Source organism: Azomonas agilis (genome assembly GCF_007830255.1).
Lineage (GTDB): Bacteria > Pseudomonadota > Gammaproteobacteria > Pseudomonadales > Pseudomonadaceae > Azomonas > Azomonas agilis.
In genome coordinates, this window is the sequence record NZ_VLKG01000009.1 from 107278 (window position 1) to 164948 (window position 57671).

A 57671-nucleotide genomic window follows, 5' to 3' on the forward strand; every position below is an offset into this window, starting at 1 on the left:
ACGCAGTGTTCCCCGCAGCCGCGGGGATGAACCGAATGGCGCGGCATCCACAAACACACCGGCCTTGCGTTCCCCGCAGCCGCGGGGATGAACCGGTGGAGCGCTGTGGGAATTTACCTTGCCAGCAGCGTTCCCCGCAGCCGCGGGGATGAACCGCGCTGGAGCGACTGTCCAGCTTTGCACGAACCGCGTTCCCCGCAGCCGCGGGGATGAACCGTGATTCGATAATCATCGCCAGCTTTGATAACTGCGTTCCCCGCAGCCGCGGGGATGAACCGCGCTGGAGCGACTGTCCAGCTTTGCACGAACCGCGTTCCCCGCAGCCGCGGGGATGAACCGTGATTCGATAATCATCGCCAGCTTTGATAACTGCGTTCCCCGCAGCCGCGGGGATGAACCGCGCCACATACACATCGGCACCAAGCCTATGCGGCGTTCCCCGCAGCCGCGGGGATGAACCGTCAATCACCCGCTGAACGCATGCGGGAATGGGGCGTTCCCCGCAGCCGCGGGGATGAACCGCAGGTGAGGGTATCGCCATCGGATACACCGACGCGTTCCCCGCAGCCGCGGGGATGAACCGTTTATAAGTATGCTTCAAAAACATTAAACCCTGCGTTCCCCGCAGCCGCGGGGATGAACCTACCAGAACCACGAGATACGTCAACAACTATGAGCGTTCCCCGCAGCCGCGGGGATGAACCGGCTCGAATTTGAGCCTTGGTTATATTTCTCTAGCGTTCCCCGCACCTGCGGGGATGAACCGAAGCTCCCGCCCCGCCCCGTTGCCTCTTTCAGCGCTCCAAATACTCCCAATCTCTAAGTGCCCCGACTTTCCGGGCCATATCCTCAATATCTACATGAGCCGTTAATACTTCTCCCGTAGGCGTAGCGATATGGTAGAAACGGCCTAGTTGAGGGTAGCGGGAACTGTCCTCTGGGCAGCGCTTAATCTGCATATCGCGTGGGGTTAGCTTACGATTAAGCCGAGCCAATAGTGCCAACTCATTAATGTATGCAGGTTCCATATCTACTCCTTGGGTAACAACCGGCTACGGATATATGCAATGAATGTAGAATCCGGTAAACCGATGTTCATCCCATTGCATTGGGATAGAGGCAGAGCGCTGTATGAGTCAGCGCTCTGCTTCTGATACGGGTTGTTACATCAAGATGTATGCCACGGGGGGGTTAAGCCAAACCCAGAGCTTTAGCCACTCCAGCACCGTAGGCAGGATCTGCTTGGGTGCAGTGCTCAATATGTCGTCGCTTAATGGCTTCTGGGATATCGCCCATAGAGCGAGCGGTATTGTCGAACAGCACTTGCCGTTGTTCGGGTGTCATTAAGCGGAATAGGGCCCCGGGTTGGCTGTAGTAGTCATCGTCATCTTCCCGATAATTCCAATGATCGGCCGCGCCTTCTAAGCCCAAGGGGGGCTCCTTAAACTCTGGTTGCTCGCGCCATTCTCCGTAGCTGTTGGGTTCATAGCCTAGAGTGCCACCGTAGTTAGTATCGACGCGCATGGCTCCATCACGGTGGTAGCTGTGAACGGGGCAACGGGGTGCATTGACGGGTATTAGGCCGTGATTTACCCCCAAGCGATAACGCTGGGCATCCCCGTAGGAAAACAGCCGTCCTTGCAGCATTTTATCGGGAGAAAAGCCGATACCGGGGACAATATTGGCAGGGTTAAAGGCGGCTTGTTCTACCTCAGCGAAGTAGTTAGCAGGATTTCGATTCAGTTCTAACACACCGACTTCGATGAGTGGGTAGTCTTTGTGTGGCCAGATTTTGGTCAAGTCAAAGGGATGGTAAGGGACCTTGGCCGCATCGGCTTCAGGCATGATTTGTACACACAGCGTCCATTTAGGGTAATTGCCGGTTTCAATGGCTTCATACAGGTCGCGCTGATGGGTTTCACGGCATTTACCTATGGCCGCCTCTGCTTCGGCATCGCTCAGGTTTTTAATGCCTTGCTGGGTTTTAAAGTGAAACTTCACCCAATAGCGCTGGTTGTGTGCATTAATGAAGCTAAAGGTATGGGAGCCAAAACCATGCATATGCCGGTAGGTAGCGGGAATACCTCGATCACTCATCACAATGGTGATTTGGTGTAAAGCTTCCGGCAGGGAAGTCCAAAAATCCCAGTTATTGCGGGCGCTGCGTAGGTTCGTGGCTGGATCGCGCTTCACCGCGTGGTTCAGGTCGGGAAATTTGAGCGGATCGCGCAGGAAGAATACCGGAGTGTTGTTGCCGACTAAGTCCCAATTACCTTCCTCGGTGTAGAACTTGATGGCAAAGCCACGAATATCCCGCTCCGCATCGGCGGCTCCACGCTCGCCTGCTACGGTAGAGAAGCGTACAAAGAGCTCAGTCTTTTTACCAATCTCGGAGAAAATCTTGGCGCGTGTGTATGGGGTGATGTCGTGGGTGACGGTAAAGCAGCCATAAGCGCCCGATCCCTTAGCGTGCATGCGGCGTTCGGGAATGACTTCGCGGTCAAAGTGGGCGAGTTTTTCTAAAAACCAAACGTCCTGTAGCAGTTGTGGGCCGCGTGGCCCAGCGGTCATGACGTTTTGGTTATCCACCACCGGACAGCCCGCTGTGGTGGTGAGTTTTTTTTTATCGTTATAGTCAGTCATGGCGTATTTCCTCTTCGCAGCCGGTGTATATGCTTAGTTGAGTATTGACCCGGATAAGTCCCTTTGCCTCATTGTTTACCTGTATTCGGTCAATAGGCTGCTGGTATTAGATGCCTGTGATTTGACTATTCTGTGATCGGTTCAAAATAACCGGCGGCTCGGTTTTTTTGCACCTGATTGGCCTCGAAAATTCGCCCGCTCATGGCGATGTAGACTCCTGCGGGTAATGTTTGCAGCGCTCCTACCGCCAAACCGAGGTTGAAGGCCGCATCGCTATCCCGCATCCGTGCAGGCTGCATCGCGCCGGTTAACACAATTACCTTGCCCTTGATGTGTTGTAAAACTGCCGCCGTAGTGGTCATGGTATCGGTGCCGTGGGTGATCAGGATGTGGCGTGCGGCACTTTTTGAAACGCGCTCTTGAATCAAAGCGCGGTCAGCATCCGTAAGCTCTAAGCTGTCTTTTTTAGTCAGGGATTCCAACTGATATTCAAATTGGACGCGGGCTTCTTGTAACAGCGCTGGAACCATCGGCTCCCCGATCTGAAAGTCAGATAGGGCATCGTAGTACACTTTGTCGAAGGTGCCGCCGGTAGTGAAAATTTGGATCAGCATAGAGTGACTCCTGAACAAGAAATAAATAAGGCCAAGCCGTGGTTTGTCTATCTGATACGCGCCAATACGGGGGCTTTATATTGTGGCATTAGCACCGACCCTATTCGACGTTTAGAACAGCATCGAAGTGGACGAGGTGCTCGGTTTTTCCGTACCTGTACCGCTCAGGCGTTGGTTTATGTGGAGGCCTGCTCAGATCAAGGGCAAGCTTTACGGCGAGAGCGTGCGATTAAGCAGTTATCTAAAACGGCTAAAGAAGCCCTCGTGCATCAATATTCACCGGCCAAGCATGGCGTGAAATAGGCTTAAAGCTCAGTGTATTGAGGATTCATTATGCAGGTGCAGGGTTATTTTGATCTCCAATTTGAACCAGTTCGCGAGGTGTTTGCTGAGCTGTTTGACGGAGGAAAGCAGCGTGGGGCTGCGCTGTGTGTGCAGATTGGCGGCGAGACGGTATTAGATCTTTGGGCGGGGCAAGCGGGGCGTACTGAAGATCAGCAGTGGCACACGGATACCTTGGTTAATCTGTTTTCCTGCACCAAAACCTTTACCGCCGTCGTTGCCTTGCAATTGGTGGCTGAGGGGCACTTAGATTTGGATAAACCCCTCGGCCATTGGTGGCCAGAAGCCGCTAATCGGGGCAAAGAGTCTGTCACCCTACGCCAGCTTCTGTGCCATCGAGCGGGACTATCCGCGATTCGTGCGCCTTTACCGTCGGCGGCTTTGTTCGATTGGTCAAGCATGACGCACGCCTTGGAGCAGGAGCAGCCTTGGTGGGTTCCCAATACCCAACAAGGCTATGCGCCCATGACCTACGGCTGGTGGGTTGGGGAGTTGATTCGTCGTGTAGAAGGGCGCGGTGTGGGGGATGTGCTAAAAACGCGCTTGGTCGAGCCTCTGGGGTTAGACTTCCACTTAGGCTTGCCTGAGTCCGAATTATCCCGCGTAGCCCATTTAACCCGTGGTCGCAATGACTTTGGCGATGCAGCGGCCCAAGCTTTGATGAAGGCGGTGCAGTCTGATCCGCATTCACTCACGGCCCTGTCGTTTAATAATCCACCTGGCTTGATGAACAGTGCGAACAGTCCAGAGTGGCAGCGGGCGGTGCTTCCGGCGGCTAATGGTCATGGTAACGCCCGTAGTTTGGCCCGTTTTTACATGGGGTTACTGCAAGGTCGGTTGTTGGATTCGGCACTCCTATCTGAGATGACTCGTGAGCATAGCCAAGGCGAAGATCGTACTTTATTGGCTCGTACCCGCTTTGGTTTGGGCTGTTGGCTGGATCAGCCTATAGAAAACGCCACCTTTGGTATGGGGCCGCATTGTTTTGGTCATCCGGGGGCGGGGGGCTGTCTAGGTTTTGCCGATCCTGAACGAGAGTTGAGCTTTGGTTTTGTGACCAATACCCTTGGCCCCTATGTATTAATGGATCCAAGGGCACAACGACTGGCGCGAATTGTAAAAGGTTGTCTAGGCTAAATTGCATTGGGTGAGCAATAAGCTATTTAGGCAAATCTTAGCGTGATTTGTAAGCGCACTCATAAATTGTCTTTTAGCCATACTCGCCAAGTGGAATTTGATGCCTCAGAATGCGACTGATTTTTGTGCAGGCGAGTATGCCGAGCAGCCTGCTGAACCAACCCCATTGAGACCTTGCGAATGAAGTTGCTTAAAAGCGCCCCCTTGCCCTTGATGTTGTGTTTTTTCCTATCGGCTTGTAGCTCCATTGAAAAGCCAGACACTCTGGATACGGGTAAGCCCGTAGCAGCTCAGCCCAGTCAGCAAGGCGCTAAAGTTGCCCCCATAGCCCATGTACAGGTTCCCAAGGTTGATCCTGAGTGGATGGCTCATTACGAAGCACGTCTGCGGGAGGAGTTAAAAGGCAGCCGCTTTGAGGTACAACGCCACAATGATCTGTTGGTAGTCACGGCCCCGGCCGATTACAGCTTCAACCCTGATCGCCCTACTATGTTAGTACCGGCTGCTTTGGGGCCTATCACTAAAATCGCCAAATTAGTCGAGGCGGATAAGAAGACTGGCATTATGGTATTTGGGCACGCCGATAATACCGGCTCTGAGGAGGTAAACCATAGCTTAACTCAGGAGCGTGCCCGCTCGTTTGGGGCTATTTTCCGTTTGAGTGGGCTGCGGCCAGATCGCCTACAGGTCAAGGGATTAGGGTCTAGTATGCCACGGGCGGCTAATGCCTCTAAAGAGAGTCGCTCTCAAAACCGCCGTGTAGAAATGGTGCTGACCCCAAAAGCTAATCTAAACTTTTTAATGGCTCAGTATGAGGCGGCTTATCCCAGTATGTTAGCGGCGGCTAACACACAGGTTCCGGCTGTGGCACCTAAAGCGGTTGCTAAAACGGCTAAAACCGCGGCCGTTAAAACTGCTAAAGCCCCGACCAAAAAGGCTAAGGCAACAGCGCAAAAGACCTCGGGCAAGTCGGCAGCAAAAGCGACTCAAGTGGCTTCAGTCGATACCAAAAAATAAGCTAAGTCTATGGATGATCTTGGGCCTACTGAGGTCATCCAAAAATAAATCCATTAATTATATATATTTATGTATATAGATCAATTATTTATTATTTACCTATGGTAAATATATAAATTACTGATTGAGTCTTTATCTGACGTATTTATACATTTTTAAAATAGAGCTTCTTCATTTCAATTTTATTAATGTATTAAATACCAGAGCATCTTTACCCATGAAATCAAAAGCCTGTGCTTTGCTTGTATTAGCGGAGCTAGTAACTCCTTTGTCTTTTAATACGGCGAGAGCCGATTTTATTGAAGACAGTACGGCCACGCTTGGATTACGCAATTTTTATTTAAACCAAGATGGTCGTGATGGAGCGGTAAATAGAAAAGACTGGGGACAGGCCTTTTTGTTGGATTTTAAATCAGGCTATACCGAAGGTGTGGTGGGCTTTGGATTGGATGTATTAGGGACTTATGGTGTGCGTTTAGACGGCGGCGGACGGGATGGTAAGAGCGGCATAGACCGCACTCCAGCTTCGGGGGGCTCCTTTCCTTTGGAGAGCAATGGTAAAGCAGTGCGTGATTTTGGCCGAGTCGGTGTAACTGGAAAGATGCGCTACTCCAAGACAGAACTGCATGTGGGAACGCTAAGACCTAAACTTCCCGTCGTTATTTATAATGACGGTCGTTTATTACCTCAGACCTTTGAGGGTTATCAAATTAGTTCAAAAGATTTTGATAGGTTTGTGGTTACGGCAGGTAAGTTAGAGCACTCCACAGAGCGAACCTCATCCCATAGCGATAGTTTATCTATTCCCGGATCTAATAATAGAAAAACAGGGCAATTCAGTAATGCTTTTTATTATGGTGGCTTTGACTATAACCTGAATAAAGACCTTAAGTTGCAGTATTACTATGGCCGGTTAGAAAACTTCTACGAACAACACTTTTTAGGGCTGTTACATCAATGGCAATTACCCGTAGGGCGTTTAACAACGGATTTACGTTACTTCGACAGTGACTCCACAGGTAAAAACTCAACGGCAGCAGGTCGGGCTGAGGGTTATCGGAGTAACGGCTACTGGGGTAGTGGCTCCTCCGACCGTTATGAGGTGGACAATAAGCTGTGGAGTGCGCTCTTTACCTACAGTTTGAAGGGACATGCCCTAAGCGCAGGCTACCAAAAAATCACGGGCCATAGTGATTTTCCCAGCTTACAACCTAGCACAGGTCGTACGCTGTACTTAATTACCAACACCAATATACAGGGTGCTAAATTTGCCAGTGCGGGCGAGCGTACTTGGGTGGTCGGATATGCCTATGATTTCGCTGCTTTAGGTATTCCAGGGCTTAAAGCCAGTACCAAATATTATCGAGGTGATAATATTGATGCCGCAGGCAGCGATGCTAGAGAGTGGGCACGGGATATTAACCTCGGTTATGAGGTTCAAGAGGGAACACTAAAAGGGCTGGGTATTAACTGGCGTAATGGTACTTGGCGGGGGAATGACAGCGGCACGGTAGATCGTGATGAAAACAGACTAACCCTAAGTTACAACATTAAGCTGTTCTGATTTTTGGGAAAACAAGCTGGATATCCAAGGTATCCAGCTTTGGTGGGCGTTAAAACAGCATTACTGCGCCACTGGTTGCGATAGTAACTCCTAAAGCACGCGTAAGCTGAGGGATCTGACGAATACCGGCAGCCAGTAAACCACCGCCCAGATGCAATACTAAGCTAGAGCCCAAAAAGCCCACTGCAAAGGCCCATAGGCTGCCTGTGGCTTCCGCGCCGTGGGCATAGCCATGAAACAGAGCAAAGCCCGCCGCTAGGCTCAAGCAGGCCAGCGTGGGTAATTTTAGGGCACTGGTGGCAATCAGCACGCCGAGGAGTAAAACCGAAAGGCCGATTCCTGTTTCCACCATCGGCAGGTTCAGGCCTGCAACTCCCATTAAAAAGCCAAGCAGCAAAGCTCCTAAAAAGCTGGCAGGAATGGCCAGTTTGAGTGTGCGCGTTTGTAAGGCAGCCCAAATACCGATGGCCAGCATGGCTAATAAGTGATCAATTCCTGTAAAAGGGTGCAACAGGCCAGATAATAGGCCCAGATGCGAATGATCTCCCTCGTGGGCCAAGGCTAAACTGGGTAACAAACTGATGCTCAATAAAGGCAGCAAATGGCGTGTATTCATAATCCCTCGCCAGACTGTAAAACGAGATTTAGGGTTAATAAGCCCCTAAGGGCGGCTGAATCGAAGTGACGGCATGATGCCTGAGCCCATAGGCTGCTGTCATGATTTCTGTCATTTAGACTGGGCTAATGCTTTTAAACCAACCTTGCCAGTAAGGATAACGACTCCTTATAGTCAGGCCTCGCATTCAGTGTCTGTCGATTTTGTATTCCGGCAGAGCAAGCCGCACATGGATAGAAGCATGATTGAACTGATGAATTTGACTAAGGTGTTTGCCACACGGCGGGTGGTCAACGACCTGTCATTCAGTGTGCAACCCGGTGAAGTGCTGGGTTTTTTAGGCCCCAATGGTGCGGGTAAATCCACCACCATGAAGATGCTGACCGGCTTTTTAGAGCCTGATTCGGGGACTGCTCGCATCATGGGGTATGACATCCGCACCCAAACCCGAAAAGTTCAGCAACTGATGGGGTATTTAGCTGAGGGGGCACCCTGTTATGGCGACATGAGCGTGCGGGGTTTTCTAACCTTCATTGCGGAAATCCGAGGCTTTCGTAAAGCCGCTTGTCAGCAACGCCTGAACGAAGTGGTTGAGCGTTTGGAGCTAGAGCCTGTTTTAGATCAGAGCATTGATACCCTGTCTAAAGGCTTTCGGCGGCGGGTGGGTTTGGCTCAAGCCATCATCCATGATCCCAAGGTGCTGATTCTGGATGAGCCTACCGACGGTTTAGACCCGAACCAAAAATACCAAGTGCGCCAGCTTATTCGAGGTTTATCCAAGGATAAGATCGTCATCATCTCGACCCATATTCTGGAAGAGGTCACGGCGGTTTGTACCCGTGCAGTGATTATCAGTGAAGGGAAATTGGTGGCCGATGGCACGCCTTTAGAACTGGAAAGCCGTTCGCGCTACCACCAAGCGGTTACTCTGGTTACAGGTACTCCGTTGGACGAGGCGGCCTTATTAGCACTGCCCGGCGTATCGGGGCTTGAGCAAAATCCCTTAGAACATAGCCTGACGCTATTGGCAGAGCCGGGAGCTGTAATTTATCCCCAAATCAGTGCGTTGGTTAGCGAGCGTGGTTGGAAGATCCGTGAAATGGATGTAGAGCGTGGGCGTTTAGATGATGTATTTCGTAGCCTGACGCGTGGAGATAGCCTGTGAGACAACTGCCCGTTATCGTAAGCCGCGAGTTGGGTAGCTACTTTGCTACGCCACTGGCCTATATCTTTATCCTGATTTTTTTAGTGCTGTCTGGGCTGTTTACCTTCTATTTAGGTGGATTTTACGAGCGTGGGCAGGCTGATTTAAGCGCTTTTTTTGATTTTCACCCTTGGCTGTACCTGTTTTTGATTCCAGCCTTAGCCATGCGCCTATGGGCTGAGGAGCGTAAATCCGGTTCCATCGAATTGCTTATGACCTTACCCATTACTCGTTTTGAAGTGGTAACCGGAAAATTTCTAGCGGCTTGGCTGTTTGCCGGCATGTCCTTATTGCTGACCTTCCCGATGGTGCTCACGGTTAACTATCTAGGCGAACCGGACAACGGCATTATTGTGGCGGCTTATTTGGGAAGCTGGTTGTTGGCGGGCGCTTTTTTAGCCATCGGTTCCTGTATGTCGGCCTTAGCAAAAAACCAAGTGATTGCCTTTATTTTGACGGTAACTGCCTGCTTTTTATTCATCGTTAGTGGCCTGCCAATGGTGTTGGATGCTTTTAATTGGGCCCCTCAATGGCTGATTGATGCGGTGGCTTCGCTGAGTTTTCCGGTACGTTTTTCGTCCTTGGGTAAAGGCATTATTGATGTGCGCGATGTGCTGTACTTTCTGAGCTTAATCGTCGCTTGGTTGGCCGCAACAGCGGTTGTTATTGATCTCAAAAAAGCGGTTTGAGGAAGTCTGCATGCTGAAAAGAACGCTCTATTCCGGCATTGGCCTTCTGTTAATTGCCTTAGCTTTTTTGGTGTTCAACCTGCTGTCCGGGCTGTTGTTTAGCCAAGCTCGTTTGGATTTAACTCAGCAAAAGCTTTATACCCTGTCTGAAGGCACCATCCGTATTCTGAATAACCTGCAACGTCCCATCGAATTGCAGTTCTTTTTTTCCGACGAGTTGGCGCGTGACTTACCGGCATTGCGTAACTATGCCCGTCGGGTTGAAGAAATGCTGAAAACCTATGTAGATCGCTCCGCCGGTAAAATCACCTTAAAGCGCATTGATCCTAAGCCTTTTTCTGAGGAGGAAGACCGCGCCGCTGAGCTAGGCTTACAGGGCGTTCCCATGCAGCAAATGGGCGATAATCTGTATTTTGGCTTAGTAGGGGGGCACCCCTCGGAAGGGGATACCACGGAAGCTATTCCTTTCTTCCAGCAGGATCGAGAAGCCTTCTTAGAATACGAAATCAGCCGTTTAATCCAAAGCCTCGCTCAGACAGAGCGGCCTTTGGTGGGGATTTTGTCTGGTTTACCGATGGAAGGCGGTTTCGACTTTCGCACCCAGCAGCCAACGGGCCCTTGGGTGGTTTTAGAAGAAGTCCGTCAGATGTTCCGCCTGCAAGCCTTGCCACCTGCTACCAATCAGATTCCCGACGAAGTGTCGGTATTGATGTTGGTGCATCCTAAGGATCTGTCAGAGTCCACGCGCTATGCCATCGACCAGTTTGTGTTGCGCGGTGGCAAGCTGTTGGTATTTGTCGATCCGTACAGTGAGGTAGATTCCTCCATGGATTTGGCCGCGCTACAGGAGGATTCCCCGCCTATCCATCATTCTAATTTGGAGACACTGTTTCAAGCTTGGGGATTGCGCTTGATTCCAGACCGAGTGGTTGCTGATCCAGCCTATGCTATTTCAGTGAACTTGGATGGACAAAAGCGCCCTGTACGTCACCCCGTGTTGCTGTCTTTGCCAGCCCGCGCTTTGGATAAGCAAGATATCGTCAGTTCAGAGCTGGATATGTTGAATGTGGCCACCATCGGTGCTTTAGAACCTTTGCCTGATGCAGCAACGCGTTTCACGCCACTGGTGCGCAGTTCAGAAGAGGCCCTGTTGGTGGATACGCAACGTCTGCTCAATCTGAATAATCCACGGGATCTGTTGCGCGGTTTAAAAGCATCCGGTACCGCCTATACCTTAGCCGCTCGTGTGCAAGGGCCTGCGAAGTCGGCCTTCCCTGAGGGCATTGAGGGCCGGGTAGAGGGGCTTAAATCAGCGGACTCCATTAATGTGATCGTGGTGGCGGATACGGATTTGTTAGCCGATCGCCTGTGGGTACAGGTACAAGAGTTTTTTGGGCAGCCGATTCCAACCCCTTGGGCGGATAATGCTTCTCTGGTAATCAATGCCTTAGATAATCTAGCAGGCAGTGATGCCTTGATCAGTGTGCGCTCCCGTGGGCGTTACTCGCGCCCCTTCACCCGTGTTGAGGCCATTCAGCGGGACGCTGAGGAGCAGTTTAGGGAGAAAGAAGAGCGCTTACAGCAGCGTTTAATGGCCACCGAGCAACGTTTGGTCGAGTTGCAGGGTGCCAATGCTCAAGCCCTTGAAATGTCTCCTGAGCAGCAGCACACGCTTCAGCAGTTCTTGCAAGAGAAGCTTGCCATTCGCAAGGAGCTACGCGAGGTGCGCTACGATCTTAACGCGGATATTGAAGCCTTAGGGCGCAGTCTTAAGTTCATCAATATTGCCTTAATGCCGTTGCTGTTGACCTTAGGTGCTTTATTTTGGCTGTGGCGGCATCGGCGAGTCAGGCCCACATTTTTGGATTAAGGGCGTTAAAGGTTAGGTACGCCAGATAATGTTTTGTACCCCTTGGGGGCCGATACTCAGCCAGCGGTCGGCCTCTTCTTCCTGTTCATCCTCCTGCCAGCTACAGGGCATACAGCGGATTTCGATCTGAAGGGCTTGAAAGGCTTCTTGGGCACAGTTCAAATCATCAACCCAAGGTGTAGCATCGCTCTCAAGCACTAGGGAATGCCATTTGCCTACAGCTTGCTCCACCCACACAATGGGAATTTGGCCCGCATGGCAACGGCGGGTTTTACCCTGAACAGTCCAAGCAGAAAGTGGCCCAAGGCGCTGGCTTAACCACTGGGTAACAGCAGATAGCTCGGCTTGTTTGAGATAAATTTCGATATCAGGCTGGCGCATAAGGTCATTCTTTGGAGAAAAAGCCCATACTGACGTGCGTCTGCTTAGAGCGCAATCTGCTCAGTATATAAAGCCCAGACTTGACTCTAAGCCATGGCGGTCGGCATGCTTGCGCCGATACAGGTAGGCGAACATCGGTGGGGTGTTTGTCTAAATCATTTGGCAGGCCAGTTCATAGGATGAGTCTGGCAGTCTGGTTGGCTCTGCAAAAGGGCTGGGAGTAAAAAGGAATCTGCCATGGCTGCTTACGAAATATTAATTGCCGACGACCATCCTTTGTTCAGGGGCGCGCTGCACCAAGCCTTAATGCTAGGGTTGGGCTCTGATGTACATTTGGTGGAGGCTGCGACTATTGCTGAATTGGAAAGCCGAGTCAGCGAAGGCGTGGATTGGGACTTGATTCTACTGGACTTAAATATGCCCGGTGCTTACGGGTTTTCTGGGTTGGTACTGTTGCGAGGCCAATATCCGCACATGCCGGTGGTAATGGTTTCCGCCCAAGAGGAGCCTGCGGTGATTGCACGGGCTCGTGAGTTTGGGGCCAGTGGTTTTATCCCCAAATCCAGCTCCCTAACTACAATCCAAGAAGCGGTTCGAGCGGTGTTAGATGGTGACCTCTGGTGGCCTGTCCAAGCGACCGAAAATACCAAACTCAGCGAAGAAACTAAGGCGGTCACTGCGGGGTTGGCTAGCCTAACGCCTCAGCAGTTCCGTGTGTTAACGATGGTGTGTGATGGCTTGCTCAACAAGCAAATTGCCTACGAGCTGCATGTGTCAGAAGCCACCATCAAAGCCCATGTAACCGCTATCTTCCGTAAGCTGGGTGTGCGTACACGCACTCAAGCGGCTTTGTTGTTGCAGCAAATGGAATCTATCCCTTTAGGATAAGACGCATCATAACGACTCCTATGCACCTGATGTATTGTGTGAAGAGGAGTTTTTATTTAAGAATTGTTTTTATTAAGCTGCCGCGCTTTAAGCCAAATATTAGGGAGCCATGCATGAGGTGGATAGGGATTTTATTGGGTTGGATGTTGGCTTATAGCGTTGTGGCGGCAACGCCCTCTGATACCTCCTTAAAGGAGTTATTAGAAGTTACGGATGCCAGAAAAGGTTTGGATACCTCCTTAGAGCAAACGGAACACATGATGCGCTCGGTGATGGCAAAATCCTTAGAGGGAAAGCCTGTAACCCCGGCACAGCAAGAAGCCATAAACCGCATGCAATCTAAGGTATTGGCCGTGCTCAAAGAGGAAATGAACTGGACGAAATTTGAGCCCGTGTTGGTGGATATTTACCGCCAATCCTTAACTCAGGAAGAAGTCGATGGGGCTTTGAACTTTTACCGTTCTGATGTGGGGCGTTCTATGACGCAAAAGATGCCTCTGATCATGCAAAACAGCATGCAGGCGGTGCAGAATTTGATGTTAAGCATGATGCCTCGGTTGGCAAAAATTCAGGAAGAATTGCAGGCAGAGCTCAAGGCCACTCAGGCCCAATAACCCAGTCTTCTAGTCCACCCAGAAGGTTGGGTGGAATGATTTATTTATATGTAAAATGGGCATAAATAGAAGATTGTCTGATGATTTAGAAATAAGCGGATTCCTTGTACACTGTAAATTCGTTTATTCGCTTAACCAGCAATGAGGTAGCTACTCCATGAGTAATCTGAACGTCGAGCGTGTGCTCAGTGTCCACCACTGGAATGACACGCTGTTCAGCTTCAAGACCACCCGTAATCAGGGCCTGCGTTTTGAAAATGGCCAGTTTGTGATGATCGGGTTGGAAGTGGATGGCCGCCCATTAATGCGTGCCTACAGCATCGCCAGCCCTAACTATGAAGAGCACCTAGAGTTCTTCAGCATCAAAGTGCCTAATGGCCCTTTGACCTCGCGCTTACAGCACTTAAAAGAAGGTGATGAGTTACTGGTGAGTCGTAAGCCCACTGGGACTTTGATTCTAAGTGACCTGTTGCCCGGTCGGCACCTGTATCTACTCAGTACGGGTACTGGATTAGCGCCCTTTATCAGCCTGATTCAAGATCCTGAAGTGTATGAGCGCTTTGATAAGGTGATTTTGGTACATGGCGTGCGCTATGTCAGCGAGCTAGCCTATGCGGATTTCATCACTCAACAGTTGCCGGAAAATGAGTTTTTTGGCGATATGGTCAAAGAAAAGCTGATTTACTATCCACTGGTAACTCGCGAAGACTTCCGCAACCAAGGCCGTCAGACGGATTTGATGCGCTCTGGTAAGCTGTTTGATGACATCGGCTTGCCGCCCATTAATCCCTTGGACGATCGCGCTATGATTTGCGGTAGCCCCAGCATGTTGGCTGAAACCAGTCAGGTCTTAAATGAGTTTGGGCTGAATGTTTCGCCCCGTCTGGGTGAGCCCGGTGACTATTTGATTGAGCGTGCTTTTGTTGAGAAATAAGCAAAAGCTGTGCTCTGAATTAAAACGGCATCCTTGGGATGCCGTTTTTCTTTTAGGGTCGGGGTTGAGTGAGTCTCTTACAGCGTACTGATGCGTACCAGTGCGCCTAAACTGCTGTGATCCAGGTAACGTACTTCATTAGGCCGCACTTTAAAGGTCTGATCAATGTGCTCACTGGCCGTAATTTGGCCTTGTTCATCAAACTGGTTGACCCAAAAGTTAGCCGTCACCGTAATCTGATCACCCAAGCTAACCTGTAAACGGCCTTGGATGGGCGACAGCTCAAAACGGGGTTGTCCCATTTTAAAGGCGAGGTCAGCCGTGTTGCCGGTTAAGTTTTGCCGCCAAGCTTTGTGCAGCAGCACAGCGTACCCTTGGTCTGGCGTGAGTTTAGCCACCGCATCGTTTAAAAATGCTGGAACCTCGTTGCGCTCAATCAAAACGCTAGCGCCTGTAGCCCAGTTATGGCTGGGTGGCAAGCTGGCAACCAGTGGTGTATTGGCGTGCCGAAATACCACCACTTCTACTTGAATCATAGAGGCTGCTTGGGCCGCTAAGCTAAATACAGAGGCTAAGACTGTTACGAGAACAAAGGAAAGTAACCGTGACTTCATGGTTTTTTATCCGAGGGGGTCAGGTGTTCGAGTAAGGCTTCCAAGGCGCTGAAGCGCTCCTCGGGTTGCTCCATAGGGATTTGGAATTTAAATAGGGTAGCGCCTTCCAACTTGTAGCGTTTGGGTTGCGTTTGGATCAGTTTTACCAGTACCAAGGGGTCAATACGGGTATTGGCACCGCATTCGATGCGTCCGCCTTGGGGGCCGGCATCAATTTTGAGGATGCCTAGCTGCTCGGCCTTCAGTTTGAGCTGAGTTTGACGGATCAGGTTCTTGGTCGGCTCGGGCAGTAAGCCAAAACGATCAATCATTTCCACTTGCAGCTCTCGCAGTGCTTCAGGGCTGTCCGCTGAGGCGATGCGCTTGTAGAGAATCAGCCGCGCATGCACATCGGGCAGGTAGTCATCGGGAATCAGGGCCGGCAGCCGTAAGTTGACCTCAACGCCACCTTGCAGCGGCTGCTCCAGATTGGGTTGCTTGCCTTGGCGAATGGCTTCGGTAGCCTGTTCCAGCATTTCCATATACAGGGTAAAGCCCACGGCCTGAATCTGGCCGCTTTGGCCTTCGCCCAGCAATTCGCCTGCACCGCGAATTTCCAAGTCATGGGTCGCCAGCACAAAGCCGGTGCCGAGGTCTTGGGCGTTGGCGATGGCTTCCAGACGCTTTTGAGCGTCGTCGGTCATTTGATTACGCGCGGGGGTGAGCAGATAAGCATAGGCTTGGTGGTGGCTGCGGCCCACACGTCCGCGCAGCTGGTGCAGTTGTGCCAGACCAAACTTATCGGCACGCTCAATGATGATGGTGTTGGCGCTGGGCACGTCGATGCCAGTTTCGATAATGGTAGAGGCGACCAGCACGTTAAAGCGCTTGTGGTAAAAGTCGCTCATTACCTGTTCCAGCTCGCGCTCACGCAGCTGACCGTGACCGATGGCAATCCGTGCTTCGGGCACTAATTCGGCCAATTCGCGGGCGCACTTGTCGATGGTCTTTACATCATTGTGCAGGTAGTAGACTTGCCCACCGCGCAACAGCTCGCGCAGTAAGGCTTCACGGATGATGGCCGGTTGCTGTTCCATGACAAAGGTGCGTACCGACAAGCGCCGCGCCGGTGGGGTGGCAATGATCGAGAGATCACGCATGCCAGACACCGCCATGTTCAGGGTACGCGGAATCGGTGTGGCGGTGAGGGTGAGAATGTCCACCTCGCTGCGTAGGTTTTTCAGCTGTTCCTTGTGACGCACGCCAAAGCGGTGTTCCTCGTCGATGATGGCCAAGCCCAGATTTTTAAACTGAATATCCGGCTGCAACAGCTTGTGGGTGCCGATCAGAATGTCGATTTGGCCCTCGGCGAGTTCTTGAGCGGCTTTTTCCATTTCCTTGGCGGATTTGAATCGGCTCATCACCTCCACCCGCACCGGCCAGTCGGCAAAGCGGTCGCGGAAGCTGTTGTAGTGCTGCTGGGCGAGTAGGGTCGTCGGCACCAAAACCGCCACCTGTTTGCCATTGTGAGCGGCGATAAAGGCCGCACGCATGGCGACTTCGGTTTTGCCAAAGCCCACATCACCACATACCAAGCGATCCATGGGCTTACTGGACAGCATGTCGGCGCGTACGGCTTCAATAGCGGCTTGCTGATCCGGCGTTTCCTCAAAGGGGAAGGCTGCGCTGAAGGTAGCGTAATCGGCGCTTGGGTCGGTGAAAGCGAAACCTTTGCGTGCGGCACGGCGTGCATGGATGTCTAACAGCTCGGCGGCCACATCGCGTATTTGCTCGGCGGCTTTGCGGCGGGCTTTTTGCCATTGATCCGAGCCTAGGCGGTGCAACGGAGCTAAGGCATCGTCGCTGCCGGTATAGCGGGCAATCAGGTGCAGGTTGGCCACGGGTACGTAGAGCTTGGCTTGCTCGGCGTATTCCAGCATCAAAAACTCAGCCTGCTGGCCTTCGACTTCTAAGGTCGTCAAACCCTGATAGCGGCCCACACCGTGGTCGATGTGTACTACCGGTGCGCCTTCGCGCAGCTCAGTGAGGTTTTTGATGATGTTGTCGCTGGCATCGCGGGTTTTTTCCCTACGACGGCGTTGCATCACCCGCTGCCCGAACAACTGGCTTTCGGTGATGACCGCGATCTGCTCCAGATGCAGCCCTTCATCCAGAGCGGCGATGCTGATGTTTAGCCGTTCGTTAGCCTCCAGAAAGCTGGGCCAGCTACTGAGGGTTTGCGGGCGTAGCTTGAGGCGGGCTAACAGCTCCAGCAAGGCTTCACGGCGGCCTGCAGATTCGGCGGTGAATAAAATGCGCCCCGGAAATTGGTCCAAAAACTGGCGCAGTGCTTGGAGCGGTTCTGTAGCGCGTGCATCTACTGAAAGATTGGGCAAGGGTTTTGCGGCAAAACGCAGGCTACTGGTGCGTTCAGGCTGATCCTGTGCTTCTAGGGTGACTTGAGGCCAGTGCTTTAACCGCGCAAAGCAGTCTTCAACCGCCAGAAATAGCTCGTTAGGAGGTAGCAGTGGCCGTTCTGGATCGTAGCGGCGATCTTCATAGCGGCGACGAACATCAGTCCAAAATTGCTGAGCCGCAGGTTCAATGCCGCTTAGAGCAAATACTTGAGTTTCTTGCGGCAAGTAGTCAAAAAGGGTGGCAGTATCATCGAAAAATAGCGGCAAATAGTATTCGATACCCGCTGCAGTAATACCTGTGTTCAGGTCTTGATAGATGGGGCAGCGCCGGAAATCTACGTCAAAGCGCTCTCGAAAGCGACTGCGAAAGCCAGCAATGGATTCGGGCGTTAGGGGAAACTCACGGGCCGGCAGCAGTCGAATACTTTCTACCTTGTCCACTGAGCGCTGATTTTCGGGGTCGAAGGTGCGCAGGCTATCAATCTCATCGTCCAATAAATCAATGCGAAAGGGCAGTGCACTACCCATCGGGAATAAATCCAACAGAGCGCCGCGTACCGCAAACTCTCCATGCTCATACACGGTTTCTACACAGCGATAGCCTGTAGCTTCTAAACGCTGGCGCATGCTGTCTAGGGACAGGCGCTGCCCTTGATTGAGCACCAAACTGGAGCCCAGTAGAAACGCCAGAGGCGCTAAGCGGTGCAGGGCCGTGGCAATGGGCACCACTAAAACTCCGTGTTTCAGCTCCGGGAGCTGATACAGACTAGCAATGCGCCGAGAAATAATATCCTGATGGGGAGAAAATAAATCGTAAGGCAGGGTTTCCCAGTCTGGAAATTGCAATACAGGTAACGCAGGGGCAAAAAAGCTGATTTCTTGTTCCAGTCGCTCAGCCGTTTGGGTGTCGGGGGTGAGCACTAGGGTAAAGCGACGAGCGGCAGAGGCCGCCTCTGCAATAGCCAAGCTCAGGGTTGAACCGGGTAGATTGCTCCAGTGTTGTCGCTGGGAATGGGTGGCCGTGGGGGGCAAAGGCAGGACAGACACGGTAGAAAGAGGCTCCCAAGAAGAGGCAGAAAGGATACCAAGGATTGTAACGAGCTGATGAGGGAACTGTCAGTGTTTGCATCTGTCCCTGTCATAGCCTTTAGCGCTTGGATTGTCGCCTGAGCGAGAGCTCGTCATAATGTAGCCCTTTTTTCTTGTACCTACATCCTGTGGAAGGAACTGCCCGTGACCCAGAAGCCCGACCAGTGTCTTGGAGAGTGGATTGATCGTGAAGCCCTTGCTGAGGCAATGATTCCTCTGATCGGCCAGCTCTACCGTAACAATAACGTGGTGACCTCTATTTACGGTCGCGGTCTGATTAATCGCTCAGTGATTGCGATTTTGAAGGCGCACCGTTTTGCCCGTCACCTTCAGGCTGAGAACGAAGACCTGTCCGTACACGACACCTTCCAGATCCTCAAAACCATGAGTGAACTGAATCTGGGAGCCGCTTCTGTCGATCTTGGTAAGTTACTGGCCAAGTTTAAAGCTAAAGCCTCCGGTCAATCTTTAGAGCAATTTGTGCGTGAAGAATTGGCCGAAGTGACGGATAAACGCCACGCCAATACTCGTAAAGGCACTGATGTGGTGCTGTACGGATTTGGTCGTATCGGTCGTTTGCTGGCGCGCATCCTGATTGAAAAAACCGGTGGTGGTGATGGTCTGCGTTTGCGCGCCATCGTGGTACGCAAAAGCTCGGAGGACGATCTGTCCAAGCGTGCTAGCCTGCTGCGTCGTGACTCCGTACATGGCCCCTTCAATGGCACCATTACCATTGATGAAGAGAACAAAACCATCACCGCCAATGGCAACCTGATTCAGGTGATCTACTCAAATGATCCTTCGACGGTAGATTACACTCAGTACGGCATTGAAAACGCGCTAGTGGTGGATAACACCGGTAAGTGGCGTGATGCTGAAGGCTTAAGCCAGCATCTGAAGTGCCCAGGCGCTGCGCGTGTGATTCTGACTGCACCGGGTAAGGGCGCGCTGAAGAACATCGTGCATGGCATTAACCACAAGGAAATCACCGACGAAGACAAAATCATCTCAGCGGCTTCTTGCACCACGAACGCCATCGTTCCGGTACTGAAAGCTGTTAATGATCAGTACGGTATCGTGCATGGTCATGTGGAAACTGTGCATTCTTACACCAACGACCAAAATCTGATCGACAACTTCCACAAAGGCAGTCGTCGGGGTCGTAGCGCGCCTTTGAACATGGTAATCACCGAAACCGGTGCGGCCACTGCGGCTGCCAAAGCCTTGCCGGTGCTAAAAGGCAAGTTGACTGGCAACGCTATTCGCGTGCCTACGCCCAACGTCTCCATGGCCATCCTCAACCTGACCTTGGAGAAAGCTACTACTCGTGAAGAAATCAACGAGTACCTGCGCCAAACCGCCATGTACTCTGAGCTGCAAAAGCAGATCGACTTTGTGAACTCTTCCGAAGTGGTGTCTACCGACTTCGTGGGCTCGCGCCACGCGGGTGTGGTGGATGCTGAGGCCACCATCTGTAACGATAATCGTGTAGTGCTCTATGTATGGTACGACAACGAGTTTGGTTATAGCTGCCAAGTGGTTCGTGTGATGGAAGAAGTATCAGGGGTTCAGGCACCGGCGTTCCCAAACTGATTTAAATCAAGCTTCTTTAAGAAAAAACTCATTTCTTAGCCGGAAATGGGTTTTTTTATGGGCTTGGATACATCTTGTTGAAACCAAGGGGCCACAAAAAGATTGCAATCTTCTATCATGCACCCGCTTTTGAGGTTAGAGGGTGACAATGTGTTTCGAGCAGTTTGAGTAATCGATAACCCGTTGTAATGAAGAGCAATATCAGTGGCCAGTCTAGGCGACGACCTCTATAATCAGGCGATTTTTTGGCTAGGCTATGCGACTTTATACCGCACTTTGGATATAAAGCCAGCCTATTGATGGCTGATAGCGCTTTTGATTCCAGTAGCCGAAATAGCTTTTTCCATCAGTTAATTAGGCAAACCCATGATACAGATGAAACGTGGGCTCGACTTGCCACTGGCAGGCGCGCCAGCACAGCGTATCGAGGCCGGTAGGCCGGTGCGCAGTGTGGCCATAATTGGCTTCGACTATCCGGGGATGAAGCCAACCATGAAAGTTCAGGTTGGTGATCGGGTTAAGTTGGGACAGATTCTGTTCAGTGACAAGAAGATGCCCGGCATTGACTATACCGCTCCGGGGGCAGGTGTTATATCCGCGATTCATCGGGGTGATAAGCGGGTACTGCAATCTGTAGTTATCGAACTTGATGGCGATGAAGAGGAAACCTTCCCTTCTTGTGATGCTGAGGCTTTACCAGAGTTAGGGGCAGATAAGGTTCGTGAGAATCTGCTGCGTTCTGGACTTTGGACGGCTTTTCGCGCCCGCCCCTACAGTAAAGTACCGGCAGCCGATGCGGTTCCCCACTCCATCTTTGTGACGGCCATTGATACTCATCCCTTAGCCGCTGATCCAGCTATTGTCATTGGTGAGCAGCCTGAAGCCTTTGAAAATGGTCTCAAGGTTCTGACCAACTTGGGTAAGGTGTTTTTGTGCAAGGGCGCTGAAGCGGTACATTTGCCCGGCGAAAATCTGCCCGGTGAAGGCTTGAAGGGAGTGGAAACCGAAACCTTCGTAGGCCCACATCCTGCTGGTTTACCCAGTACCCATATTCATTTCCTTGATCCTGTGAGTGCGACTAAAAGCGTCTGGCATATTGGTTATCAAGACGTGATTGCTGTGGGTAAGTTATTCACCACAGGCCGTATCTCTACTGAGCGCGTAGTGGCCTTGGGCGGCCCTGTGGTAGACAAGCCCCGTCTGCTGCGTACCCGTCTGGGTGTGAACTTAGACGAGTTGACTGCCGGTGAGCTGCAAGCCGGTGCAAACCGTATTGTTTCAGGTTCGGTTTTGGGGGGGCGTACAGCTCAGGGTGCTTTTGCTTACTTAGGTCGTTATCACGTTCAGGTTTCTTGCCTGCGTGAGGGCCGTGAGCGCGAAATGCTGCACTATATGCGTCCCGGCTTTAAGAAGCATTCAGTGCTGAATGTCTTCGTCTCCAAGCTGTTTGGAGTGAAAGAGTTTGCCATGACTACCACCACCAACGGCAGCCCGCGTGCCATGGTGCCGGTCGGAAACTATGAAGAAGTTATGCCTCTGGATATCCTGCCTACTCAGTTGCTGCGTGCGCTGATCGTAGGGGATACCGAAACTGCACAAAAACTGGGTTGCTTAGAGTTGGATGAAGAAGATCTGGCCCTGTGCAGCTATGTATGTGCCGGTAAGTATGAATACGGCCCCATTCTGCGGGACAACCTGACCCGTATTGAGAAGGAGGGTTGATCGTGTTGCGTTTCCTCTTCGATAAAATCGAGCATCACTTTGAAAAAGGTGGTCGTTGCGAGAAGTGGTACCCTCTGTACGAAGCCATTGATACCTTCTTGTATCGTCCAAGCAGCGTGACCAAAACCACCGCCCATGTGCGTGATGGCATTGATCTTAAGCGCATGATGATTTTGGTATGGCTGTGTACTTTCCCGGCCATGTTTTTTGGTATGTGGAACACGGGCTATCAAGCCAACCTGATCTTCGCGCACACTCCTGACCTGTTGGCTGCCCAAGAAGGCTGGCGTTTTGCATTGCTGAGTCAGTGGGGGATTGGTTTTGATCCTGCCAACTGTTGGGCAAACTTTGTTCAGGGTGCGCTGTACTTCCTACCAATTTATGCCGTGACCTTTATTGTTGGCGGCTTTTGGGAAGTGCTGTTTGCTATGGTGCGTCGCCATGAAGTCAACGAAGGCTTCTTCGTGACCTCCGTGCTGTTTGCCTTGATTCTGCCGCCGAGCATTCCTCTGTGGCAGGTAGCTCTGGGTATCAGCTTCGGCGTGGTTCTGGGTAAAGAAGTCTTTGGCGGTACCGGCAAAAACTTCCTCAACCCTGCGCTGACCGGTCGTGCTTTCCTGTTCTTTGCCTACCCTGCGCAAATGTCCGGCGATGCCGTTTGGACAGCCGTGGATGGTTTCAGCGGTGCAACGGCGCTGAGTCAAGCCTTTAGCGGTGGCATGGAGCAAGTAGCTGCCAGTGGCATCACTTGGTGGAGCTCCTTCTTCGGTACCATCCAAGGTTCCATTGGTGAAACCAGTACGTTGGCCATTCTATTGGGTGGTGCAGTACTGCTGCTGACTAAGATCGCTTCGTGGCGCATCGTCAGTGGTGTCATGATCGGTATGGTGGTGCTAAGCACTCTGTTCAATATCCTAGGCTCCGATACCAACCCCATGTTTGGTATGCCTTGGTATTGGCACTTGGTTGTGGGTGGTTTTGCCTTTGGCATGATCTTCATGGCGACTGATCCTGTGTCCGCCTCCATGACTAATACCGGTAAATGGATGTTTGGCATTCTGATCGGCGTGATGGTAGTGCTGATTCGTGTGGTCAACCCAGCTTTCCCTGAGGGTATGATGTTGGCCATTCTGTTTGCCAACCTGTGCGCCCCGACCATTGACCACTTTGTAGTTCAGGCCAATATCAAGCGGAGGCTGGCACGCAATGTCTAGTCAGAAAGAGTCTGTTGTTCGTACTCTGGCAGTCGCGCTTTCGGTCTGTCTGGTATGTTCTATCTTTGTTGCGGGTGCTGCGGTAGCCCTGCGTCCGATTCAGGTGGAAAACCGCCAGTTGGATAAGCAGCGCAGTATTCTAGCTATTGCCGGTATTGGTGATTCGGACTTATCCGGTCGTGAGGTCAAAGAGCTGTTCGGCCAGCGCATTGTAGCGCGTCTGGTGGATTTGAAGACTGGAAAGTTCAGCGATGCTTTTGATCCCAAAACCTTTGATGCAGCGGCTTCTGCTAAAGATCCCAAATTATCTCAGGTATTGCCAGGCGAGCAAGACATCGCCTCTATCAAGCGCCGCGAGCAATACAGCGTGGTGTATATGGTAGAAACCAATGGCAAGCTGGATACGCTGATTCTGCCAATTCGCGGCTATGGTCTTTGGTCTACCCTGTATGGCTTTTTGGCGGTTAAAGGAGACTTGGACACTATTGTTGGCTTAGGTTTCTATCAGCATGGCGAAACCCCCGGCTTGGGTGGTGAAGTGGACAATCCCAAGTGGCGTGCTCTGTGGGTGAACAAAAAGCTGTTTGCTGAGCAAGGCAATTTGGCCGTGCAGATCGTCAAAGGCAACGTAGACCCACAAAGCCCAAAAGCAGTTCATCAGGTTGATGGTTTAGCGGGCGCTACGCTGACCAGTAATGGTGTGAATAACCTGTTGCACTTCTGGCTGGGCGAGAACGGCTTTGGCCCATTTATCGCTAAACTGCGTGCTGGGGAGGCTTGATCATGGCGGCACAACCTAGTGTTCGGGAAGTTTTGCTAAACCCGATCCTCAATAACAACCCCATTGGTTTGCAGATTCTGGGTATCTGTTCGGCTCTGGCCGTTACCTCGAACCTAAAAACCGCTTTGGTGATGTCCATTGCTCTGACGCTGGTTACCGGCTGCTCAAGCATGTTCATTTCCATGATCCGCTCCCAGATCCCAAGCTCCATCCGCATGATTGTGCAGATGGTGATTATTGCTTCCTTGGTTATTGTGGTGGATCAGCTACTCAAAGCCTTTGCCTTCAGTTTGTCTAAACAGTTGTCGGTGTTTGTGGGGCTGATCATTACCAACTGTATCGTGATGGGTCGCGCTGAAGCCTTCGCGATGCAAAACCCTCCACTGCTGTCGTTCTATGACGGTATTGGTAACGGTCTGGGCTACAGCGTCATGCTGATCGTATTGGGCGTGATTCGTGAACTGTTTGGGGCCGGTAAGCTGTTAGGTATGACCATTATCCCAACGGTGAATGATGGTGGCTGGTATATCGCCAATGGCTTACTGCTGCTGCCTCCTTCTGCGTTTTTCTTGATTGGCCTGATTATTTGGGGACTTCGTACCTACAAAAAAGATCAGGTAGAGCAGCCTGCGTATCGTTTGGCTCCACAGGTTTCTGATAAGGAGGCTCACTAATAATGGAGCATTACATCAGTCTGTTTGTCCGGGCTGTGTTCATTGAGAACATGGCTCTGGCCTTCTTCTTGGGCATGTGTACTTTCATTGCCATTTCCAAGAAGGTAGAAACGGCCATTGGTCTGGGTATTGCGGTAATCGTGGTGCAAACTATTACTGTACCGGCCAACAACCTGCTCTATACCTATCTGTTGAAAGAGGGTGCATTGGCTTGGGCTGGTTATCCTGAGTTAGACCTGAGCTTCTTAGGCCTTCTGAGCTACATTGGCGTGATCGCTGCGATCGTTCAGATTTTGGAAATGCTGCTGGATAAGTACGTTCCAAGCCTGTACAACGCCTTGGGTGTATTCCTGCCGCTGATTACGGTGAACTGCGCCATCATGGCCGGTTCGTTGTTCATGGTAGAGCGCGACTACAATCTGGCCGAAAGTACCGTATATGGTGTAGGTTCTGGCGCTTCTTGGGCACTGGCTATCGTATTGCTGGCCGGTATTCGGGAAAAGCTCAAATACAGTGATGTTCCTGCGGGTCTGCAAGGCTTGGGCATTACTTTTATTACTATTGGCCTGATGTCCATGGGCTTCATGTCATTCTCTGGCGTACAGCTGTAAGGACGGGAGGAATAGATGAATAGCGAAATCCTTCTCGCCATCGGCATGTTTACCGCCATTGTACTGGCGCTGGTGGTGATCATTTTGATCGCCCGTGCGGTACTGGTGTCCAGCGGTGACGTGAAGATCGAGATCAACGGCGAGAAAACCATTACGGTTCCTGCTGGCGGAAAATTGCTGCAAACTTTAGCAGCCAACAATATCTTTCTATCCTCTGCTTGCGGTGGCGGTGGTACCTGTGCTCAGTGCAAGTGCCAAGTGCATTCCGGTGGTGGTGAAATGCTGCCGACTGAGGAGTCGCACTTTACTAAGCGCGATGCTAAAGCGGGTTGGCGTTTATCCTGCCAAACGCCTGTGAAGCAGGATATGAAGATCGAAGTCCCAGAAGAAGTCTTCGGCGTGAAGAAGTGGGAATGCACGGTTGAGTCCAACCTCAACGTGGCCACCTTCATCAAAGAACTGACCCTGCGTCTGCCGGATGGCGAGAGCGTGGACTTCCGTGCCGGTGGCTATGTGCAGTTGGAGTGCCCACCGCACGAAGTCCACTACAAAGACTTCGATATTCAGCCGGAATACCGTGGAGACTGGGACAAGTTCAACCTGTGGCGCTATGTGTCTAAGGTAGACGAGACCACTATCCGCGCTTACTCCATGGCGAACTACCCCGAAGAAAAAGGCATCGTGAAGTTCAATATTCGTATTGCTTCGCCACCGCCCGGACGGGATGACGTGCCAGCCGGTAAGATGTCTTCCTTCGTGTTCAGCCTGAAGCCCGGTGACAAGATCACCGTGTACGGGCCATTCGGTGAGTTCTTCGCCCGCGACACCCAAAATGAGATGGTCTTCATCGGTGGTGGTGCGGGTATGGCTCCCATGCGCTCGCACATCTTCGATCAGCTCAAGCGTCTGAACTCTAAGCGTAAAATCAGCTTCTGGTACGGTGCGCGTTCTCTGCGTGAAGCCTTCTATGTGGAAGAGTTCGATCAGCTAGCGGCGGAGAACCCAAATTTCACTTGGCATCTGGCGCTGTCTGATCCTCAACCCGAGGATAACTGGACGGGTTATACGGGCTTTATTCACAACGTACTGTTGGATAACTATCTGAAAGACCATCCGGCACCTGAAGATTGCGAGTTCTACATGTGCGGCCCGCCCATGATGAACGCTGCGGTCATTAAGATGCTGCTTGATCTGGGTGTGGAGCGGGAAAATATCCTGCTCGACGACTTCGGCGGCTAGGCTCCATGTCGTTTAAATCTTTAAAGCCCGTCATGGCTGCTGCCCTTGTGGCAGCAACCCTGATGGGTTGTTCTCCCCAAGAGACGTTGGAAACTTTCGTCGGGCCCACTCAGGGCAGCACCTATACCATCAAGTATGTGCGTACTGCGAATGGCCCCGAGGTGGCAAGCGTCCAGCGTGAAACTGAACTTGTTTTGGCTGAGATCGACAAACAGTTATCTAACTATCGTCCAGACTCAGTCATTCAACACTTTAATAACCTGCCCGCAGGTGCCTGCCTTAAGGTGCCTGAGCTAATGCTCAGACTCACCCAAGCCGCTGAAGTTTTATCAACTGAGACGGGTGGCGTTTTGGATCTGAGTGTGCAGCCTTTGTTAGAGCTGTGGGGATTTGGCCCCAAACGAGGCCAGCGCATTCCCACTGAGGCAGAAATTGCCGAAGTTCGTCAGCGCGTGGGGCATCAGTATCTGCATGTACGCGGTGATGAACTGTGCAAAGACGTGGCTCTGAAGCTGGACTTCAACAGTATCGCAGCGGGTGAGTCGGTTGACTTAGTCAGCGCCCGTTTGGAGGCTTTAGGCATTACCAGCTATTTGGTCGAAATCACCGGCGAATTGAAGGCAAAAGGCTTAAAGCCGGACGGTTCTCAGTGGCGTGTCGCCATTGAAGCACCGAAGGACAATGAGCGGGAGGCGATGGAGATCATCCAATTGGATGGTTATGCCGTGTCTACCTCAGGCGATTACCGTAACTATTTTGAACGAGACGGGCATCGTTACTCCCATACTATAGATCCTCGGACAGGAGCGCCTATTCAGCATAAACTGGCCGCAGTAACGGTGATTGACCCTTCAGCCATGCGGGCAGATGGATTATCTACTGCGCTGATGGTCATGGGCTCTGAAGAAGGATTAGCCTTTGCTGAGCGCCAAGGGATTGCGGCACTCTTTGTTTCCCATGTGGAAAAGAACTTTGTCTCAGTGCGTACACGAAACTTTGATCTGCTACTAGGTCAAGGGAGGCAACCATGACGTGGTTACTGGTTTTTGTTGGCATGCTGCTGGTGATGTTGGGTATGGCGATTGGTGTCATCATGGGGCGTAAGCCTATTGCAGGCTCCTGTGGCGGTTTGGCCAAACTGAAAATGGCACGGGATGATTGTCCGGTTTGCGGGGGTGATCAGGATATTTGTGATGAAACCAACGCCGATCCAGACAAAAAAGATAGCGCACCTCATCTAGGGTATGACGTTACTTGCCGCTGAAGTCAATCCGCCAAAGCGCGGGCTCTTTACTAGGCCATTTGCCGATACCCTGTTTAGGTTATTTAGGGGCACGATTCAGAGCGGCTGCCGGTGGGTGAGTGCAGCCCTTTGAACGTTCCGTCAACTGCCGTTATCCCCTAGGATACGGTGTTAAAGGAGAGTATATGGCTGTCTACAACTATGACATCGTGGTACTGGGTTCAGGCCCGGCGGGTGAGGGTGCGGCTATGAATGCCGCCAAAGCGGGTCGTAAGATTGCGGTAGTGGAGAATTACTCTCAGGTTGGTGGTGGTTGCACTCACTTAGGCACTATTCCCTCCAAAGCACTGCGTCACTCAGTGCGTCAGATCATGCAGTACAACACCAACCCGCTGTTTCGTCAGATCGGTGAGCCGCGCTGGTTCTCGTTTCCCGATGTTCTAAAAAGTGCTGAGCGCGTCATTGCCAAACAAGTGACCTCGCGTACCAGCTACTATGCACGTAACCGCATTGATATTTTCTTTGGCACCGCTAGTTTTGCGGATGCCAATACCATCGAAGTAACCTGTAATAAAGGCGTGTTAGAGCGTCTGACGGCCAAGCAAATTGTGATTGCCACAGGCTCCAGTCCCTATCGTCCGGATGACATCGACTTTACCCATCCGCGTATCTACGATAGCGACACCATCCTGAGCCTAAACCACACCCCACGCCGTTTGATCATCTACGGAGCTGGCGTTATTGGTTGCGAATACGCATCCATCTTCAGTGGTCTAGGCGTTCTGGTGGATCTGATCGACAGCCGTGATCAGCTCCTGAATTTCTTGGATGATGAAATCTCCGATGCTCTGAGTTACCACCTGCGCTACAACAATGTGCTAATCCGTCATAACGAAGAGTATGAGCGCGTAGAAGGTTTAGAGCATGGTGTCATTTTGCACACCAAGTCTGGCAAGAAGATCAAAGCCGATGCTCTGCTGTGGTGTAACGGCCGTACCGGCAACACTGCTAGCCTAAAGCTGGAAAATGTCGGTCTGAGCGCCAACAAGCGTGGCCAGATTCAAGTGAACCAAGAATACCGTACCGAAGTGCCAAATATTTATGCGGCCGGTGACGTGATCGGCTGGCCTTCTCTGGCCAGCGCGGCCTATGACCAAGGTCGTTCTGCAGCGGGCAATATTGCGGGAACGGATGCGCGTTTTGTGGATGACGTACCTACGGGTATCTATACCATCCCAGAAATCAGCTCCATCGGTAAAACAGAGCGCGAGCTGACCCAAGCAAAAATTCCTTATGAAGTGGGTAAAGCCTTCTTCAAGGGTATGGCACGGGCGCAGATTTCTGGCGAAGAAGTGGGCATGTTGAAGATCTTGTTCCACCGCGAAACGCTGGCGGTTTTGGGTGTGCATTGCTTTGGTTATCAGGCCTCTGAAATCGTACACATTGGCCAAGCCATCATGAACCAGCCGGGTGAGGCCAATAACCTGAAATTCTTCATCAACACCACTTTTAACTATCCGACCATGGCAGAAGCCTATCGGGTAGCGGCCTTCGATGGACTCAACCGGCTTTTTTAAGCGGCTCCGCCCGGAGGCCTGAACTGGGTGGAGAAGAGGATATCTTCGCCAATTCGTCAGCATGGCGCTGGCCGAATCGGGAAAGCTTCTGATCAGGCGAAACCGGCTCTTTAGGGCCGGTTTCTCGTTTTTGGTCGAGGTATTAAGCCGTAAACCCCAGAGCGAGTACCGCTTTGCTGGGGTAATCGGTAATCAGGCTGTCAACACCCATGTGGGCAAGCTGGCGCATCTGCTCAGGTTCATTCACCGTCCATACTGATACATGCAATCCTGCTTGATGAGCCCGTTTTAAACGGGCAGGGGTGCAGAGTTTCCAGTTCAGTACCAAGAATTCGCAGCCATAGCGCTGTGCTACTTTGACCGGCTCTAACCAAGAGTACTCAGCCACAAAACCTCTTGATAGCCTTGGTGCTTGCTGCTGGGCGGCTTTTAACACGGTGCGTGAGCTTGAGGTCAGGGTAACGCGATCCACTAAATTGAATTGCTGAACCAGATTTTGGATGGCCAATACGGTATGTAAGGCTCGTTTTTTGGAAGCGCTTTTGACCTCCAGTTGCCAATGTTCAAAGTCGCAGTGCTCAAACAGCTCGGCTAAGCGTGGAATGGGGCTTTGCTCAGGCCAGTGGGTTAGGCCAAGGCGGGCATCGTAGGTGGTTAGGTCATCGGCTAAGTGCTCTGAGATTTTCCCCCGTCGGCCCGTAGTACGCCTTAGGGTCGGGTCGTGGATGACCATTAGCTCGCCATCTAGGGAGAGGTGTAGGTCCAGTTCACAGCGATTCACCCCCTGCTTCAGACAGTGCTGAAAACTGATCAGGGTATTTTCAGGCGCTTCACCGCGGGCACCGCGATGTCCGTAAATAAGGGTCATGGTTGGAGTCCTTGTGCGCTGGTTGGGTACTGGGGTCGATGTTGTACCACGCTGCTGATGACACGCGTCCCCTCGAAATACACCGAAAATACGGGGTAATCCCAGCGAATAATCGGTGGCTTACCCACGGCAGGGTATTCTTTTTGCGGTAAGCCAAAGTGCTCCAGTACCTCACGGCTGCTTTGTCCATTGCGGGGCAGTTGGCTGAGCTGGGCTTGCTGGCCAATAGGAATATGCAGTTCATCAGCGGTACTGGGTGAGCTCTGTAGCCATAGGCTCAGTACAAGCGCGGCAATCATCAGGGGCATTAGGAGCGTTCTCCCCGAGCCATACGGCGTTCTTGAGCCTGCTTTTGCAGAATGTGGCGTGCTAAGAGTTGGCGATTGGACTCCGATAACTCCTCAAAATACAGCGCCAGCTCATATTGCCCCTGTTCTAAGGGGAGGCAACGGGTGACTTGTGCTTTAAGGCACAGCTCCACCGCTTGGGATAATACCAAATACAAATAAACCGACTGCTGCTCAGGCAAGGGTGTTTCTTGTGTAAAACAGATGCCTTCTTCAGACAGATTAACTCGGCGGGGCGGGCTCATTTGCCGTTCTAGCTCTTGGCTCAGGGCGCGGGCTAACAACTCCATCCGACGATTTTGCAGGCGTAAGTAGTTGGCTAGGATGCGATCCGTATCCGCCAATTGCCTCAGCAGTACCTGCTGTTCCGAGTCGAGCTGGTGAAACTCACTGAGCAGGCTAAATAGGGCCGTATTTAATCGTTGGTCGCTAGATTCTGGAACAATTTCCAGTGCGACCCAGTCCTCAATACGATAGTATCGGCGGCGCTCATGGGGGTCTTGGGGCAAGCTTGACATGATCGGGATACAGAGCAGGTTGACTTACTTGCAGTGTATCAGGCTGATACCTAGTGGGCTTGGTGTTGTCTTTAATTTTGTATCTGACTGAAGTCTTTTATGTTCAGACCACTGTCTGTTTATATCGGAAGTCGCTATACCCGGGCGAGACGGCGCACGCTGTTTGTTTCCTTTATCTCGCTTACTTCCATGACCGGCTTAGCCTTGGGCGTTTTAGTTATGATTCTCGTGTTATCGGTCATGAACGGTTTTGATCGAGAAATGCGTGATCGTGTACTGGGGATGATTCCCCACGCTACGGTGCAAAGTCCGGTACCTATGGCTAATTGGTCGCTTGAGTTAGCACCACTGATTCAATCTCACCCTGAGGTGGAAGCTATTGCGCCCTTTATCCAAGCTCAGGGGTTATTAGCCCATGAGCGTCACACGCAAAAAGTATTGATTAATGCAGTTGATCCAGAATTAGAGTCCAAAGTCTCCATTATCCAAGGCTTTTTCCAGCAAGGTGCCTTGCAGGATTTAAAACCGGGTGAGTTTGGCATTTTACTCGGAGATCGAGCGGCTCAGGCGTTGGGGGTGAGCCTTGGGGATAAAGTGACCTTTGTCGCTCCCGATGTGGTGGTAACTCCAGCCGGTTTGTTCCCGCGGATGAAGCGTTTCACCGTACAGGGGATTTTCCATGTGGGTGCGGGTGAAATTGATAGTTTTGTGGCGGTGGCGCACATCCAAGATTTAGCGCGTTTACAGCGCTGGCAACCGGGTGAAGTACAAGGCGTTCGTTTGCGCTTGCACGACTTATTTCAAGCTCCACACATGGCCGCTGTATTGGCGCGTGACTTAGGGCCGGATTTTTATACCCGCGACTGGACGCGCACCCACGGTAATCTCTACCAAGCTATTCATATGGAAAAAGCCATGATCGGCCTGATGCTATTGCTGATCGTGGCGGTAGCGGCGTTTAACATCATCTCCACCCTAGTAATGGTGGTGAATGACAAACGTGGGGATATCGCCATTTTGCGTACCCTAGGGGCTACGCCGGGGCAAATTATGGCCATCTTTATGGTACAGGGTACGATCATCGGTGTGGTGGGCACGCTGATCGGTGGAGTATTGGGTATTTTGGCCGCACTGAATGTCAGCGGCTTTATTGCGGGTTTGGAGCGCTTACTCAATCATCGTTTTTTAAGTGCCGATGTGTACTTTATCGACTATTTGCCCTCGCAGTTATTGGCCAGCGATGTCGTCCTCGTCTGTGGCGCGGCGCTGGTTCTAAGCTTTTTGGCAACCCTATATCCGGCTTGGCGGGCTTCGCGCACCCAACCCGCTCAGGTTCTTAGATACGAGTAAAACGGATGACAGATCGACAAGCAGTATTGCGCTGCCGCAACTTAGGTAAATCCTACGATGAAGGCCCACAATCCGTAGCCGTGCTTTCCGGTTTGGAGCTGGAACTGTATCCCGGTGAGCGCGTAGCTATCGTCGGCAGTTCCGGTTCTGGAAAGTCCACCTTACTGAATTTATTGGGCGGTTTGGATACGCCCACTCAAGGCAGCGTGTGGTTAGCGGGAGAGGAGTTGTCTGCCCTGAGCGAAAAAGCGCGGGGATTGTTGCGTAACCGAGCCTTAGGTTTTGTGTATCAGTTCCATCATTTGCTGCCAGAGTTCAGCGCCTTAGAAAATGTGTGTATGCCCTTGTTGATTGGCAAACTCCCGATTCCTGAAGCTCAGCAGCGCGCCACGGAATTATTGGAGCAGGTTGGACTAGGGCATCGTTTAATCCACAAACCCTCGGAATTATCGGGAGGAGAGCGGCAGCGGGTTGCTATTGCGCGCGCCTTAGCCAATCGCCCCGCTTTAGTACTGTTGGATGAGCCCACAGGAAACCTAGATCACCATACGGCGCAGAGCATTCAAGCCTTAATGCTGAACTTAAGTCGCTCGCTCAATACCGCTTTTTTGGTGGTCACCCACGATTTGAGCTTGGCGGCGCAAATGGATCGTGTATTACGGCTGGATGATGGCCGTTTGGTGACTGCCTGATGTTTCGCCCACTGAGTCTTTTTATTGGCGCACGTTATACGCGGGCCAAGCGCCGTAGCCAGTTTATTTCCTTTATCTCCTTAGCCTCTATGATTGGTTTGGCTCTAGGGGTGTTAGCCCTGATTTTGGTGCTCTCGGTGATGAATGGCTTTCAACGCGAAATGAGTGGCCGCATTTTGGGCTTGGTTCCCCATGCCCTAGTACGCACCGAAGCACCACTAATGGATTGGCAGACTTTAGCTCAACAAGTTGCCCAAAATCCCGCCGTGCTGGCCAGTGCTCCGGTAACGACACTGGATGGCATGTTATCTCTGCGTAACCTAATGCAGCCGATCCAAATCAGCGGTATTGATCCTTATTGGGAGCCTAAAGTGTCAACACTGGCTTCTAAGTTGATTGAGGGCGATCTAGCAGCCTTAACCCCCGGTAGTTTTGGGGTCATTGTGGGGCAGGTGACTGCATGGCGGTTCAAGTTACGTCTAGGGGATAGCTTAACCCTGATTGTGCCGGAAATTGGCGATTCTCCCGGCAGTATCACGCCTCGGCTGCATCGCTTAAATGTGGTGGGTATTTTTAAAGTTGGCGCTGATTTAGACGGCAATTTAGCCATGATGCATCAACAAGATGCAGCTTCTTTGCAAGGTTGGCCCTCAGATCAAGTACAGGGCATACGTTTAAAACTGACGGACTTACAACAAGCACCGCAAATCGCACAACAACTAAAACAACAGTTGGGTAAGGGCATTGATGTAGAAGATTGGACGCATAGCCAAGGTAGTCTATTCAGTGCCATGCAGATGGAAAAAACCATGATTGGCTTGCTACTGACGCTGATTGTGGCCGTTGCTGCCTTTAATATTGTGGCTACCTTGATTATGGTGGTGGCGGATAAGCGCACCGACATCGCTATATTGCGTACTTTGGGCGCTACTCCTAGACAAATCATGGGTATTTTTATGGTGCAAGGCTGCATCATCGGTTTTAGCGGCACTTTAATCGGCGCTATCTTGGGAGTTATTGCGGCCTTAAATATTAGCGACTGGATGCTCTGGTTGGAGCGCATCTTCGGGTGGCGCTTATTCAATGCCGATGTTTATGTCATTAACGCCTTACCTTCTGAATTGATGATGCAGGATGTTGGGCTGGTAGTGGGCCTAGCCTTGTTGTTAAGTTTTTTAGCCACTTTGTATCCCGCATGGCGCGCTGCTCAAACTCAGCCTGCTGAAGCCTTACGTTACGCCTAAGGGTATTTAGGGCAAAAGTGCTTTGTTTTTAAGCATTTTGAAAAAGTTCCCCAACTTGATCACAAAATGATGCAAAGCACTTTTCCAACGCCAAGCCCTTACCTAGAATGCAGGGCCGCTTTGTATCAGTTTTGCCATCATTCGGGCTGTTAAGCTGATTTCCCAACAACCTGTATTCAAGGATGTACCAGAAGATGCGCTGGTTGCTTGTTTTATGCTGCTTAGGCTTTGCCTCTTTGTCTCAGGCCAGTGTTGCCCACTTGCAAGGTCGAGTAGACAAAATTTTGGTAGTGAAGTCGGAGCGAACCCTACATTTGCTCAATAAAGGCCAGAGCCTGAAAACCTATAAAGTATCCCTTGGCAAAAAGTCAGGCCCAAAATTGCATGAAGGCGACCAGCGCACTCCTGAAGGGTTGTACTGGATCGACTGGCGTAAAACCAGCAACAAGTTCAACCTTTCTATGCACATTTCTTACCCCAATGCCCGAGATACAGCTAAAGCTCGGGAAAAAGGGCTCGCACCGGGTAGCATGATTATGTTGCACGGTACGCCGGTGGATGCTCAGTATCCAGAATGGTACTTTAGCTCCCTAAACTGGACTGATGGCTGCATTGCCCTGAGCAATACCGACATGCAGGAGATTTGGAGCCTCGTCCCTGACGGAACGCTGATCGAAATCAAACCCTGAATCTGATTACCAAAGCGGTTTTGATAGGGTACTAACTCAGCAGGCGCTCTAAGGTCTGCTGGTAGATATCGGTTAATTGGTCTAGGTCGCTGGCTAAAACCCGCTCATTGACTTGGTGAATAGTGGCATTCACCGGGCCAAGCTCTACGACTTGAGTGCCGAGCGTGGCAATAAAGCGCCCGTCTGAAGTACCACCGCTGGTAGATAGAAGGGTTTCGCGTCCGGTGACGCTGCGAATGCTGTGCACAATAGCTTCCAGCAGCTCACCGGGCTCCGTTAAAAAGGGCAGACCAGACAGCGACCACTGAATATCCCACTCCAGTCCGTGTTGATCCAGAATGTCCGCGACCCGTTGCTTTAAACCCTCAACCGTGGACTCTGTAGAGAAACGGAAGTTAAACAGCACGCTGAGCGTGTCAGGAATGACATTGGTGGCTCCCGTTCCCGCCTGAATATTGGAAATCTGAAAGCTGGTGGGCGGGAAAAACTCGTTACCCTGATCCCAAACTTCAGCCGCTAAAGCCGCTAAAGCGGGGGCGGCAAGGTGAATGGGGTTGCACGCATTCTGTGGATAGGCCACATGCCCTTGTTTGCCCTGAACCCTGAGCTGGCCATTGAGTGAGCCGCGCCGTCCATTTTTCACCATATCGCCTAGAGCTTGAGTGCTGGAGGGTTCGCCTACAATGCACCAATCCATGCGCTGTCCTTGTTGGCGCAAGCGCTCGACGACAGCTTTGGTGCCGTATTCGGCGGTGCCTTCTTCATCACTGGTGATCAGAAAGGCCAGTTGTCCTCGGTGATTGGGGTGGGCAGCGATAAAGCGTTCGGTGGCTACCAGCATAGCGGCTAGGCTACCTTTCATGTCCGCAGCGCCTCGGCCATACAGCATGCCTTCTGTATCAATGCAGGGGCTGAACGGTGGATGTATCCAGTGTTCTACCGGGCCACTGGGGACTACATCGGTATGTCCTGCTAAGCACAGCATGGGGCCTTGATCGCCTCGCACAGCCCATAGGTTATCCACGCCTTCCCAGTGCCAATGCTGTACCTGAAAGCCACAGGCTGTTAAGCGCTCAGCAATGAGCTGCTGACAACCTTCGTCTAAAGGAGTGACAGAGGGGCGGCGGATCAAATCAAACGCCAATTGCAGCGTGGCAGACAGATGGGAGGTGGGCATAGCATGTTCACACAGCAGAAGGAGACTCCTATGTTAGCAGGGATCGCTTAGGAGCGTTGATCCCGCCCAGTCTAAAGGAGGCTTTGGATAATACTTTAGAGCAATGGACTGCCAATGCGGGTTCGATAGGCTTTTCTTTAAGTTAAAAATCAGTAAAGTGCGCACCCTCTTATCCATCTAGCGTCGATACTTCGACAATGAATCAATCTTCTTTGACGGTGACTCATTCTATGTCTAGAACATGGCCGGTTCAGGTGGCTTTATGGTTGTTGGATCGCCCTAAGTTGGGTCAGCGCTCCAGCGTCAAGCGTTTAGCAGGGCGATTACTAAAACAGCCGGCCCAAGCCGGAGTAGTAACAGCCCAGAGCCGTTTGGGTCGTTTGCTGTGCTGTGATTGTGACAGTGCCCGTGATCAGCGTATTGGAGTACAAATGCTGCAACAGGCCGCTAAGGCTGGTGATTGCTCTGCGCGTGTGGAGCTAGGGCAACTGCTGGTGCAGCCTCGTCATTATGAGCCCGGACAGGCACGCCATTGGTTAGAGCTGGCCGCAGCTCAGGGCTCAGAGCGAGCCAAGACACTGCTGGCCAGAATGTTTCCCTAACCCAGTACTAAATGTCGTCCAATTAAGGCCCGCAATGCGGCTGGTTTGACAGGTTTGGACAGATAATCCAAGCCAGCGGCATGGATGGCTGCGATTAACTCAGGACGAGCATCTGCGCTGATAACGACACCCGGAATGGGGGCACTCAGATGCGCTCTGAGCCAAGCCATAAGCTCTGTACCGGTTTCCCCTGCATCTAGGTGGTAATCCACCAGCGCCAGTTGGGGGCGCATACCCTGATTAAGTAGCTTCATACAGGCTGCACGGTTGGGGGCCGTCCAGACTTGGCAGCCCCAGCGTGAGAGTAGGCTGTTCATCCCCGTTAGGATGCTTTCTTCATTATCAACACAGAGCACCTGAATCCCTTGGAGCTGTTGCTTGGGTTGTTCGGTTGGTACGGGACTAGGTGCTAGTGCTGGAGTTCGGGCCAAGGGAACCGTGACACTAAAGACACTGCCTTTACCCAGTTCTGATCGTACAGACAACGGATGATGTAAGACCTTGCATAAACCATCCGCAATAGCCAATCCCAGCCCTAGGCCTTTTTCAGCGCGGGTTTGGTGGCTATCCAGACGCTTAAACTCTTGGAAAATTACACCCAGTTTGTCTTTGGGAATACCAGGGCCACGATCCCAAACTTCCAAACGCAGTGACTTACGTTGACGACGCACGCCTAAGACTACCTGTCCATCCGCATAACGGAAGGCATTGGTGAGGAAATTTTGCAGGATGCGGCGTAATAGCTTGATGTCGCTATCAACCCGTAATTGGCTGCTATGTACCCGGAAATGCATACCCTGTTCTTGGGCTAAGGCAGTGAACTCAACTTTTAGCGTATCGAACAGGGTATTTAAGGTAAAAGGATTGCGATCAGGTGTCACTCGGCCACTTTCCAAACGGGATATATCCAGCAGGTCGGCGATCAAATCCTCAGCCGAGCGCAGAGAGCTATCAAGGTGGTGTACCAGATCACGGGCTTCTTTGGGCAGGGCATCCTGTTGGTGGGCAAGGGAGGCTGAGAATAAGCGCGCTGCATTCAGAGGCTGCATCAAATCATGGCTAACGGCGGCTAAAAAGCGTGTTTTAGAGGCGTTAGCCTGTTCTGAGACACTCTTGGCTTCAATCAAGGCTTTATTCAGCTCTGAGAGCTCGTAGGTGCGCTCTTGCACCCGCCGTTCTAGGCTCTCGTTGGCTTCTTTCAGGGCTTTCTCAGCCTCACGGAAGGCGGTGATGTCACTAAAGCTCATCACAAAGCCGCCACCGGGCATGGGGCTACCGATGAGTTCCACCACACGCCCGTTGGGGAACAGGCGCTCGGAGGTATGTTGCGTACCTTGGCGCATCCAGTATAGACGGCGCGCCACATGGCCATCAGGATCACCGGGGCCGCATAAGCCGCGCTCTGCGTTAAAGCGGATGATATCGGCGATGGGGCGGCCAATATAAATCATGCCTTCAGGGTATTCGAAGATTTCTAAATAGCGGTGATTCCATGCCACTAAGCGCAGCGATTGATCCACTACGCTGATGCCGTGGGTGATGTTTTCAATCGCTCCTTGCAACAGTGCACGGTTGAACTCCAAAACTTCGGAGGCTTCGCCCACGATGCGGACAACATCTTCCACCTCCATATCGCGGCCTTCCAGCACGGCTTTAACTACGGCGCGGGTTGAGGAAGCGCCGAGCACCCCGGCCAACAAGCGTTCGGTATGGGCAATCCAGCGGGTGTCCGCCGGTTGTTTGGGGGATAGGGGTTGTCCGGTGCGGCGCGCAAAATGCTGGAAGCTTTGATGAGCTCGTTCAGCACCCACAAACCGGGAGGCTAAACTCAAGAGGTCTTCAACCTGAACTGCTAACAGACGACGTACGCCGGGCTGAGGATTGATCTGTTGGCCTACAAAGCGACTGGCCTGCCAATGTTCTGAAAAACGTGAGCGCGTGATCACCGAGACCCAAAAGAATAGGGTCGCGTTGCCTGCCAAAGAGAGCACCATACCTTGGGTTAAGGGATCAATCTCTAAGATTTCGGCGTTATGTTGCAGCCAAGTAAGGCCAGGGAAGGTACTTAAGGGCCAATTTAAGGCTTGGGCCAGTAGGGGTAGAACCAAGGTATAGGCCCAGATAATGCCGCCGGCCATGAGTCCTGCCAGCACACCGCGCCGATTGGCTTGTTTCCAATACAAAGCCCCAATCATGGCGGGCCCTAGTTGGGCTACGGCAGCAAAGGCCAGTTGGCCAATAGTGGCAAGGGTTGCGGTGGAAGTCAGGAGCCGGTAGCTAACGTAGGCCATCATCAGCACCACGATAATACTGACGCGCCGCACCGTAAGCATCCAATACCGGAAGGCTTCAAAGGGACGGTCGGTTTCCTGACGGCGCAACAGCCAAGGCAGCAAAATATCGTTAGACACCATTGTCGATAGGGCCACGCTGGATACGATCACCATGCCGGTAGCCGCTGAAGCTCCGCCGATAAAGGCTAGCATGGCGATCCAGCCATCCCCTTGAGCTAAGGGCAGGTTAATTAAATAGGCATCGGGAGACACATCGGCCGGTAATAACATGCGGCCTGCTAGGGCAATGGGTACCACAAAGAGTCCGGCCAGCATCAGGTACAGGGGGAAAACCCAACGAGCCATCCCAAAATCTTTTGGATTGGTGTTTTCTACCACAGTGACGTGGAACTGACGCGGCAAGCAGATAACCGCCATCATAGTGACCAAGGTATGGATGATCATCACGGGCCAACTGACCGTATGATCCCAGTATTCTTGCAGATGTGCTTGTGCGTGGGCCTCTCCGACTAAGTGGTCAAAGCCATCGTAGAGCACAAAGGTTACATAGATGCCTACCGCAACGAATCCTGCCAGCTTCACCAATGATTCAAAGGCGATTGCCAGCACCATGCCACGGTGGTGTTCCGTAACGTCTAGGTTACGAGTGCCAAAGACAATGATGAATAACGCCAACGCTACGGATACGATGAGCGCAGTATCTAGGGCTTGCGTATTGACGGTATCGGCTTGGCTTCCCGTGAGCAGGTTCACCCCGATTACAATGCCTTTTAGCTGGAGCGCAATATAGGGCAAGATGGCTACCAGACAAATCAGTGTCACCACAATGGCCAGTAGCTGCGACTTTCCATAACGTGAGGCAATAAAGTCGGCAATAGAGGTGATGTTCTCTTGTTTGCTGATGGCCAGCACTTTTTGCAGAACGTGAGGGGCAAATACCAATAGCAGAATAGGCCCAAGGTACACGGGTAAGAAAGACCAGAGGTTTTCAGCCGCTTGCCCTACAGTGCCAAAAAACGTCCAACTGGTGCAATACACTGCCAGAGATAGGCTATACACCAAAGCCCGTAGACGCGGAGACATCGCATGTCCACGACGGTCGCCATAAAAGGCAATAGTAAAAAGGATGATCATGTAGACGAGGGCCACCAGAGCGATCAACCCACTAGACAACGACATGCTAACTCCGGACGCAAAACTAATAAACGTAACCTGCTTAATCGACTGGGGCTCTAGTCTGGCAAACGACAGTAATAACGATCTGTTTTTATGGTGTATTTCAAATCCTAAGGCTGAGCACTATAGCCAGCTTGATAGACGAGCTTCCATTGCAGAAGTTTCGCAGCAAATTGCCCTAAATCCGAGCTTTGCGACCATAGTCTCATGGGGTTTTATGCCGATCAGGGTGGGGCAGAGCCTAGAAAGCTTCTGCCAAGCACAAGGATTACGAAGTCTTGATCGCGACTTGGTTGCGCCCTAATTCTTTGGCTAAATATAGGCCCTGATCCGCCCAGTGTATGGCTATTTCACTGTTTGTATCCTTGGTCTGTGCTAAGGCTACTCCGATACTGATGGTGATATTTCCTATCTTGGGTGCTGGAGTGCCGGCTATCGCTCGGCGGATTTTTTCAGCAACGGTGCAGGCTTCACGCAAAGAGGTATGAGGAAGAATGGCCATAAACTCTTCGCCACCCATGCGGAACAAGCAATCCGTCTTGCGTATGTTTTGCCGAATAGTGTGAGCCACTCGCTTTAGAGCTTCATCCCCCTCGGCATGTCCGTATTGATCATTAATGCGTTTAAAGTAATCAATATCGAGCATCAATAAGCTGTATGTATCACCTGTGTACTTAAGTTGCTTAAAGTGCCGATCAATGTGCTCTTGAGCCGCTAACCGATTGAAAACTCCAGTTAGTGGGTCAATCCGAACCATTTGTTCTAAGCGATTATTAGCTTGTTCCAGTTCTTGAGTGCGCACCTTTACCTTTTCTTCTAAAACTCGATTGGCCTGCTCCAACTCTGAACGGCGTTGGATGAGCGTTTTAGTCATGTCCGAAATGGCTGTATTTAGCTGTTCAATCTCTATGATGTTGGTTTTATGGCTGATGTCGGGTAGATGTTCATCGCCAAGCTGGACTCTTCTGGCTTGTTGAGCCAAGTGCTCTATGGGATGGCTAATACGGGAGGCCATCCACCAAGCTAAGTAAACGAACACAATCGTTGCTAAGACAATTAAATACAGCAGTGCATGGCGTAGCGTTTGGGTTTCCTGATGGATGACACTGCTAGGCTGCACCACTAAAAGACTCCAGCCAAGGGGCTTATCTGGAATCAAGTCAGGGATGGATTGTTGAGCTAGGATGAATTCTTGGGTGCCGCTCATTTGCAGCCGTATTTCCTCCTGTGCCTGATCGTTCAGGATGTCCTCATCCAACTTGTGTGCGTTAGAGGTGGAGTAGATCACCTCCTGATGTTTATTCAAAATATGCACATCCAAGTGTTTCTGGCTTTGGAGAATAGGGACCAGAACCTCTATAACGGCATCTGCCCAGTCCCAATGAGCGTGGGCTGCCACAACACCTAAGAGCTGATGTTCGGCATTTAAAACAGGGGCCGCGAAATCAATAAAACGAATCGGGCCTTCGGCTCCTGTGGGAGCAATGAGTTTTTTAAGTAGCACAGCTTCGTGAAGATCGCCAATAAAGTCGCCCTGCAAGCCGTTTTGAAACCAAGGGCGTTGGCTCACATTTTGGCCCAGTAACATGTTTTGACTGGCAGCTCGAACTACGCCCTGTGTATCGGTAAAACCAATCCATGAATAGTATTGGTAGGACGCTTTGAGCTGATTGAGTTGTCCGGTTAATTTATCCACGCCTAGGCTTGCGGTGTAATCATCATAGATAGGCGCTTTGGCGAGTAGGGATATCTCGCGTTGGCGTTCGCGTAAATTTTCCGAAATAACGGTGGCAGTAGCCACGGCAATGCTGTGCAGGTCTTTACTGCGCGCCTGTATCAGTTGCTGGACGTAAACTTGCTCAATGTAAAAGTAAAGAGGTGCTCCAACGGCAGCGCCTAAGCTGATAAATAACAGTGTCAGGCGGTTCCTGAAACTTTTAGGTAGCATCTGCATTTTAGTTGAGGCCTACGCTTTATGCCTTTGCGCTGCATCTGTGTATCCCAAAGTTCGAGTTTTGTTAGGGATACAACAGGGGATACAAGAAAGCAAAGTATAGAGGGAGATAAGGAGAGACTGCTAGAGATAGGGAGTTGGGCTGTAAGCCTTGATTTTGCTGGGGTTCGTAGCCTGCTAGAGGCTGGCAGAGATAAGCTAATGGTGCGGACGGAGAGACTCGAACTCTCACACCTTGCGGCACTGGAACCTAAATCCAGCGTGTCTACCAATTTCACCACGTCCGCATTGCTTTTAGCCTAAAAACACAAACGCCAGACTATACAATCTGGCGCTTTGGATATGGGGTGGACGATGGGAATCGAACCCACGACACCAGGAGCCACAATCCTGTGCTCTACCAACTGAGCTACGCCCACCATATCAAAACTGCTTGTGCCGACGCATGGCGCGCCCGGCAGGACTCGAACCTGCGACCATCCGCTTAGAAGGCGGATGCTCTATCCAGCTGAGCTACGAGCGCTTTTGCTGCATTCGATGCGAATGGCAGAGCAAGCTTGCTTTTGTGGTTTAAATACTTCTAAACCTGCAACTTGCTGTGCTCGACAAGCGGGGCGAATCTTATAGACTCAAATGCAGTCCGTCAATCATAAAAATTGAAAAGTCTTTAAAAAACAGCTTTGTTGCTTTTGTTTTTTCTTTGAGTCTTTCTTCGTCTTTGCGCTGGGAATCTGGCATGCGAGAATGCCCGCCAATTTTTTCCTGCTTATGGTTAATCGCGTCATGACCGCACAATTGATCGATGGCAAAACGATCGCTGCCCGTATCCGTCAACAGATAGCCCAACGGGTTGCCGAACGCCTGCAAGCGGGGCAAAGGGCTCCCGGGCTGGCCGTGATATTGGTGGGCAGTGATCCAGCCTCGCAAGTATATGTGGCGCATAAACGCAAAGATTGCGAAGAAGTAGGTTTTCGTTCTGTGGCCCACGATTTGCCGCAAGATACTAGCCAAGCCGATCTGTTGGCTCTAATTGATCAGCTCAATAAGGATCCTCAGATCGACGGTATTTTAGTGCAACTACCTTTGCCAAAACACTTAGATGCCTCGCAGCTACTAGAGCGAATCAGCCCTGATAAGGATGTGGATGGCTTCCATCCCTATAATATTGGTCGTTTGGCCCAACGGATGCCATTGTTGCGTCCTTGCACTCCTAAAGGGGTGATTACGCTGTTGGAGTCCACAGGTGTGGATTTGCATGGTTTGGATGCTGTAGTAGTAGGCGCTTCTAACATCGTGGGGCGGCCTATGGCGTTGGAGCTGTTGTTAGCAGGTTGCACGACCACTGTGACTCATCGCTTTACCAAAAATCTGGCGGAGCACGTGCAGCGCGCCGATTTAGTAGTGGTAGCGACGGGTATCACCGGCTTGGTGAAAGGGGAATGGATTAAGCCCGGTGCCATCGTGATTGATGTGGGTATTAACCGTCAGCCAGACGGGCGCTTATTAGGCGATGTAGAGTTTGAGCCCGCTGCCGAGCGTGCCGCTTGGATCACGCCGGTTCCGGGCGGAGTAGGGCCTATGACTCGTGCTTGCCTGTTGGAAAATACCCTATATGCGGCAGAAAAACTGCACGTCTAATGAGAGTAGGCAGGCTCGCGCGCGGGCCTGCCTCTAACCTCTAACACCTATTCAGCCAAACGCCATGTGGTTCCGGCTTTACTGTCTTCCAATACCACACCCATAGCGGTGAGCTGATCGCGAATACGATCCGACTCGGCCCAATTTTTATCAGTTCGGGCTTGCAGGCGCGCAGCAATCAAGGCCTCAACCTGAGCGGCATCTACCTTGCCTTCAGCGCCGGCTTGTAGGAAGGCTTCAGGTTCCAGTTGTAGAACACCCAAAAGACTGGCTAACGACTTCAAACGCGCCGCCAATCCGGCAGCGGCAGCAGGATCACTCTCTCGCAGTCGGTTGACTTCGCGCGTCATTTCAAACAGCACGGCACAGGCTTCAGGGGAATTGAAGTCGTCGTCCATAGCAGCATTAAAACGCTGTACGAAGTCTTCACCACCGGCCGCTTCAGCCACTGGTAAGCCTTTAAGTGCATGGTAGAAGCGCTCTAAAGCGCCGCGTGCTTCTTTCAGGCTGTCTTCAGAGTAGTTAATCGGGCTGCGGTAGTGGCTGGAAACCAGCAGATAGCGCACCACTTCAGGGTGGTACTTTTCCAGCACTTCGCGGATGGTGAAGAAGTTGCCCAAGGATTTGGACATTTTCTCGCCATCAACCCGCACTGCGCCGGCGTGCATCCAGTGTTTGGCGTACAGCTTGCCGGTGGCGGCTTCGCTTTGGGCGATTTCGTTTTCGTGGTGGGGGAAGACGAGGTCTGGGCCGCCGCCATGAATGTCGAAGGTTTCACCCAAGCAGCAGGTGGACATTACTGAGCACTCAATATGCCAACCGGGACGACCTGCGCCCCAGGGTGACTCCCAGCTTGGCTCGCCGGGTTTAGCGCCTTTCCAGAGCACGAAATCCAGCGGATCTTCCTTGGATTCGTCCACTTCAATGCGGGCACCGATGCGTAAATCCTCGATCTTTTTACGCGAGAGTTTGCCGTAGCCCTCGAACTTGCCGACTCGGTAATAGACATCACCATTGCCTGGTGCATAGGCGTAGCCCTTGTCGATCAGGGTTTGGATCATCTGATGCATGCCGGCGATGTGAGCGGTCGCCTTTGGCTCTTGATCCGGACGCAGCACATTGAGGCGCGCTTCGTCCTCGTGCATGGCCGCGATCATGCGCTCGGTGAGGACGTTGAAGGGCTCACCGTTCTCATTGGCGCGGCGGATGATCTTGTCGTCAATATCGGTGATGTTGCGGACATAGGTCAGCTCGTAGCCCGAATGACGCAACCAGCGTGCGATCACGTCGAAAGCCACCATCACCCGTGCGTGGCCAATGTGGCAGAAGTCATAGACGGTCATGCCGCATACATAGAGGCGCACCTTTTTGCCTTCCAGTGGCTGAAAGGCTTCTTTGGTTTTGCTCAGGGTGTTGTAAAGGCTGAGGCTCATGACTGCCCCCAAGAATCGCGCAGGGTCACAGTACGGTTGAATACTGGCGCACCGGGTTTGGAGTCTTTCAAGTCAGCCGTGAAGTAGCCTTCACGCTCAAACTGGAACCGGTCTTCCGGTTGAGCTTGAGCTAAGGAAGGTTCGGCGCGGCAGCCTGTTAACACCACTAAGGAATCAGGGTTGATGTTGTCGAGGAAGCTACCACCGTCTTCGGTTTTTTCCGGGTTAGCGGATTTGAACAGACGGTCGTAGAGGCGCACCTCGCATTCCAAGCTGCCCTCTACGGGCACCCAATGGATTACGCCCTTTACTTTGCGGCCTTCAGGGTTTTTGCCGAGGGTTGCTGGGTCGTAGGAGCAGCGCAGTTCGACAATATTGCCTTCAGCATCTTTGATGGCTTCATCGGCGCGAATCACATAGCTGCCGCGCAACCGTACTTCGCCATTAGGTTCCAGACGTTTGTAACCCTTGGGCGGATTTTCCTCGTAATCACCGGCATCAATGTAGATTTCGCGGGCGAAGGGCAGCGCGCGCACACCCATATCTTGCTTGGGATGGCGGGCCAGTTCTAGCAGTTCTACTTGGCCTTCGGGGTAGTTGGTGATCACCACCTTGAGGGGCTTGAGTACGCACATGGCGCGCGAAGCATTGGCGTCCAAGTCTTCCCGAATGGCAAATTCCAGCATGCCAATATCAACTACACCACCGGCGCGGTTGACACCGATCAGATCGCAGAAGTGACGGATAGAGGCGGGTGTATATCCCCGACGACGGTAGCCGGATAGGGTGGACATACGCGGATCGTCCCAACCACTGACATGACCTTCGTCCACCAATTGCTTCAGCTTGCGTTTGCTGGTGATGGTGTAGTTCAGATTCAGGCGCGCAAATTCGTATTGGCGCGGTTTGCTCGGAACCGGCAGATTGTCCAAAAACCATTCGTACAGTGGGCGATGGTCTTCAAACTCTAGGGTGCAGATGGAGTGAGTAATACCTTCCAGAGCATCTGACTGACCGTGGGTAAAGTCATAGCTGGGATAAATGCACCATTGGTCGCCGGTTTGGTGGTGATGAGCGTGGCGAATGCGGTATAGGATAGGATCGCGCAGATTCATGTTGGGCGCGGCCATGTCGATCTTGGCGCGCAGAACACAAGCACCATCCGCGAACTCACCGGCTTTCATACGGGCGAACAGGTCAAGGTTTTCCTCAACGGAGCGCTCACGGTAAGGGCTGTTCTTGCCGGGTTCGGTCAATGTGCCACGGTATTCCCGCGCTTCGTCCGGGGATAAATGGCAGACATACGCCTTACCGGCCTTAATCAGCTCAATGGCCCAGTCGTGCAGTTGTGGAAAGTAGTCTGAGGCGTAATGTACAGGGCCGCTCCACTCAAAGCCGAGCCAACGCACGTCGCTTTGAATGGCATCAATGTATTCCTGATCTTCTTTGGCCGGATTGGTGTCGTCAAAGCGCAGGTTGCATTCGCCACCAAATTCACGCGCCAAGCCAAAATTCAGACAAATGGATTTGGCGTGCCCAATGTGCAAATAGCCGTTGGGCTCGGGCGGAAAACGGGTGATGATTTTGGCGTGCTTGCCCGATTCCAAGTCAGTTTGGACGATCGGACGAAGAAAGTTCGCGGCAGCGGCGGGAGTCTCAGGCTTACTCATGGGGTCCTTAGGATTATGCTGATCATGCGGGAAATCACTATTACCCGCTGGTCACGGAAAGGCTTAGGCCCGTTTATGGCCTATTCTTTATGATCAAGAATAGGATAAAGGCCGTTTAGGTATGAAATATTAGCATTGGCATCGTGGTTCGGGAGAGAGGCTCTTCGGTGGACTTTGATGCTTTTAGCCGAATTGAAAGGCTGATAAGTGGGTTTTGAGCACGCAATCTGAAAAAACCTTGCGCCCCAGATCGTTGCCTGCGGCTCCTGCAACCACCATCAACGGCAGTAAATGCTCTTCTGCACGAGGCGGGTGACACTGACGAGCCTGGGGTGCCTGTGTCCAGTGCGTTAGGTATTTTGTGCGCTCTGTGGGCGTTGCTGCGATGGCCTGAGTGAGCCAGTCATCAAAGGCCTTGGAGATCGGCGTAAAGGTAGGGTCGCCATAGCCGCGCATATTATGAAAGCTCATACCACTACCTAGGATCAGCACCTGTTCGTGGCGCAGCGGAGCTAAGGCCTGTCCCAATTGTAGATGCAGCTCAGGAGCTAGCAGATGATCAAGAGACAGTTGCACTACTGGGATTTTGGCTTCGGGAAACATCAGTTTTAGGGGAATAAATAGACCATGGTCAAACCCTCGAATGGGGTCAAGATCGCAGGGTAGATGAGCTTGCTCCAGTAAAGAGGCTACCCGTTGCGCCAGTTGTATGGAGCCCGGAGCGGGGTATTCCAACTCATAGGTATGGGGAGGAAAGCCGTAGTAATCAAACATCAGCGCAGGCTTGGGGCTGGAAGTCACACGAAATCCAGAAGTACACCAGTGGGCTGATATCATTAAGATGGCTTTGGGTGGTTTGGGCAGTGTAGCCGCAAAGCTCTGCAAAAAATCCCGCATAGAATCCCAAGCATGGGCGGGCTGCCATTCCATAAAAAAGCAGGGGCCTGCGCCGTGTGGGAGGAACAGGGTAGGCTGTACCGACTGAATGCTTGTGGAAGACATGGCCTCTCCAACTTGAGGGTTTAGTCCAGCTTTTTGCGGATTAAATAGTAGTAGATATCTGCGGTAAGTTGCTGTTCTAAGAGTTCATGGCCTAAAAAAAGGCAGAACTTGGGAATATCCCGTTGGGTTGAAGGGTCGGTAGCTAGAACGCGCAGTACACCTCCTGCGGGCAATTCACGGACTTGTTTGTGCAGCAGCATGACAGGTTCTGGGCAGCACAGGCCGGTTGCATCCAGTACAGCATCAATGGTGAGTTCAGTGTGAAGCATACTCATACTTACTCCAGGGGAAACGATGGGAAGTTCTTCAATAGCGGCGCAGATGGCAGGTGACTTCTTCCCGATCGTGATACAACTGTTTGCAGGATAACTCAAACTTAAGGTTTTGCTGGTGCAGACGCTCTTGGATACGCCCTAGCAAGTGTTTCACTTCGCTGTAACGCTGTTTCATGGGGAGTTTAAGGTTCACAATCGCCTCCTGACACCAGCCTTCGGCGATCCAGCGCTCCAGCAATGCCGCGTTACGAGCGGGTTTCTCCACAATATCGCATACCATCCAATGTACCGGCTTTTTGGGGCGGAAGCTAAATCCATCGGCGCGTAAATGCTCAACTAATCCAGAGTCCATCAACTCTGCATTCATTGGCCCATTATCCACGGCAGTGACGCGCATATGTCGATTGACTAACTGCCATGTCCAGCCACCGGGGGCGGCTCCCAAATCAACAGCGCTCATCCCTGGGGCCAGACGAGTGTTCCAATCGGTACGCGGAATAAATTGATGCCAAGCCTCCTCCAGCTTTAGCGTAGAGCGGCTAGGGGCTTGACGAGGAAACTTTAGGCGAGGAACTCCCATCGGCCATACTGCACTGTTGTCGGCTTGTACTTGACCTACAAAAACCTCTCGACTACTAAGAAATAATAATATTAATCGAGGTTTTTGTAATTGCTCACTTGGTGTGAGCAGTTGGGCCTTAATTAAGGCTTTACGCAGTGGAGCTTCAAACTTTCGACAAAATGCGGAAACTTCCTTACCCTCGTTAGTATCTAGAACCTCAAGCCAAAGGCTTCCAAACTCTTGTTGATCTTGAGTTAATTGTTCAACTAATATTTCAATGCGATGGGCTTGCGGCAAGCCTAGCCAAAAACCGTATATACACTGGCGTGGAAAAATTAGTTTTGAAAATGATAATGATTTTTTTAGATTGCTTAATTCGTTGACATCAGGGCATACAAATTCGGCAAAGGCTGATCCTGCTTTGGCCTTAGCATATCCAGCACAGTCCAGCAGATTGGCTTGTTCCGTAATTTCTGCACAGACTTCGGCCTCAAATCCCGGGCGACAATGCAGCAAAACCCTATTCATTTTATAAGACCCTATAAATTAAGCAGGTTAATAAAAAAGCATCCATAATTATCTCAGCAGTTCATCCAGTATGTTCTTGTCTTGATTCCAATAAGACGGGTATCCCATGCGCCATAATTTGCCTGTTACTCAAATAGATTTTCCATTTCCAGAACATCAGCGTTTAATTTCTGCTACCGATTTAAAGGGATGTATTAGTTATTGTAACGATGCTTTTGTAGAGGTGAGTGGCTTTACCCGTGAAGAGCTGATTCGCTCGCCCCATAACTTGATTCGTCATCCAGATGTTCCACCCATTGTCTTTGAGCATCTGTGGCGCACCCTAAAGCAAGGCCAGCCTTGGATGGGGATTGTGAAAAATCGGCGCAAAAATGGGGATCATTACTGGGTGAGTGCTTATGTTACGCCGATTCTCAATACTCAGTTAGAGATTGTGGGCTATGAGTCGGTGCGCACTAAACCTACATCGGAGCAAATTCGTCGTGCTGAGCGACTGTATTCGCGTCTAAACCGTAAAAAACCAGCCATTCCTTTTAAAGATCGCTGGTTGCCTATGGTGCTTAAGTGGTTGCCCTTTATTTTAGTCAGCCAGGTGGCCTTCTTAGTTGGGCTCTCGTTAGGGGGATATTTGGGGTTTTTGCTGGCGGCTTTATTGTCCATTCCTATCGGCATCGCGGGTTTGTATTGGCAGCGTCATGGGATGCGGCGTTTACTGCATTTGGTAGATCATATGACCGCAGATCCGATGATTGCTCGTATGTACACCGATACACAGGGGTTAGAAGCACAGCTAGAAATGGCACTCCTAAGCCAAGAAGCGCATCTGAAAACCTGTTTAACCCGTTTGCAAGACAGTGCTTTGCATGTTCAGGATCAAGCCCGTGAAGCCGATGGTTTGGCTCAAAGCAGCTCAAAGCGTTTACTGGAGCAGCGCCAAGAAATTGATCTGATTGCCACTGCGATGAATGAAATGGCGGCGACTACTCAAGAAGTAGCGAGCAATGTGTCTACGGCTGCTAATGCCGCCCGTGAAGCTCAGCAGTTGGTTAAGCAAGGACAAGAATTAGCTTTGGGGGCTCGAGAGATCATCCAAAAATTGTCAGATTCGGTTCAGGAGGCCGGAGAAGCGGTAGGGAATTTGGCTAAAGATAGCGATAGGATTAGCAGCGTCGTGGATGTCATCAAAGGCATTGCCGATCAAACCAACTTGTTGGCGCTGAATGCAGCCATTGAGGCAGCCCGAGCGGGAGAGAGTGGCCGAGGTTTTGCCGTGGTTGCTGACGAAGTACGTCAATTAGCGAAACGCACTTCAGACTCAACGCACCAAATTCATGAACTGATAGCTGCTTTGCAAAAGCAGGCCCATTGTGCGCTCAGTATTGCCCAGCAGGGATGTCAGCACGTGAGTGTTGGTGTTGAAGAGGCATCCCTGACGGATCAAGCGCTGACGGGAATTGGAGACTCCATCAACCGTATTACGGATATGACCAATCAAATTGCCTCAGCCACGGAAGAGCAGAGTAGTGTGGCAGAGGATATGAGTCAAAATCTAACGCGTATTGCTCATCTTTCAGAGCAAAATGCAGATTCAGCAAAGAACACGGCTTCTTTGAGCGAAGGATTAACCAATATTGCTCAAGAACAGTATTTGTTGGTTGAACGTTTTAATCGGTGAATGATTGGGTATGTGAGTAAGGGGATTTAAATGCTGATAACGAGTATGGAGCAGGCGCAAAGTCTGCTTCATCAGATGCGGGCGCTCTTGGTTGCCGTAACGGAGGCAGAGCAGATTCCACAGGAAAGCCACCAGTATTTCTTGGAGCGTTTTGACGAGCTGCTCCAAGATCCAAGTGAACGTCATAGTGGGCAGGAGATTGTTGGGCAGATGTTTATGCGTTATCCGCAAATAGCACACTTAATTCCTCGCGAATTATTGTGGTTTTTTGGTGGAGATTGCTTACATTTTATGCCAGATGCTGAAATTGAACGCTTCCAAAACTTGGAGGATCAATCAATACGCTGTGGGATTAAGCGGATGAAATAAAAAACCAGCCTTGAGGCTGGTTTTTAGAATTTGGAGCGGGAAACGAGACTCGAACTCGCGACCCCGACCTTGGCAAGGTCGTGCTCTACCAACTGAGCTATTCCCGCGTGGCGTCCCCTAGGGGACTCGAACCCCTGTTACCGCCGTGAAAGGGCGATGTCCTAGGCCACTAGACGAAGGGGACAGGGCCTGTCGACAAAACAGTTTGCTTTTACATTCAGAAGCTTACTGGTGCTTGCTACTGAATGTGGCGCGCATTCTATGGACGTTTTTTAGATAGGTCAATAGGTTGATGCAGATTTTTCTAAAAATCTTTTCGCGATGGTAGATCGCTCAGCATCTCTCTACACTAGTCCTGATTCCTGATATGAGGTTTTAGTGTGTGTCTGTCACATTAACAGCAGGTTTATTGCTGGTTGGCTTCTTCTTATTGCTAATCATTGCCTACATCAACAACCTTGTTGAAGGTAATAAGCTGAAGCTCGCTCGTCAGCGGGCGGCCTTAACGGACCGAGTGCGGCGTTGTGCCGTGCTGGAGCTTTCTTTGCCAGAGCAAATGTTAACGCCAAAGCTTCGGATGTTGTTAGCAACCCTAGAGCTGTATTGGAGTGAAGGTTTACTTGAGGGAAATAAGAAGGGCACTAAGCTGCGTGAGCGAGTCCAGTATTTACGGCAGTTGATTGCCTCTGCTACTGAGGCCGACGAGTCCGCAGCAGATGTGACGGAGCCTGAGCAGGAGCATTCAGAGGCTTCATCCAATACTCCAGCGCAGGTCAGAGTTTCCATCGGACAGATACATACAGAATCGCAGTTTAACGAGATTCGTTATCTGCTGGAGGATTTATACAGCCTCATTACTACGGCGGGTAAGGAGTCTGTGATCAGCTTTGCTGAGGTAAAATATTGGCAGCAAGAGATCAAATTCCTCTCCTCGTTACTGTATTTGGAATACATCGCTAATTTGGGACAGTTGGCGTTAAACAGAAAGCAATTTGCCAAAGCTCGTCAATTTTTCGAGCAAGCTATACGTTATTTGTCAAAGAAAACCACCTTTCCTCAGCGTGAGCAGCGCTTAGAACAGCTAGAGCAATGGTTAGGGCAAGCCACCGCTGCTTTGCTAAAACAACAGTTAGGTGCAGAGACTACACAAACAGAGTCCTTGGAGCAGGTTCAGGCCAGCGCAGAAACTCCCGTTATTGCCAAGCCTAAAAAGCAAGACGAGGATGATTTGTGGAAGAAGAAGAATTTTTACGACTAGTGCCAATTATTAACCGCCCTCTACAAGCACGCAGTGCTATCGGAACAGCTCGGCTCGTTGCAGCAGGCGCTGGAAACTGCCCAATACTTTTGCCTGTTTGTTGCTGCCAATGGCTATCAAATATCAAAGCCTTGGCGCATCAGGGGGATTACTGGCTTAACGGCGGTAGGCTTTAAAAATAATTTTTAATTGATTTTGGATCTTATTTAAAAAAACACACTCCCATACCCGAATACCTTTTGATACTGCGTCCTAGAGCAAATCGAAAGGTAGTTAATCCGTATACCATAGCTGACATTAGCCTGAGGGCTTTGGTTGGAGGAGAGGCAGGGGTGCTGCGCTATGTTCCTTTTAAATTATCTCACCTGCTAGGGTGGGTAATGGTCGCATTGTTGGCGGGCTGTGCTGGACGGCCAGATCCAGAATCCATGAGCGATCAGCGGAGCCTGTATCAAGCGTCGGCGTATCGTTCCGTACAACAGTATGCTGTTCAGGCCGGTCAGGAGTTTTGGAGTCTGCCGGGTGGTTCGGTTGAGGTGGCTTGGTTAGTCCCACAGGGGCGTGCTATAGCGCCTTTAGTGTTGTACTTCCCCGGTTTAGGCGAGAGTGCCCAAGCGGGTGCGCGTTGGCGGCAAACCTGGGCTGAAGCGGGATACGCTGTATTGTCCGTGCAAGTACCCGCTTACGGTATAGCGTTGTATGCCTCTAAAGAGGCACAGGCCGGTATTTTTCAGCCGCTGGCGCGACGAGCCTTTGGGCCAGAGGCTTTAGCTCAGCGTCAAACTCTAGTGGTTCAATCCTTGGCCCATCTAAATCAGCGCATTCGAGCCGGTGATCTGCATTTTGCCGCTATTGATTCGAGCCGGATTATTGTGGCCGGTTTTGATCTGGGTGCCCAAACCGCCGCCGCTTTGGCCATGAATGCGGAGTCTGCATCGACGGGATTGCCCAATATTCGCCCCTTAGCTGTAGTGCTGCTCAGTCCCTACGCTGAGGTAGATGCTGATATTCAGTCATTCTCTCGCATTCAGGCTCCGGTCTTAAGTGTGACCGGGCCAAGGGATGAAGATCCCTTTAGTTGGGTAGCGTCGCCTCAGGATCGTTTAAAAGTGTGGCAAGGTGTGCAGGCATCGGGAAGTTGTCATCTGTGGTTGACCGAAGCCAGTCATTCCACCCTGTCAGGGATACGGGAAGATTTCAAACCTCCGCAGGACTCAAAGGGGGCACCACCTGCGAAATCGGGGCAGTCAGGGCCACCTAGTCCATCTCGTATGGAGGCGAATGGAGGTCGTGGCGGTGATTCAGGCGGTAGGCCCGGCGGTGGTGGTGAGCGAGGAGGACGCAGTGGCCCGCCCGGAGGTAAAGAAGATGCTCAGGGGGGAAAACCCGGTATTGCCCAAGAGGATTCGGTTAATTTTCGTCAGGGTTTAGCGGTACAGGCGATCAGCTTGGCTTTTCTGGATGCCCGAGTCAGCAAAGTTTCAGCCGCCGAGCTGTGGCTGAATCAAAAAGCCCGTAGCTGGTTAGATGGGCAGGGCAGTTTGGCCTTTAAATAAGCCCTGATAAACAGGAGTAAGCGATGATGAACTACTTAGCTTGGGTCAAAAAAGGTTTGTTTTTAGGTTTAGTGCTGTTGACGCAGGTATGCGCCGTCGTTTGGGCGGCTGAGGAGCCGAGCCCAACCTTAGAAGAATTATTGAAGCAGCAGGGATATCAAAAAGGGGAGTCAGTGAACTTTATTCAGCGCCATAATATGAACCGCTGGGAGTACTTGGATAATTCCCACATCATTTTAGATGGCGGCCCCGGCCCACAGCGGTTGTATTTGGTCGAGTTTATACGACCTTGTCGTCAGCTTAGGTTTAAGGATGATCTGAGTTACAAAGACACTCTGGAAATGGGCTATCTGCATATCCATGATCGAATTCTGGCAACGGGAGGGGGCTCGTCCGAATATTGCCAAGTACAAGCCATGTTTCGGTTATCTCCGTTGCAACCACCATCGGACTCATCAAGCGCGAAACCTTAACCAGATTCGTCCTGAGATATTCGTCTGTGCTTTGCGCCAGCCTTAGGCCAAGGTATAATTTAGCGCTTCCTTTTTTTCCCTCTTGGGAGCCCCCGCCATGCTGCGTATCAGCCAAGAAGCCCTGACTTTTGATGACGTTCTTCTGATCCCTGGATACTCTGAAATTTTGCCCAAGGATGTGAGTCTCAAAACTCGTCTGACTCGTGGCATTGAATTGAATATTCCTTTGATTTCTGCGGCTATGGATACAGTGACCGAATCCCGTCTAGCCATTGCCATGGCTCAGGAAGGTGGTATCGGCATCATCCATAAAAATATGACCGTTGAGCAGCAAGCGGCTGAAGTGCGTAAGGTCAAACGCTACGAAACCGCCATTGTGCGTGATCCGGTAACTGTAACCTCTGATACTAAAATCCTCGATTTGCTGAAAAAAGCTCGTGAGTTGGGATTTTCTGGTTTTCCCGTAGTGGATGATGGCGAGTTAGTCGGTATCGTAACCGGCCGCGATCTGCGCGTGCGCCCCAATGATGGCGATACCGTAGCGGCTATCATGACCCCTAAGGAGCAATTGATCACGGCACAAGAGGGCACTGCTTTGAAGGAAATCAAAGCCAAGCTCTACGCCCACCGGATTGAAAAAATGTTGGTGGTGGATAACAGCGGCAAGTTGCGGGGCTTGGTGACCTTCCGTGATATCGAAAAAGCTAAGGGCTATCCGCTAGCCTCTAAAGACGATCATGGTCGTCTGCGCGTTGGTGCTGCCGTGGGCACAGGTGCGGACACCGAAGAGCGAGTCACTGCTTTGGTGGCCGCTGGTGTTGATGTGGTGGTAGTGGATACGGCTCACGGCCATTCCAAAGGCGTGATTGATCGCGTGCGTTGGGTGAAAACCACTTTCCCAGAAGTGCAGGTGATTGGCGGTAATATAGCCACCGCTGAAGCGGCCTTAGCATTGGTTGAAGCCGGTGCTGATGCGGTAAAAGTGGGGATCGGCCCCGGCTCTATCTGTACTACTCGGATTGTGGCGGGTGTGGGTGTGCCACAAATCAGTGCTATTGCTAACGTATCTACGGCTTTAGAGGGTACGGGCGTACCCATGATTGCTGACGGTGGCATCCGCTTCTCCGGTGATCTGTCCAAAGCCATTGTAGCCGGTGCCAATGCGGTGATGATAGGTTCCATGTTTGCTGGTACCGAAGAGGCTCCCGGTGAAGTTGAGCTGTACCAAGGCCGTTCTTACAAAGCCTATCGGGGTATGGGATCTTTGGGCGCTATGTCTCAGGCGCAGGGCTCTTCGGATCGGTATTTCCAAGACTCTTCTGCGGGTGCAGAAAAGCTAGTACCCGAAGGTATTGAAGGCCGCGTTCCTTATAAAGGGGCTTTGTCTGCCATCATCCATCAGTTAATGGGCGGTCTGCGGGCTTCTATGGGGTATACCGGCTGTGCCACTGTGGATGAGATGCGTACCAAACCGCAGTTTGTGCGCATCACCGGCGCGGGTATGGCGGAATCCCACGTGCATGACGTACAGATCACCAAAGAAGCGCCCAACTACCGCGTCGGTTAATCGAACTTTTCGCTGGAGGCTGAAGGCTGAACGAGTAGGTTTTTTCGTTCAGCCTTCAGCCTTCAGCCATTTAATCTAGGTTAAGAAAATGGCCCACCCTGACATCCACGCCCACCGCATTCTGATTCTCGATTTTGGTTCCCAATACACCCAACTGATTGCCCGCCGTGTCCGTGAAATCGGTGTGTATTGCGAGCTGCATCCCTTTGACATGAGTGATGCCGACATTCGTGCTTTTGCCCCGCGCGGTATCATTTTGGCCGGTGGCCCTGAGTCTGTACACGAAGCCGGTAGCCCGCGTGCGCCTCAAGCCGTGTTTGAGCTGGGCATTCCGGTATTTGGCATCTGCTACGGCATGCAGACTATGGCCGAACAGTTGGGCGGTAAGGTAGAAGGCTCAAACGTGCGCGAATTTGGTTATGCGCGCGTGGATTTAGTGGGTAAAAGCCGCCTGTTTGACGGTATCGAAGACCATGTAGATGCCGATGGCCTGATGGGCCTTGATGTGTGGATGAGCCACGGCGATAAAGTGAGCCAATTGCCTAAAGGTTTCCACATTACCGCTAGTACCTCCAGTTGCGCCATTGCGGCCATGAGTGACGAGGCGCGCCAGTATTACGGTGTGCAGTTCCATCCCGAAGTGACCCACACAAAACAGGGTGGCCGCATCCTGTCGCGTTTTCTGCTGGAAATTTGTGGCTGTGAGGCACTGTGGACAGCTTCCAACATTGTCGAAGATGCCATTGCTCAAGTACGGGCACAGGTAGGCGATGCCAACGTGCTGCTGGGACTGTCCGGCGGTGTGGATTCCTCTGTGGTAGCTGCTTTGCTGCACCGTGCTATTGGCGACCAACTGACCTGCGTGTTCGTGGATAACGGCTTACTGCGCTACCAAGAAGGCGATCAGGTGATGGCCATGTTTGCCCAAAACATGGGGGTTAAGGTGATTCGCGCCGATGCTGAGGCGCAATTCCTCGCTAATCTGGCCGGTGAAGCCGATCCAGAGAAGAAGCGCAAAATCATTGGCCGTACCTTCATCGAGGTCTTTGATGCCGAATCGCAAAAGCTGGAAAACATCCAGTTCTTGGCTCAAGGCACCATCTACCCGGATGTGATTGAGTCGGCGGGCGCTAAAACTGGCAAGGCTCATGTCATTAAGTCTCACCACAATGTGGGCGGCTTGCCGGAAGATATGAAGCTCAAGCTGGTCGAGCCCCTGCGTGAGCTGTTCAAGGATGAAGTGCGCAAAATCGGTCTGGAACTGGGCCTGCCTTACGACATGGTCTACCGTCATCCCTTCCCCGGCCCCGGTTTGGGTGTGCGTATTCTCGGTGAGGTGAAGAAGGAATACGCCGACCTGCTGCGTTTAGCCGACCATATCTTTATCGAAGAGCTGCGTAACTTCGATTGGTATCACAAAGTTAGCCAAGCCTTTGTAGTGTTCCAGCCGGTGAAATCCGTAGGTGTAGTGGGCGATGGCCGTCGCTA

Annotated in this window: 51 protein-coding genes, 5 tRNA genes and 1 CRISPR repeat array (1 of these 57 running past the window's edge); of the genes, 33 read left to right on the plus strand and 23 right to left on the minus strand. The window is 51.6% G+C overall.

The window, feature by feature from the left end:
- Nucleotides 1–5 precede the first annotated feature (5 nt).
- A CRISPR array of direct repeats spans nucleotides 6–766; the repeat unit is 29 nt; unit sequence GCGTTCCCCGCAGCCGCGGGGATGAACCG.
- A 28-nt stretch (nucleotides 767–794) separates the two neighbouring features.
- The 3 genes from LX59_RS12055 to LX59_RS12065 all read right to left on the minus strand — a co-directional run bounded on the left by LX59_RS12055 (nucleotide 795) and on the right by LX59_RS12065 (nucleotide 3257).
- Nucleotides 795–1028 carry a hypothetical protein gene (locus LX59_RS12055; RefSeq protein ID WP_144572140.1) on the minus strand — a complete coding sequence of 78 codons (234 nt, stop codon included), beginning with the start codon at nucleotides 1026–1028 and terminating at the stop codon, nucleotides 795–797.
- 163 nt (nucleotides 1029–1191) lie between these two features.
- On the minus strand, nucleotides 1192–2643 hold the full coding sequence (locus tag LX59_RS12060) for a catalase (protein WP_144572142.1): 1452 nt from the start codon (nucleotides 2641–2643) through the stop codon (nucleotides 1192–1194).
- Nucleotides 2644–2768: 125 nt separating this feature from the next.
- Nucleotides 2769–3257, minus strand: coding sequence for an asparaginase domain-containing protein (locus LX59_RS12065; protein WP_144572144.1), 489 nt, complete (start codon nucleotides 3255–3257; stop codon nucleotides 2769–2771).
- A gap of 3 nt (nucleotides 3258–3260) precedes the next feature.
- Between LX59_RS12065 and LX59_RS12070 the strand changes: the two genes are divergently transcribed.
- From LX59_RS12070 to LX59_RS12085, 4 genes are all read left to right on the plus strand, one after another.
- Complete coding sequence (locus LX59_RS12070) at nucleotides 3261–3560, plus strand: GIY-YIG nuclease family protein (protein ID WP_246118751.1); 300 nt, start codon at nucleotides 3261–3263, stop codon at nucleotides 3558–3560.
- A 30-nt stretch (nucleotides 3561–3590) separates the two neighbouring features.
- On the plus strand, nucleotides 3591–4736 hold the full coding sequence (locus tag LX59_RS12075) for a serine hydrolase domain-containing protein (RefSeq protein ID WP_144572146.1): 1146 nt from the start codon (nucleotides 3591–3593) through the stop codon (nucleotides 4734–4736).
- 180 nt (nucleotides 4737–4916) lie between these two features.
- Nucleotides 4917–5753, plus strand: coding sequence for an OmpA family protein (locus tag LX59_RS12080; RefSeq protein WP_144572148.1), 837 nt, complete (start codon nucleotides 4917–4919; stop codon nucleotides 5751–5753).
- A gap of 217 nt (nucleotides 5754–5970) precedes the next feature.
- Nucleotides 5971–7317: an OprD family porin gene (locus LX59_RS12085; protein ID WP_144572149.1), complete on the plus strand. Its 1347-nt coding sequence runs from the start codon at nucleotides 5971–5973 to the stop codon at nucleotides 7315–7317.
- A gap of 49 nt (nucleotides 7318–7366) precedes the next feature.
- Here the strand turns inward: LX59_RS12085 and LX59_RS12090 are convergent, their stop codons facing one another.
- Nucleotides 7367–7933, minus strand: a complete 567-nt coding sequence (locus LX59_RS12090; protein ID WP_144572151.1) for a HupE/UreJ family protein — start codon at nucleotides 7931–7933, stop codon at nucleotides 7367–7369.
- A gap of 241 nt (nucleotides 7934–8174) precedes the next feature.
- On the opposite strand from LX59_RS12090, the gene LX59_RS12095 reads away from it, so the two are divergent.
- From LX59_RS12095 to LX59_RS12105, 3 genes are read left to right on the plus strand one after another with little or no spacing between them, the layout of a single operon-like run.
- The gene (locus tag LX59_RS12095) at nucleotides 8175–9098 is read left to right on the plus strand and encodes an ABC transporter ATP-binding protein (RefSeq protein ID WP_144572153.1); all 924 of its coding nucleotides are present in this window, start codon (nucleotides 8175–8177) and stop codon (nucleotides 9096–9098) included.
- On the plus strand, nucleotides 9095–9826 hold the full coding sequence (locus LX59_RS12100; RefSeq protein WP_144572155.1) for an ABC transporter permease subunit: 732 nt from the start codon (nucleotides 9095–9097) through the stop codon (nucleotides 9824–9826). Before LX59_RS12095 ends, LX59_RS12100 begins: the two co-directional genes overlap by 4 nt.
- Nucleotides 9827–9839: 13 nt before the next feature.
- Complete coding sequence (locus tag LX59_RS12105; protein WP_144572240.1) at nucleotides 9840–11696, plus strand: GldG family protein; 1857 nt, start codon at nucleotides 9840–9842, stop codon at nucleotides 11694–11696.
- A gap of 12 nt (nucleotides 11697–11708) precedes the next feature.
- Here the strand turns inward: LX59_RS12105 and LX59_RS12110 are convergent, their stop codons facing one another.
- Nucleotides 11709–12077, minus strand: coding sequence for a hypothetical protein (locus LX59_RS12110; protein WP_144572157.1), 369 nt, complete (start codon nucleotides 12075–12077; stop codon nucleotides 11709–11711).
- 237 nt (nucleotides 12078–12314) lie between these two features.
- Here LX59_RS12110 and erdR point away from each other — a divergent pair, with 237 nt between their 5' ends.
- From erdR to fpr, 3 genes are all read left to right on the plus strand, one after another.
- On the plus strand, nucleotides 12315–12965 hold the full coding sequence (gene erdR, locus LX59_RS12115; RefSeq protein ID WP_144572159.1) for a response regulator transcription factor ErdR: 651 nt from the start codon (nucleotides 12315–12317) through the stop codon (nucleotides 12963–12965).
- Nucleotides 12966–13078: 113 nt separating this feature from the next.
- Complete coding sequence (locus LX59_RS12120; protein ID WP_170234373.1) at nucleotides 13079–13579, plus strand: DUF2059 domain-containing protein; 501 nt, start codon at nucleotides 13079–13081, stop codon at nucleotides 13577–13579.
- 157 nt (nucleotides 13580–13736) lie between these two features.
- Entirely contained in the window at nucleotides 13737–14513 is a 777-nt protein-coding gene (gene fpr, locus LX59_RS12125; RefSeq protein ID WP_144572163.1) for a ferredoxin-NADP reductase, read from the plus strand.
- 77 nt (nucleotides 14514–14590) lie between these two features.
- On the opposite strand, the gene LX59_RS12130 is transcribed toward fpr, so the two are convergent.
- A complete protein-coding gene (locus tag LX59_RS12130; RefSeq protein ID WP_144572164.1) occupies nucleotides 14591–15127 on the minus strand; it encodes a CsiV family protein in 537 nt (178 codons plus the stop codon).
- The gene (gene mfd, locus LX59_RS12135; protein ID WP_144572166.1) at nucleotides 15124–18570 is read right to left on the minus strand and encodes a transcription-repair coupling factor; all 3447 of its coding nucleotides are present in this window, start codon (nucleotides 18568–18570) and stop codon (nucleotides 15124–15126) included. Before mfd ends, LX59_RS12130 begins: the two co-directional genes overlap by 4 nt.
- 168 nt (nucleotides 18571–18738) lie before the next feature.
- Between mfd and LX59_RS12140 the strand changes: the two genes are divergently transcribed.
- From LX59_RS12140 to sthA, 10 genes are all read left to right on the plus strand, one after another.
- Nucleotides 18739–20205: a glyceraldehyde-3-phosphate dehydrogenase gene (locus tag LX59_RS12140; protein WP_211354854.1), complete on the plus strand. Its 1467-nt coding sequence runs from the start codon at nucleotides 18739–18741 to the stop codon at nucleotides 20203–20205.
- Between the two features lie 366 nt (nucleotides 20206–20571).
- Complete coding sequence (locus LX59_RS12145; RefSeq protein WP_144572170.1) at nucleotides 20572–21927, plus strand: Na(+)-translocating NADH-quinone reductase subunit A; 1356 nt, start codon at nucleotides 20572–20574, stop codon at nucleotides 21925–21927.
- Nucleotides 21927–23141 carry an NADH:ubiquinone reductase (Na(+)-transporting) subunit B gene (locus LX59_RS12150; protein ID WP_144572242.1) on the plus strand — a complete coding sequence of 405 codons (1215 nt, stop codon included), beginning with the start codon at nucleotides 21927–21929 and terminating at the stop codon, nucleotides 23139–23141. The genes LX59_RS12145 and LX59_RS12150 overlap by 1 nt, the downstream gene beginning before the upstream one ends.
- Complete coding sequence (locus tag LX59_RS12155; protein ID WP_144572171.1) at nucleotides 23134–23922, plus strand: Na(+)-translocating NADH-quinone reductase subunit C; 789 nt, start codon at nucleotides 23134–23136, stop codon at nucleotides 23920–23922. Before LX59_RS12150 ends, LX59_RS12155 begins: the two co-directional genes overlap by 8 nt.
- The gene (locus LX59_RS12160) at nucleotides 23922–24596 is read left to right on the plus strand and encodes an NADH:ubiquinone reductase (Na(+)-transporting) subunit D (protein ID WP_211354855.1); all 675 of its coding nucleotides are present in this window, start codon (nucleotides 23922–23924) and stop codon (nucleotides 24594–24596) included. Before LX59_RS12155 ends, LX59_RS12160 begins: the two co-directional genes overlap by 1 nt.
- Nucleotides 24597–24598: 2 nt before the next feature.
- Nucleotides 24599–25207, plus strand: a complete 609-nt coding sequence (gene nqrE / locus LX59_RS12165; protein ID WP_144572175.1) for an NADH:ubiquinone reductase (Na(+)-transporting) subunit E — start codon at nucleotides 24599–24601, stop codon at nucleotides 25205–25207.
- A 15-nt stretch (nucleotides 25208–25222) separates the two neighbouring features.
- Complete coding sequence (gene nqrF, locus LX59_RS12170) at nucleotides 25223–26446, plus strand: NADH:ubiquinone reductase (Na(+)-transporting) subunit F (protein WP_144572177.1); 1224 nt, start codon at nucleotides 25223–25225, stop codon at nucleotides 26444–26446.
- Between the two features lie 5 nt (nucleotides 26447–26451).
- Entirely contained in the window at nucleotides 26452–27477 is a 1026-nt protein-coding gene (locus LX59_RS12175) for an FAD:protein FMN transferase (RefSeq protein ID WP_144572179.1), read from the plus strand.
- Nucleotides 27474–27710: a (Na+)-NQR maturation NqrM gene (gene nqrM / locus LX59_RS12180; RefSeq protein ID WP_144572181.1), complete on the plus strand. Its 237-nt coding sequence runs from the start codon at nucleotides 27474–27476 to the stop codon at nucleotides 27708–27710. Before LX59_RS12175 ends, nqrM begins: the two co-directional genes overlap by 4 nt.
- Nucleotides 27711–27874: 164 nt before the next feature.
- Complete coding sequence (gene sthA, locus LX59_RS12185; protein ID WP_144572183.1) at nucleotides 27875–29266, plus strand: Si-specific NAD(P)(+) transhydrogenase; 1392 nt, start codon at nucleotides 27875–27877, stop codon at nucleotides 29264–29266.
- 142 nt (nucleotides 29267–29408) lie between these two features.
- On the opposite strand, the gene LX59_RS12190 is transcribed toward sthA, so the two are convergent.
- The 3 genes from LX59_RS12190 to LX59_RS12200 are packed head-to-tail and all read right to left on the minus strand — an operon-like array spanning nucleotide 29409 to nucleotide 30999.
- A complete protein-coding gene (locus LX59_RS12190; RefSeq protein WP_144572185.1) occupies nucleotides 29409–30134 on the minus strand; it encodes a glycerophosphodiester phosphodiesterase in 726 nt (241 codons plus the stop codon).
- Entirely contained in the window at nucleotides 30131–30442 is a 312-nt protein-coding gene (locus tag LX59_RS12195; RefSeq protein WP_425457494.1) for a phosphodiesterase, read from the minus strand. Before LX59_RS12195 ends, LX59_RS12190 begins: the two co-directional genes overlap by 4 nt.
- Nucleotides 30442–30999, minus strand: coding sequence for a PilZ domain-containing protein (locus tag LX59_RS12200; protein ID WP_144572187.1), 558 nt, complete (start codon nucleotides 30997–30999; stop codon nucleotides 30442–30444). The genes LX59_RS12195 and LX59_RS12200 overlap by 1 nt, the downstream gene beginning before the upstream one ends.
- Nucleotides 31000–31098: 99 nt before the next feature.
- On the opposite strand from LX59_RS12200, the gene LX59_RS12205 reads away from it, so the two are divergent.
- The 4 genes from LX59_RS12205 (at nucleotide 31099) to LX59_RS12220 (ending at nucleotide 34974) form a co-directional block, all read left to right on the plus strand.
- Nucleotides 31099–32349, plus strand: coding sequence for a lipoprotein-releasing ABC transporter permease subunit (locus LX59_RS12205; RefSeq protein WP_144572188.1), 1251 nt, complete (start codon nucleotides 31099–31101; stop codon nucleotides 32347–32349).
- 5 nt (nucleotides 32350–32354) lie between these two features.
- Nucleotides 32355–33041 (plus strand): lipoprotein-releasing ABC transporter ATP-binding protein LolD, encoded by a 687-nt coding sequence (gene lolD, locus LX59_RS12210; protein WP_144572190.1) that lies wholly within the window; start codon nucleotides 32355–32357, stop codon nucleotides 33039–33041.
- Nucleotides 33041–34285: a lipoprotein-releasing ABC transporter permease subunit gene (locus LX59_RS12215; protein WP_144572192.1), complete on the plus strand. Its 1245-nt coding sequence runs from the start codon at nucleotides 33041–33043 to the stop codon at nucleotides 34283–34285. The genes lolD and LX59_RS12215 overlap by 1 nt, the downstream gene beginning before the upstream one ends.
- 194 nt (nucleotides 34286–34479) lie before the next feature.
- Entirely contained in the window at nucleotides 34480–34974 is a 495-nt protein-coding gene (locus LX59_RS12220) for a L,D-transpeptidase family protein (protein WP_144572194.1), read from the plus strand.
- Nucleotides 34975–35005: 31 nt separating this feature from the next.
- On the opposite strand, the gene dapE is transcribed toward LX59_RS12220, so the two are convergent.
- Complete coding sequence (gene dapE / locus LX59_RS12225) at nucleotides 35006–36151, minus strand: succinyl-diaminopimelate desuccinylase (protein WP_144572196.1); 1146 nt, start codon at nucleotides 36149–36151, stop codon at nucleotides 35006–35008.
- Nucleotides 36152–36381: 230 nt separating this feature from the next.
- Between dapE and LX59_RS12230 the strand changes: the two genes are divergently transcribed.
- Nucleotides 36382–36753, plus strand: a complete 372-nt coding sequence (locus tag LX59_RS12230; protein WP_246118752.1) for an SEL1-like repeat protein — start codon at nucleotides 36382–36384, stop codon at nucleotides 36751–36753.
- Here LX59_RS12230 and LX59_RS12235 read toward each other — a convergent pair.
- From LX59_RS12235 to LX59_RS12255, 5 genes are all read right to left on the minus strand, one after another.
- Nucleotides 36750–40226, minus strand: a complete 3477-nt coding sequence (locus LX59_RS12235) for a hybrid sensor histidine kinase/response regulator (protein WP_144572198.1) — start codon at nucleotides 40224–40226, stop codon at nucleotides 36750–36752. The genes LX59_RS12230 and LX59_RS12235 overlap by 4 nt on opposite strands.
- 265 nt (nucleotides 40227–40491) lie before the next feature.
- Nucleotides 40492–42177 carry a sensor domain-containing diguanylate cyclase gene (locus LX59_RS12240; RefSeq protein ID WP_144572200.1) on the minus strand — a complete coding sequence of 562 codons (1686 nt, stop codon included), beginning with the start codon at nucleotides 42175–42177 and terminating at the stop codon, nucleotides 40492–40494.
- Between the two features lie 202 nt (nucleotides 42178–42379).
- A tRNA-Leu gene (locus LX59_RS12245) sits at nucleotides 42380–42464 on the minus strand.
- 56 nt (nucleotides 42465–42520) lie between these two features.
- A tRNA-His gene (locus LX59_RS12250) sits at nucleotides 42521–42596 on the minus strand.
- A gap of 27 nt (nucleotides 42597–42623) precedes the next feature.
- Nucleotides 42624–42700, minus strand: a tRNA-Arg gene (locus tag LX59_RS12255).
- A 260-nt stretch (nucleotides 42701–42960) separates the two neighbouring features.
- On the opposite strand from LX59_RS12255, the gene folD reads away from it, so the two are divergent.
- Entirely contained in the window at nucleotides 42961–43815 is an 855-nt protein-coding gene (gene folD / locus LX59_RS12260) for a bifunctional methylenetetrahydrofolate dehydrogenase/methenyltetrahydrofolate cyclohydrolase FolD (RefSeq protein ID WP_144572202.1), read from the plus strand.
- A 47-nt stretch (nucleotides 43816–43862) separates the two neighbouring features.
- On the opposite strand, the gene cysS is transcribed toward folD, so the two are convergent.
- From cysS to rlmM, 5 genes are all read right to left on the minus strand, one after another.
- Nucleotides 43863–45248 (minus strand): cysteine--tRNA ligase, encoded by a 1386-nt coding sequence (gene cysS, locus LX59_RS12265; protein WP_144572204.1) that lies wholly within the window; start codon nucleotides 45246–45248, stop codon nucleotides 43863–43865.
- Nucleotides 45245–46918 (minus strand): glutamine--tRNA ligase/YqeY domain fusion protein, encoded by a 1674-nt coding sequence (locus LX59_RS12270; protein WP_144572206.1) that lies wholly within the window; start codon nucleotides 46916–46918, stop codon nucleotides 45245–45247. The genes cysS and LX59_RS12270 overlap by 4 nt, the downstream gene beginning before the upstream one ends.
- A 183-nt stretch (nucleotides 46919–47101) precedes the next feature.
- Complete coding sequence (locus tag LX59_RS12275) at nucleotides 47102–47920, minus strand: DODA-type extradiol aromatic ring-opening family dioxygenase (protein WP_144572208.1); 819 nt, start codon at nucleotides 47918–47920, stop codon at nucleotides 47102–47104.
- Nucleotides 47921–47940: 20 nt separating this feature from the next.
- The gene (gene tusA / locus LX59_RS12280) at nucleotides 47941–48189 is read right to left on the minus strand and encodes a sulfurtransferase TusA (RefSeq protein ID WP_144572248.1); all 249 of its coding nucleotides are present in this window, start codon (nucleotides 48187–48189) and stop codon (nucleotides 47941–47943) included.
- 37 nt (nucleotides 48190–48226) lie between these two features.
- Complete coding sequence (gene rlmM / locus LX59_RS12285; protein ID WP_144572210.1) at nucleotides 48227–49285, minus strand: 23S rRNA (cytidine(2498)-2'-O)-methyltransferase RlmM; 1059 nt, start codon at nucleotides 49283–49285, stop codon at nucleotides 48227–48229.
- A gap of 106 nt (nucleotides 49286–49391) precedes the next feature.
- Between rlmM and LX59_RS12290 the strand changes: the two genes are divergently transcribed.
- Nucleotides 49392–50960 carry a methyl-accepting chemotaxis protein gene (locus tag LX59_RS12290; protein ID WP_144572212.1) on the plus strand — a complete coding sequence of 523 codons (1569 nt, stop codon included), beginning with the start codon at nucleotides 49392–49394 and terminating at the stop codon, nucleotides 50958–50960.
- A 30-nt stretch (nucleotides 50961–50990) separates the two neighbouring features.
- Nucleotides 50991–51329 (plus strand): PA2817 family protein, encoded by a 339-nt coding sequence (locus LX59_RS12295; protein ID WP_144572214.1) that lies wholly within the window; start codon nucleotides 50991–50993, stop codon nucleotides 51327–51329.
- 31 nt (nucleotides 51330–51360) lie between these two features.
- On the opposite strand, the gene LX59_RS12300 is transcribed toward LX59_RS12295, so the two are convergent.
- Nucleotides 51361–51436, minus strand: a tRNA-Gly gene (locus LX59_RS12300).
- A 1-nt stretch (nucleotide 51437) separates the two neighbouring features.
- Nucleotides 51438–51513: transfer RNA gene (locus tag LX59_RS12305), tRNA-Glu, on the minus strand.
- A gap of 198 nt (nucleotides 51514–51711) precedes the next feature.
- Between LX59_RS12305 and LX59_RS12310 the strand changes: the two genes are divergently transcribed.
- The 5 genes from LX59_RS12310 to guaA form a co-directional block, all read left to right on the plus strand.
- Nucleotides 51712–52587: a hypothetical protein gene (locus tag LX59_RS12310; RefSeq protein ID WP_144572216.1), complete on the plus strand. Its 876-nt coding sequence runs from the start codon at nucleotides 51712–51714 to the stop codon at nucleotides 52585–52587.
- A gap of 380 nt (nucleotides 52588–52967) precedes the next feature.
- Nucleotides 52968–54143, plus strand: a complete 1176-nt coding sequence (locus LX59_RS12315; RefSeq protein WP_144572218.1) for an alpha/beta hydrolase — start codon at nucleotides 52968–52970, stop codon at nucleotides 54141–54143.
- A gap of 23 nt (nucleotides 54144–54166) precedes the next feature.
- Nucleotides 54167–54616: a DUF6491 family protein gene (locus tag LX59_RS12320; RefSeq protein ID WP_144572220.1), complete on the plus strand. Its 450-nt coding sequence runs from the start codon at nucleotides 54167–54169 to the stop codon at nucleotides 54614–54616.
- Between the two features lie 97 nt (nucleotides 54617–54713).
- Complete coding sequence (guaB, locus tag LX59_RS12325) at nucleotides 54714–56183, plus strand: IMP dehydrogenase (RefSeq protein WP_144572221.1); 1470 nt, start codon at nucleotides 54714–54716, stop codon at nucleotides 56181–56183.
- An 88-nt stretch (nucleotides 56184–56271) separates the two neighbouring features.
- On the plus strand, nucleotides 56272–57671 hold the 5' portion of the coding sequence (guaA, locus tag LX59_RS12330) for a glutamine-hydrolyzing GMP synthase (RefSeq protein ID WP_144572223.1). Its footprint extends 181 nt past the window's final position; 1400 of the gene's 1581 nt are visible here — the first part of the coding sequence; the start codon lies at nucleotides 56272–56274; its stop codon lies off the right edge, out of view.

Coding starts and splice junctions, on each gene's coding strand:
- LX59_RS12295 (WP_144572214.1), top strand. CDS start 50,991: ATGCTGATAACGAGTATGGAGCAGGCGCAAAGTCTGCTTCATCAGATG.
- rlmM (WP_144572210.1), bottom strand. CDS start 49,285: ATGAATAGGGTTTTGCTGCATTGTCGCCCGGGATTTGAGGCCGAAGTC.
- LX59_RS12055 (WP_144572140.1), bottom strand. CDS start 1,028: ATGGAACCTGCATACATTAATGAGTTGGCACTATTGGCTCGGCTTAAT.
- LX59_RS12095 (WP_144572153.1), top strand. CDS start 8,175: ATGATTGAACTGATGAATTTGACTAAGGTGTTTGCCACACGGCGGGTG.
- guaB (WP_144572221.1), top strand. CDS start 54,714: ATGCTGCGTATCAGCCAAGAAGCCCTGACTTTTGATGACGTTCTTCTG.
- folD (WP_144572202.1), top strand. CDS start 42,961: ATGACCGCACAATTGATCGATGGCAAAACGATCGCTGCCCGTATCCGT.
- tusA (WP_144572248.1), bottom strand. CDS start 48,189: ATGCTTCACACTGAACTCACCATTGATGCTGTACTGGATGCAACCGGC.
- LX59_RS12175 (WP_144572179.1), top strand. CDS start 26,452: ATGTCGTTTAAATCTTTAAAGCCCGTCATGGCTGCTGCCCTTGTGGCA.
- LX59_RS12230 (WP_246118752.1), top strand. CDS start 36,382: ATGTCTAGAACATGGCCGGTTCAGGTGGCTTTATGGTTGTTGGATCGC.
- LX59_RS12085 (WP_144572149.1), top strand. CDS start 5,971: ATGAAATCAAAAGCCTGTGCTTTGCTTGTATTAGCGGAGCTAGTAACT.
- LX59_RS12290 (WP_144572212.1), top strand. CDS start 49,392: ATGCGCCATAATTTGCCTGTTACTCAAATAGATTTTCCATTTCCAGAA.
- fpr (WP_144572163.1), top strand. CDS start 13,737: ATGAGTAATCTGAACGTCGAGCGTGTGCTCAGTGTCCACCACTGGAAT.
- LX59_RS12220 (WP_144572194.1), top strand. CDS start 34,480: ATGCGCTGGTTGCTTGTTTTATGCTGCTTAGGCTTTGCCTCTTTGTCT.
- sthA (WP_144572183.1), top strand. CDS start 27,875: ATGGCTGTCTACAACTATGACATCGTGGTACTGGGTTCAGGCCCGGCG.
- LX59_RS12090 (WP_144572151.1), bottom strand. CDS start 7,933: ATGAATACACGCCATTTGCTGCCTTTATTGAGCATCAGTTTGTTACCC.
- LX59_RS12275 (WP_144572208.1), bottom strand. CDS start 47,920: ATGTCTTCCACAAGCATTCAGTCGGTACAGCCTACCCTGTTCCTCCCA.
- cysS (WP_144572204.1), bottom strand. CDS start 45,248: ATGAGCCTCAGCCTTTACAACACCCTGAGCAAAACCAAAGAAGCCTTT.
- LX59_RS12195 (WP_425457494.1), bottom strand. CDS start 30,442: ATGCCCCTGATGATTGCCGCGCTTGTACTGAGCCTATGGCTACAGAGC.
- LX59_RS12190 (WP_144572185.1), bottom strand. CDS start 30,134: ATGACCCTTATTTACGGACATCGCGGTGCCCGCGGTGAAGCGCCTGAA.
- nqrE (WP_144572175.1), top strand. CDS start 24,599: ATGGAGCATTACATCAGTCTGTTTGTCCGGGCTGTGTTCATTGAGAAC.
- LX59_RS12130 (WP_144572164.1), bottom strand. CDS start 15,127: ATGAAGTCACGGTTACTTTCCTTTGTTCTCGTAACAGTCTTAGCCTCT.
- LX59_RS12145 (WP_144572170.1), top strand. CDS start 20,572: ATGATACAGATGAAACGTGGGCTCGACTTGCCACTGGCAGGCGCGCCA.
- LX59_RS12120 (WP_170234373.1), top strand. CDS start 13,079: ATGAGGTGGATAGGGATTTTATTGGGTTGGATGTTGGCTTATAGCGTT.
- LX59_RS12065 (WP_144572144.1), bottom strand. CDS start 3,257: ATGCTGATCCAAATTTTCACTACCGGCGGCACCTTCGACAAAGTGTAC.
- LX59_RS12200 (WP_144572187.1), bottom strand. CDS start 30,999: ATGTCAAGCTTGCCCCAAGACCCCCATGAGCGCCGCCGATACTATCGT.
- nqrF (WP_144572177.1), top strand. CDS start 25,223: ATGAATAGCGAAATCCTTCTCGCCATCGGCATGTTTACCGCCATTGTA.
- nqrM (WP_144572181.1), top strand. CDS start 27,474: ATGACGTGGTTACTGGTTTTTGTTGGCATGCTGCTGGTGATGTTGGGT.
- LX59_RS12110 (WP_144572157.1), bottom strand. CDS start 12,077: ATGCGCCAGCCTGATATCGAAATTTATCTCAAACAAGCCGAGCTATCT.
- dapE (WP_144572196.1), bottom strand. CDS start 36,151: ATGCCCACCTCCCATCTGTCTGCCACGCTGCAATTGGCGTTTGATTTG.
- LX59_RS12205 (WP_144572188.1), top strand. CDS start 31,099: ATGTTCAGACCACTGTCTGTTTATATCGGAAGTCGCTATACCCGGGCG.
- LX59_RS12060 (WP_144572142.1), bottom strand. CDS start 2,643: ATGACTGACTATAACGATAAAAAAAAACTCACCACCACAGCGGGCTGT.
- LX59_RS12235 (WP_144572198.1), bottom strand. CDS start 40,226: ATGTCGTTGTCTAGTGGGTTGATCGCTCTGGTGGCCCTCGTCTACATG.
- LX59_RS12270 (WP_144572206.1), bottom strand. CDS start 46,918: ATGAGTAAGCCTGAGACTCCCGCCGCTGCCGCGAACTTTCTTCGTCCG.
- erdR (WP_144572159.1), top strand. CDS start 12,315: ATGGCTGCTTACGAAATATTAATTGCCGACGACCATCCTTTGTTCAGG.
- LX59_RS12320 (WP_144572220.1), top strand. CDS start 54,167: ATGATGAACTACTTAGCTTGGGTCAAAAAAGGTTTGTTTTTAGGTTTA.
- LX59_RS12315 (WP_144572218.1), top strand. CDS start 52,968: ATGGTCGCATTGTTGGCGGGCTGTGCTGGACGGCCAGATCCAGAATCC.
- LX59_RS12215 (WP_144572192.1), top strand. CDS start 33,041: ATGTTTCGCCCACTGAGTCTTTTTATTGGCGCACGTTATACGCGGGCC.
- LX59_RS12075 (WP_144572146.1), top strand. CDS start 3,591: ATGCAGGTGCAGGGTTATTTTGATCTCCAATTTGAACCAGTTCGCGAG.
- lolD (WP_144572190.1), top strand. CDS start 32,355: ATGACAGATCGACAAGCAGTATTGCGCTGCCGCAACTTAGGTAAATCC.
- LX59_RS12240 (WP_144572200.1), bottom strand. CDS start 42,177: ATGCAGATGCTACCTAAAAGTTTCAGGAACCGCCTGACACTGTTATTT.
- LX59_RS12080 (WP_144572148.1), top strand. CDS start 4,917: ATGAAGTTGCTTAAAAGCGCCCCCTTGCCCTTGATGTTGTGTTTTTTC.
- LX59_RS12155 (WP_144572171.1), top strand. CDS start 23,134: ATGTCTAGTCAGAAAGAGTCTGTTGTTCGTACTCTGGCAGTCGCGCTT.